This window comes from Stenotrophomonas sp. Steno-C15 (genome assembly GCF_056393265.1).
The window spans coordinates 1-57,671 of sequence record NZ_JBWJPF010000017.1 but is presented as its reverse complement, the minus strand read 5'-3'; the positions used below and the strand labels follow the sequence as shown (position 1 = coordinate 57,671).

Below are 57,671 nucleotides of genomic sequence, written 5' to 3'. Positions count from 1 at the left end.
CGCGAGGCGCTGCAGCACCGCGTCACCTACTCGACCACCATTGCCGGCGCCAAGGCGCTGGTGGATTCACTGGAATTCCGCGGCACCGGCCCCGTCTGGTCGCTGCAGGAGCTGCACAAGGAGTTGAATGCATGAGAGCCCCCATCACGATGAAGGGCGCGCAGAAGCTGCGCGACGAACTGGATCACCTGAAGTCGGTCAAGCGGCCGAAGGTGATCGCCGCGATCGCCGAAGCGCGTGAGCATGGCGACCTGAAGGAGAATGCCGAGTACCACGCCGCGCGCGAGGAACAGGGCTTCATCGAAGGCCGCATCAAGCAGCTGGAAGGCGAGCTGTCGCACGCCGAGATCATCGACGTGAGCAAGCTCAATGCCGGCTCCAAGGTGGTGTTCGGCGCCAGCGTGACCCTGGCCGACGTGGAAACCGACGAAGAGAAGAAGTACCAGATCGTGGGTGACCTCGAAGCGGATATCAAGCTGGGGTTGATCGCGATTTCCTCGCCGGTGGCGCGCGCGATGATCGGCAAGCTGGAAGGCGATTCGATCGTGATCGACGCCCCGGCTGGGCAGCGCGAGTACGAGATCGTCAGCGTCAGCTACGTGGACTGAGCACGTGGCGACGGCGACCCTGCTGTTGCCCGCACGCAGCCGCTTTGCCGCGGCTGCGCTGCCGGACGATGTGGCACGTGCGCTCGGCCGTGCCACTACGGTGCAGGTCGAGCCGGGTGAACGGGCGCAGCTGATGCGCCATTTCACGGTCGCCGCGCCGCACTGGCCGGTGGCCGCGCTGACCCGCCAGCGTGACGTGGGCGATGCGGCCGGTGCCAGCTGGCTGCGCGCCGATCCGGCCTGCATGGTGCCGGACATGCATGGCGCGCGGATGATGGCCTACGGCGAAACCCTGCGACCAACCCTGGCAGACAGCCTCGCCCTGCTGCCGGTGCTGCAGCCGTTGTTCGCCGAGGCCGGCTTCGTGCTCGACGCGCCTGATCCGTCGCGCTGGTATCTGCGGCTGCCGATCGATACCGCACTGCCGGCGTTCGACGGTCCCGACGAGGTGCTCGGCGATGACCTGTTCTCGCACCTGCCGGAAGGCGAGGGCGGCCGCCGCTGGCGGGCGCTGATGACCGAGGCGCAGGTGCTGCTGCACAACCACTCCTGGAACCAGCAGCGTGCCGCGCAGGGCCAGCAGCCGATCAATTCGCTGTGGTTCTGGGGCGGTGGCGTGATGCCGGTGTCGGTCAGCACGGTGCATGCGCAGGTGCGCAGCCGCGATGCGCTGCTGCAGAGCCTGGCGCAGGCCGCTGGCGTGGCGGTGGATGGTGAGCAGGCTGTCGATGCGCTGGTTGACCTGCGCCAGCTGCGTTCGCTGCAGCAGTTGGGCAACGAGGCGATCCGCCCGCTGCTGGCCGCGTTGAAGCGTGGCGAACTGCAGCGGCTGGTGCTCGATTTCGAGGACGGCCTGCAGTTCCAGCTGGATCGCGGACAGCGCTGGCAGTTCTGGAAGAAGCCGCGCCAGCTGCACGACTGACCGGGGACTCGGTCGAGCGGGGGTCGGATCCGTTTTCCATCGGAGAACGGCTCTGACCCCGATGTTTGCCGGGGTTGCCGCCAGCGGCCGGCACTACCGCAGGTGCCGGGCGCAATCCCGCCAGCCTCTCCCACGCGCGGTATCATCCCTCTGTCTTTCGTAACCGGCGATGCCGATGTCCCTTGCCGCCGATCCAGCGCTGCCGTCTTCCGATACGCCGACAATCCGACGCCGTGAGGCAGCGACGCCGGCTGCATGGCCGGAGGGAACGCTGCCACTGCTTGCACGTCTCTATGCCAGCCGTGGCGCGGGGACGCCGGAACTGGCGCTGCCGAAGCTGGGCAATCTGCATGCCCCCGAACTGCTGACCGGCATCGACGCTGCGGTCGACCTGCTGGTCGAGGCCATCGCCAATGACAAGCGCATCCTGGTGGTCGGCGATTTCGACTGTGATGGCGCTACCGCCTGTGCGGTCGGCGTGCGCGGCCTGCGCATGCTCGGCGCACAGCATGTCTTCCACGCGGTGCCCAACCGGATGGTGCACGGCTATGGACTGTCGCCCTCGCTGGTGGAGGAACTGGCCGCGCTGAAGCCGGACCTGCTGGTCACCGTCGACCATGGCATTGCATGCCATGCCGGCGTCGCGGCCGCCAAGGCGCGTGGCTGGCAGGTGCTGGTCACCGACCATCATCTGCCGGGCCCGCAGCTGCCTGCGGCCGACGTGATCGTCGATCCGAACCTGGATGGCGACGCATTTCCCAGCAAGTCGCTGGCCGGTGTCGGCGTGATCTTCTACGTGCTGATGGCGCTGCGCCGGCGGATGCGCGAGGCCGGCGTGTTCGCCGATGGCAAGGGCCCGGACCTGACCACGCTGCTGGACCTGGTGGCGGTCGGCACCGTGGCCGACCTGGTGGCGCTGGATCCGAACAACCGCGCACTGGTCAGTGCGGGCCTGCGCAGATTGCGTTCGGGGCAGGGCTGTGTCGGCCTGAAGGCGCTGATCGAAGCCAGTGGGCGCGACGCGGCGCGGCTGACCGCGACCGACATCGGCTTCGCCCTGGGCCCACGCCTGAATGCCGCCGGTCGGCTGGAAGACATGGCGCTGGGCATCGCGCTGCTGCTGACCGAGGACCCGCGGCAGGCGCGGGAGATCGCGCAGACGCTGGAGCAGATCAATGCGGAACGCCGCGCCGTGCAGCAGTCGATGACCGACGATGCCGAGCAGGCGCTGACCCGAGTTGTGCTGGACATGGCCGGGCAGCGGCCGGTGGCGGCCTGCCTGTTCGATGCCGAGTGGCATCCGGGCGTGGTCGGTCTGGTGGCCTCGAAGATGAAGGATCGCCTGCACCGGCCGGTGATCGCCTTCGCGCCGGCCGAGCCCGGTGCCGACACCCTGCGTGGCTCCGCGCGTTCGATTCCGGGCCTACATATCCGTGACGCGCTGGCATTGGTCGATTCACGGCATCCCGGCCTGATCGAACGCTTCGGCGGTCACGCCATGGCGGCCGGCCTCAGCCTGCGGCTCGATCATGTCGACGCCTTCAAGGCGGCCTTCGTTGCCGTCGTGCTGGAGATGCTCGACCCAGCGGCACTTCAACAGCAGGTGCTCAGCGACGGTGAACTGGCGGCGGACGAGCTCGACCATCGCCATGCCGATGCGCTGCGCCTGGCCGGTCCTTGGGGCCAAGGCTTCCCGGAGCCGCTGTTCGATGGCCATTTCGAAGTGGCCAACTGGCGCGTGCTGAAGGAGCGGCACCTCAAGCTGGAACTGCGGCTGCCGGGCGTACCCGGCACGATCAACGCGATCCATTTTGGCGGCTGGCATGGCAATGCGCCGAGCCGCCATGTGCACCTGGCCTACCGGCTGGCCTGCGACGACTATCGCGGTGGTAGCGCCATCCAGCTGATTGTCGAGCATTGCCTGCCGGCGTGAGGCAGCGTTCGCGCACTCCCGCCGGGGCCAGCGTTGGCGACGGGGTCGCGGGGAAGGAAATGTGAGGAAATTCGCAGTTCCTTGAATTTCCTTAATGAATTCATCTCTTTATCCAGAGGCAAAAGCGTCAAAAAGCTGGCGCATGTCACCTGCCGGTGGCAAAGTCGGGCCACGACCAACATGGGACGACGGAACGCCCGATGTACGCCGAATCACTGCTTCCCGGCGCCGCACTGCAGCGCCTGCACCAGGACCGACGCCTGATCCGCGTCGAAACCGCACTGGATCCGGACACTTTCCTGGTCAAGCGTTTCGAGGGCAGCGAGGCGGTGTCCAGCCCGTTCGCCTACCGTATCGAACTGCTGTCGGTCCAGCCGCGGCTGGAGCTGAAACAGCTGGTCGGGCAGCCGCTGCGCCTGCAGCTGGGCGATGAATTCGGCAACCGCAGCGTGCACGGCTACGTTCGCGAGTTCGCCAGTACCGGCCAACAGGCCCAGTTCAGTGCCTACCGGGCCGAGCTCGCGCCCTGGTTCGCCTTCCTCGATTACACCTGCAACTGCCGGATCTTCCAGGACCGCAACGTGCTGCAGATCATCGAGGAGGTGTTCCAGGGCTACGCACAGCTGGCGAAGTTCCGCTACGACCTCAATGCCGGCAAGCTGCCGCCGCTGCCGTACTGCGTGCAGTACAACGAGTCCGATTTCGCCTTCGTCAGTCGCCTGCTGGAAGATGCCGGCCTGTACTACAGCTTCGTCCATGACGAAGAGGGCCATACGATGGTGATCAGCGACGATTCAACGCTGAGCACCGCGCACGGCGAACCGCAGCCCATCGCGTTCGTGTCCGACCAGGGCACGTTGGCCAGCACCGGTCTGCACCGCTGGGGTGCACGCCGACGCGTCGGGCCCAGCGTGCAGACCCTGCGCAGTTTCGACTTCAAGCAGCCGGGCCAGACGCTGGATGGCAACCAGGGCAATCAGGTGCCGCTGGGCCTGCTGCCGCCGCTCGAGCAGTACCGCTACGACGGTGCGGCGCGTTTCACCAACAGCCGCATTGGCCAGGCGCTGGCGGCGGTGCGCAACGAGGAAGTGGCGTGGCCGACCAAGCTGTTCGAGTGCGCGGGCAATGCCGGTGAACTCGATGCCGGCGCCTGCTTCGAACTGGAGCGGCACCCGGATTTCATCGGACGTGACGATACCGACCGCAGCTTCTTCGTGGTGAGTGTGCAGCGGGAAGGCCACAACAATTTCGCTGCCGATTTCGGCAGCGCTGAAGCCCCGAGTGTTGAAGTGCAGGCCGAGGTGCTGCGCCGTCGTATCCCCTACAGGCCGCTGCGGCGGACGCCGTGGCCGCGCATGCCGGGACCGCAGACCGCCACCGTGGTCGGTCCGCCGGGGGAGGAACTGCATGCCGACCGCTATGGCCGGGTGAAAGTGCAGTTCCATTGGGACCGCCAGCTCGATCGCCGCGAGAATGCCTCGTGCTGGATCCGCAGTGCGAGTCCGTGGGCAGGCGCCGACATGGGTGGCGTGTCGCCGCCGCGCGTGGGCCAGGAGGTGATCGTCGATTTCCTCGATGGCGACCCGGACCGCCCCATCATCACCGGTCGTGTCTACAACGAGGACAACATGCCGCCGTTCGGCATGGAGGTGAGCGGCCTCAAGTCGAAGACGGTCAAGGGCGCGGGCTGGAATGAGATCACCATGCATGATGGCGCCGGTGGCGAGCTGCTGAACATGCGGGCGCAGCGTGACATGGTCACCACCGTGCTCAACGACCAGAACGCCAGCGTCAAGAACAACAAGTCCACATCGGTGTCGGTCAACCATCGAATGGACGTCGGCGCCAACCAGGACATCAGCGTCGGCGGCAACCGTGGCATCACGGTCACCGGCACCGACACGCTCGGCGTTACCGGCACCCGCACCACCAATGTGACCGGCGCGGTGACCGAGAAGTACGAAGCAGGGGAAACCAAGACGATCTCTGCGGCCGGCTATACCGAAACCATCACCGGCGACTTCAAGACCACCCTGACCGGCAACTTCACCAGCCAGCGCACCGGCACGTGGACCGAGACCGTCACCTCGACCTCCAGTCGCACGGTTGGCGGACTGGTGACGGAGACGCTGAATGCCGCGCGGGAGGTGACCATTACCGGTCATGACAAGCGCAGCGTGCAGGGCAAGGTCGACGACAGCAATGTCGGCGAGCGGGTGATCGACGTCACCGGCAATTTCAGCCAGGACGTGACCGGTACGCACAGCCAGGGCTCGGATGGCGCGATGAGCCTGGAGTCGGCGGTCAAGCTGTCCACCAAGGTGGGTGGCTCGGTCATCGAGATCACCGACAGCGCCATCAAGATCACCGCCGGTGGCTCGGAAGTGGTCATCGACGCAGGCGGTGTGTCAGTCAACGGCAGCGAGATCAAGCTCAACTGCTGAACAGCACGGGAGATACACCATGCAGGACACCCCCATGCTGCGCGGCCTGAACGCATTGCGCGATGCCTGGCTGGAGGCCAGCGCCGACAGCAGCAGGCGCCTGTTGGTATGGCGTCTGCCGGCTGCCGCCAGCCGCCTGCTGGCCGCGTTCTTCGAGATGCAGCGCAACGACGCAGGGCGTGATACGCCGGACTGCTTCCTGCGCATCGATACCGCCTATGAGCTGGGCTTCCGTTACAGCCGGCAGGTCAAGCAGGATCTGCTCGACCGTTATCTGGCCAGCCAGGACGATCTGCGCGCGCAGCAGGTGCCATTGGGCTGGCGTGGCCCGAGCGAGGCGCATCCGGACAGCGCGCAGGGTGTGGTCGATGTGCTGGAGAGTTTCATCGACCATCACGGCGAGCATCTGCGCCTGCTGGCTGCCGTGCTGGAACCGGAGCGTTGCGTGCCCGGTGAAGGCTTCGAGCGCTGGCTGGATGCGGCGCTGGCCGCTGCGCCGGGAGAGCGCCTGCGACTGGTGCTGGTGGATACCGAAGAGGACCCGCGCTGGCAGCCGCTGCTGGAGCGTCATGCCAGGACCGCACGGGTGGTCACCGCACCGGTCGACATGTTTGCGATTGCCCGGGATACCGCCGCGCAATCCGGTGGTCGCGGTCCGGAAGTGCTGTACCGGCAGCTGCTGGCGGACCTGATGCTGCTGCTGGAGCGAGGCAGTCCGTCGCAGGTGGTGGCCCGCGCCGGACGCGCGCAGGGCCTGGCGCAGCGGCATGGCTGGCAGGACCAGCAGTCGGTGGTGCAGATGATGGTGGCTGGTGCCTGGCTGAAACATGGCGATCACAGCCAGGCGATCAACAGCTACCGGCAGGCACGCAGCGCCGCCGAAGGTGCACGTGCCGGCGGCAATCCTGCCGCGCCGGAACTGGTGATGCAGAGCTGGTTCGGTGAAGCGGGCTGCTGGTTGGCGGCCAAGCAACCCGAGCGTGCGGCACACACCTACCTGCAGGCATCCGCGTCCGCAGCCAGCATTCCGCACCCCATGTTCGCACTGGAGGGCCAGCGCATGGCGGGCTGGTGTCATGTGCAGGCGGGCCAGCGAGAGGCTGCGCGCACGCAGCTGCTGGAGGCGATCCGCATCGCCAAGCCGCTGTCGCCGGCCGATCGCAAGGCGACGACGCTGCCGCAGGCATTGTGGGATCTGCTGCAGCTTCAGGACGCACGACGCTGCCAGCAACTGCAGCAGGTCGCCACTGACTACCTGCAGGCCAGCACCGGCCTGCTGGAGAAGGCGGACGCGCAGGGGCGCGCACTCGGCCCGCGTCCTCCGCGTCCGGCGCTGGATGCCATCGACGCCGAGCTCGATGCCGCGCTGGAGCGCGGTTTTCATCGTGCGCAGCAGGAACGCGAGCGGCTGATCCAGGGCGGTGACGAATTCTTCCGCAAGATCGTGGCCGTCGGCCGTGATTTCCTCGACCCGGGCTGGAACGGCCTGCCGGCGATCGAACACCCGCTCGACCACGAGATTCCGGTGTGGAGCGAGCCCCCGGCGATGCAGCCGCTGCCCGATCCCAGTGGCCTGCTGCAGCCGCCCGTGGCGGCGCCTGCAGGGCCCGCCGTTACAGGAGTGGCTGTTGCATGAAGTCGAACAAGACCGTGGTGATGCTGGTGGCCATCGTGCTTGGCATCATCGTCGTGACCTGGATCAGCGCCGAGTACCGTGACGAAGTAAAGGCGTTCCTGCGCGCGTTGTTCCGCGCCTTGTAAAGCAACAGGGAGTGTTGCCGTGAGCATCGCCGCCAAGCATTTCGATCCGCAGTTGGGTATCGACATCCACATGTATGCGGTGCCGCCGTGCCCGCTGCCGACGCCGCACATCGGCCTGGTGCTCGATCCGTTCGACTACATCCCGTTCATCGGTTCGACCATCAAGGTCAACGGCGTGCATCGCGGCACCGCCGGTACCGGCGGCCTGGATATCCACATCCCGCTCGGTGTGTGGGGGCCGCCGTTGGCGGCACCGATGGGCCCTCAGTTCGACGGCGAAGAGATCTTCATGGGCAGTCGTACCGTGTCGGCCGATGGCGAGCCGTTCTCGCGGCTGGCGATGCCGGTGCTGGACTGCAATCTGGCCGGCATGATCAACCCGTTCCGGGTGAAGAAGCCGAAGAAGCCACTTCGGGCGATGTCACTGCCGACCGGCCTGAACGTGGCCATTCCCACCAGCGTCAAGGTGGGAGGACCGCCGACGGTGTCATGGACCGCGCTCGCGTTCCGCGCCGCCTTCGCCGGACTGGGCAAGCTGCGCAAGAGTGCGTTCTTCCGCAAGAAGATGGATGCCTTTGCCAATTGGCGGCGTGGCAAGTGGGGAAACCTGCCCTCGGGTTTCCTGAAGTGCAAGGTGCTTCGCGCCGAGCCGGTGGACATCCGTGATGGCAGCGTGGTGGTCAACCACCAGGATTTCGATGTACCGGGCCGCTTGCCGCTCACCTGGCAACGCAGCTACGGCTCGCGCCACGCGGACGCGCCGGGTCTGTGCGGCGCGGGCTGGCAGACGCCGGCAGACATCCGCCTGGAGCTGCTGGCCGATGGCAGCGTCTGGCTGTCCGGCCCCGACCAGGTCGCGTTCTTCCCCGAGCTGCCGCCCGCTGAGGGAGAGGCTGGGGCGATTCTCGATTTCGTCGATGGCGCGCGCCTGCTGAGGCGGCGCGGGCAGTGGCGGGTGCGCTTCAAGAACGGCCTGCAGTACGTGTTCGGTGGCGAGCTGCCTGCAGGTGTCAGCGCGTTGCCGGGCCCGCAGTCCTGGCCGATCGAGCGCATCGAGGATGCGCATGGCAACCACTGGCGCTTCGAGCGTCGCGACGGCCATCTGGTGCGCATCGTCGAGAGCGGTATCGGTGACCTGCAGGGCCGCTTCATCGAAGTGGAGGCGCGCCACGGCCACATTGAGCGCATGGCCCTGCACGACCCCGCCACCGGCCTGGCCCATCCGCTGGTGAGCTACCGGTACAGTGCCGAAGGTGACCTGCTGGCGGCAGTCGACGCACTGGGGGCGCCACGCACGTTTGCCTATGAACGTCACCGCATGGTGCGGCATACCGACCGCGTGGGCCTGTCGTTCCACTATGCGTTCGATGCGCAGGGCAGGGTGGTGCATTCGTGGGGCGATGGTGGTCTCTACGATTATCACTTCGAGTACGACGCGCTGCTGCGCGAGACCCGGGTGACCGACTCGCTGGGTCACCTGAGCGTGGTCAAGTTCGACGAGAACCAGCTGCCACTGTGCGAGATCGATCCGCTCGATGGCGTGACGCTGTTCGAGTACGACGATTTCGGGCGGACCGTGGCGGTGACCGATCCGGAAGGACTGCGAACGGCGTTTGCCTATGATGCGCATGGCAACCTGGTCTGCCTGACCCGCGCCGATGGCACGTCGATCCAGATGGAGTACGACCTGGACGACCACATGGTGTCGTTGCGTACGCCGGATGGTGTCGACTGGCAGCAGGCCTACAATGGCCAGGGCCTGCTGGTCAGCCAGACCGATCCATTGGGTGCAACCACCCGCTTCGACTACGACGCACAGGGCCAGTTGCAGGCGCAGACCAACGCACGGCACGCGGTCACGCAACTGCGCTATGACCGTCATGGACTGGTGGCCGCGGTTATCGATGCGCTGGGCCATCAGAGCCGGTTTGAGCATGATCCACTCGGCAACCTGCTGCGCCAGGTCGACCCGCTGGGGCAGGTCAGCCGCTACGAGTACGACGCCAAGGGACGCCTACTGGCCACCGCTGGCCCCGACGGCAACGGTGTGCGTTGCGAGTATGATGCCGAAGATCAGCTGCTGCGCTATACCGACGAAGCGGGCGCGCAGACGCGGCTGCAGTACGTGGGCATCGGACAGATCAGCAAGCGCCTGCAGGCCGATGGGCACAGCGTGGAGTACCGCTACGACACCGAAGAGCAGCTCATCGCGGTCATCAACCAGCGCGGCGAAACCTATCAGCTGGTGCGCGACGCGCTGGGCCGCATCGTCGAGGAAGTGGACTACTGGGGGCAGTCGCGGCGCTATACCTATGACGCGGCCGGACGACTGACCGCCACCGTGGATCCGCTGGGCCAGCGCATCGCCTTCACCACCGACAAGCTCGGGCGCATCACCCGCAAGACGCTGCCGGATGTACGCCATCCTGGACAGCAGGTACAGGAACACTTTGTCTACGACGTGCAGGGCCAGATTGTCGAGCTGCGCAATCCGGTGCGTACAGTGAAGCGCCGGTATGACCCGCTGGGGCAATTGCTGGAGGAACTGCAGGACGGGTTCCGCGTCGGCTATGCCTATGATGAAGTAGGCAACCGCGTACTGCGCGAGACCGCTGCCGGCAATCGGTTAGCGTTCGGCTACGACTTGCGCGACCAGACCGTATCGGTGGCCATCAATGACGAGCCGCCGATCTCGATGGAGCGCGACGCGCTGGGCCGCACCACGCGCGAGCAGCTGAGCCCGCAATTGCAACGCGAGTTCACCTACGACAGCCGCAACCTGCTGACCTCACAGTCGGTGTTGAAAGATGCCGCCCCGTTGTTCGAGACGCGTTACGACTACGACCGCAGTGGCAACCTGACCAAACGTAGCGACAGCGCACAGGGCGTTGATGAGTACCGCTACGACGCGATCGGGCGCCTGCTGCAGCATATCGACCCGAAGGGAAGGGTCGAGCGCTACTTCAACGATCCGGCCGGCGACCGGCTGCGCACCGAAGTGAAGCAGGTGCAGGCGCGCAAGGTGGTAGGCGGCGACGACGACGACCTGACCACCTGGACGCGCGAAGGCACCTATCAGGGCGTGCACTACGTGTTTGACCGGGCGGGTGATCTGGTGCGCAAGGGCGCACCGCAAGGGGATGCGCCGGATGACCTGACGCTGATCTGGGATGCCAACCATCGGTTGGCGGAGAGCCGCCGCAACGGGCAGTCAACGTACTACGGCTATGACCCGCTGGGGCGGCGGGTGTTCAAGCGCAACCCGACGCAGACGACGTGGTTCTTCTGGGATGGTGATGCGTTGCTGGGCGAAGTGCAGCAGGCCAATGACGCCGAAGAGGCGGCGCCGGTGTGGGTGGGGAATGTGGGCAGCCTGGTCGAGGTACGGCGTCGGCAGCGGCAGCTGGAGAGGCTGCATGAGCGGGTGCGGGAGTATGTGTACTACCCGGGTACGTTTGTGCCGTTGGCGTTGGTTGTAGAGCGCTCCAGCAGGGGCGTAAGCGCAACTAGCAGTGCTCCAACTCCCGCAGCGAGCGGCGCAGATGCTCTGCTACATCGTAATCGTGCTTCAATACCAGTGAGTTCCACAGTTGGGGCCAGTAAACGCGGTATCGGTTTGTTGGGCGGTGGAGCATCATTGGGCTCAAGTGGGTTAATCATTGCCGCCGAGGTGGTCGAGCGCGGTGAAAAGCCACCCGAGCCGCTTCACAGTGAAGCGGCATTTGCCGATCCCGTTTCAAGCCTAGTGGGCGAGCTGGGATCTTCAGGTGCCAAGGTCAAGGAAAACCAACCGGGCAAGGAGGTATGGGTCTATCAAGTTGATCCTAATGGACGGCCCATCCGGCTGCTTTGTCGCGACGGGAGGTGCGGCTGGTCAGGCTCGTATGATGGTTGGGGCAAGTTGCATGAGGAACGCTTCGATGACGGGGTTCACAACTTCATCAGATTCCAAGGGCAGTACGCGGACCTTGAAACCGGCCTCCACTACAATAGATATCGCTATTACGATCCGCACGCGGGTTCGTATGTTTCAGAGGATCCAATTTCTATTGCTGGTGGAGTAAACATATATGGATATGCAAGGAATCCGTTTCGCTGGTTTGATGCGCTGGGGCTCTATGTAACAAAAACACTTGCTGAGTGGTTGAAGGATTACCCAGATCTATTGCAGGAGGCTAGGGATAAATTCAAGAGCGCGCCTGAGTGGCAGGGCATCGACCCGGATAGTACGCCCGTGTTCTATCGGCCGAAATCGGAAGTGGACGTTATTCGCGCTAAACCTGGAGAATCCGGTGGCCATCATCCTCACGGCTTGGCGCTGGGTGGGCCAGAGGGGCAGGTACTAACGATTACGAATGAAACGAGAAAGATTAAGAATCCGAATCATAGTGCTGCAACTGGATTGCAGAGAAGAATAATAAATGTGATAAAGGCGCAGTGTAGGAGCTGATATGAATATTCTGTATTCGAATTTCCTGGATTTTCTTGTGGGAAAGGGCTGGATTTTGGTTGGTAGGGATGGTGGTGATGGATCGCCACCTGTTATCGATGATTCGATAAATGCAGATGTTCCGGCCTTTTACTTGGAGTTTCTTTCGAATTTCACATCGCTCTCGAACAAGGATGAGTCACGGTGGTTCGTCTCAATCGAGGAGTTTGCGGGTGTCTCGGATGGCGCGTTCTCCTGGGATGAGTTTGAGAAGATGAGCATTGACGCTGCAATGACGGATGCTGATGGCGAGGATGTTCGAAAGTTCTGGGCAGAGTATTTGCCGATTTTTATGGCGGTCGACGGAGACTATCAATTCGTTGGGCTGGGCCGGAGCTCTGGGGCGGTTGTGCACGGCGTTGAGCCCGAGTTTGAAAGTGTTACTAGGCTTGCCGAGACATTCGACGAATTTCTCACTGCGGCGATGAATGGCCAGTACGACGAACTATTCTTTGGGCGCTAGTTGCCGGGTGCGCACCGGCAGCATCCGCTGGCGCGCAGACGCGGCTGCAGCACGTGGGCATCGGCCAGATCGGAAAGCGCGTGCAGAAAGTTGTTCTGATGCATGGCAGACACGAAGCAGCATTCCCGACTCCGGGTGCTGAGCTGGTGTTCTTCAACGCCCCTTTCAACACTGAGAGGCTCGCCCGGATCGAGCAGGTTCACCTCTGGTCACCTCCCGACGACAAGCTCGAAGCGCTTCCGGAGATCCTCAGGGAAATGCGGGGTCTCAAGACGCTCAGCATCGGGCCGGGATCGATCGCACCGTCGATCATGGATGGACTCGAGGAGGGGCTTCTGCCTGAGAGCATCGGGGCATTGAGCATCCATCTTGGCACGGGGACGTTGGCCTGGCCGGGCGTTGTGCTACCCAATCTGAGGACGCTGTATGTCGACGTGCCGGTGCGCTTCGACACATCAAGCTTCCCCGCGTTGAAAGTACTTTCGCTCTATCCAGACAGGTCATTGAAGAATCTCAGGCAGGCCCTGGCCCTGCCTCTGGAAGAACTGAACATTCTGAATGTCCCCGTGGATGGTGAGATCTTCAACATCCTGTCTGCATCGGCTGGTGGCCTCGAACGCCTGGGACTGTTGGGTGGCACGAAGCTGAAAAGCCTCGATGGCATCGAGACACTTGCCGCGTTGACGTCGGTATGGCTGAAGAATCTGAGTTCGCTGACAGACATCCGTGCACTGGTGGGGCTCGAGCAGCTCAGGAAACTGGATATCCAGTACTGCAAGAAGATTGCCAACATCGAGGTCATCAATGATCTTTCCGCGCTTCGTGAGTTGACGCTCGTGGGTTGCGGAAAGGTGGGTCTTAAGAAAATACAGGCAAAGATCGAATCGCTTCAGAAGCGCACCATCGGGGCGACGACCTAGCCACATTGCATGTGCGGTGCCGTGCCCGCTGAAACTGCATGAGGTTCATGCGTGACTGAAACTGCATTCTCCCGCGTTTATGCCTCGGGTTCGTTGGAGGTGAGTGCCCAGGTCCTTCGGGATTTCGGACTGGAACCGTCGACGAGTGAGCTGATGCTTCGGCTGGGACTTCCTTCACGGCTGGCGGGCGATGTACCTGTTGTTCAGTTCGAAGTGCCCCACCTGGTCGAGATCGATGGCACCGGACTTCTGGCTATCGCGCGAGAGCCATGGGGCGAGGATCTGCTGCTGTGCCTGTCGGCGAGTGGCGAGGTACTTGCCGTGGGCGATGGCGTACGTCAGATCGTGAATGGACGCCTGTCGAGCTTCCTTGGGTTTCTCGAAGCGTATGAGGCATTCCAGGCCCGGGCAAAGGCGGATGATTCCGGTCCGATGGTCTACTCCCAGGCGGAGATGCAGGCCCGGCTGGAGGCATTCGAGCGGGGTGAGATTTCCAAGCGCTCTGCAAAGCCGCGATTCGATCGCAGTAGGGCGATCAGGACGCTGGTGTCGGAGTGGAGGAGGCTTGATGCCGCTGCACTGACGGGAGGGTCACGGTGGTCAATTGTTCTGGAACAGATCCAGGATGGCCTTGTTTGAGATGTCGGTCCTGTAAGGCGACATTCGGGCAGCAGAATCCGGACGACCACTGGGTGGCGTCCGGCAGCAATATCTTCCAGAGCCATCGCGGACGATCACCCGATCAACCCCGATCCGGCCTGCCATGCGTTGAACAGTTCGTCCTCGCTCTGGAGACGTACCATGTCGCCCGTCCTTCGTCGTGTGCTGTGCCTGCTGGCGCTGCTGCTCTGTGCCTTCACCACGGCCGCCCAGACCCACGGCCGTCCGGCCGTCCGCCCGGTTCGTGCGGTCCCGTTGCTGCAGGTCGCGGGCGCCGAGCAGCCCATCGTGCTGAGTCGGGCCTCGATCGAAGGGGAGGTCCAGGCGGGTATCGCCCAGACCCGCGTCACGTTGGAGTTCCATAACCCCAACCGCCGGGTCATGGAGGGCGAGCTGCAGTTCCCGCTGGCTGATAGCCAGCAGATCACCGGCTTCGCCCTGGATATCGATGGCCAGTTGCGCGAGGCGGTGCCCGTGCCGAAGGACCGGGGGCGTCAGGTGTTCGAGGACATCGCGCGTCGCGGCGTCGATCCGGGCCTGCTGGAGCAGACCGCCGGCAATCAGTTCCGCCTGCGTGTCTACCCGTTGCCCGCCGGCGGCAGCCGCCGTGTGCAGCTGGTGCTGCGCGAACCGCTGGCGTTTGCCGCCCACGGCTGGCAATGGACCTTGCCGTTGCAGTTCGCCGCCAGCGCGGCCTCGGTCGAGCTGACGCTGCAGGCGCCGGATGCGGCGACCACGGGCGCAGGGCCGTTCCGCTTCACTGAGGGGCAACTGCATTGGCAGGGCCGAGGCGCCCTGTTGCCGGCGCAGCTGCAGTGGACGCTCCCGGCATCACGTCAGGCACGGGTACAGGTCGCACCGTGGCAGGACGGTCACTATCTGCTGGCACAGCTGCCGGTGCCGGTCGATAACGCGCCGCGTACGCTGCCGACCGATATCGGCCTGCTGTGGGATGGCTCCGGCTCATCAGGCCGGCGTGACCGTTCGCGGGAGTTTGCACTGCTGGACCGTTACTTTGCTGTGCTGGGAAACGGCACGGTCGCGTTGACGGTCCTGCGTGACCGGGCCGAGCCGGTGCGTCGCTTCCGTATCCGCGGCGGTGACTGGTCGGCATTGCGGCAGGCGTTGCAGGCCGTCCGCCCGGATGGCGCCAGCGCGCTGGCGCAGTGGCAGCCGCAGGCAGCCGTGAAGGAATACCTGCTGGTCAGCGACGGTCTGTTGACCTACGGCCCGCAGGTGTTGCCGACGCTCGCCGCCGACCAGCGCCTGTTCGCGGTCAGCAGTGCGGGCGCACATACCGATGTCGTTCGGCTGCGCGGTTGGAGCGAATCACATGGCGGTCGCTTCATCGCCCTGGGGACGGATGTCGATGCCGCTGCACGCGAACTGCTGTCTTCGCCGCTGGACGTGCAGGTCGATGCCGGCCGCGGTGTACAGGACGTGGTGATCGATCGTCGCAGTGAAGCCCAGGGCTGGCTGTGGCTGCACTCGCGGCTGGCGGCGGACGGCGTGCCGATGCGGGTCCGCGTCGGCGGCCAATGGCTGGCGCTGCCCGCGACACAGACGAGCGGCAATGGAGAACTGCTGGCCGGCCTGTGGGCGCAGGCGCGCCTGCAGCAGCTGGCCGCCGACCGTCGCGGCAACCGTGAGGCGATGCAGCGCCTGTCGCAGCAGTTCGGCCTGGTCGGTCCGGATACCTCGTTGATCGTGCTGGAGACGCTGGACGATTACCTGCGCTACGCGATCCGGCCTGCCGGCGCGCTGCGGACCGAGTACGACGCCCGCTTTGCACGCGTGGTCGCTGACCGCAGCGCCGCCGAGCGCCGTCGCCTGGACGACATCGCCGCACAGTGGCAGGAGCGCCGGGAGTGGTGGCGCCGCAGCTGGCCGAAAGACACGCCGCCGCAGTTGCAGGGAAAGGCGTTGGACAGGGTTGCCGTCTCTGCTTCGGCCGCTGCGCCGGTAGCGATGCTGGCGGCCGCACCTCCCGCGCCCGCACCGATGCTTGCGGCCGCGGAACGCGACGTCCAGGTGTCGCGTGCACGCGCCCGTCGCTCGGCACCTGCACAGGAAGCCGCACGCGATGCGAGCACGGGGAGCGGCGCTGCCGCCGCGCCAGAGGCCGCAGCGAACAGCGGTGCGCTCGGCATCCAACTGGCCGCATGGCAGCCAGATTCGGCCATTGCCCGGCGCCTGCGCCAGGGGCCGTCCTCGCAGCTGTACGACCGCTACCTGGCCGAGCGCGCCGCGCATGCCGACAGCAGTGCGTTCTTTCTCGACGTGGCCGATCTGTTGCTGGAGCAGGGGCAGCGGGATCTGGCCCTGCGCGTGCTGTCCAACCTGGCCGAGATGGACCTGGACAACCGCCATCTGCTGCGCGTGCTCGGCTACCGCCTGATGCAGGCCGACGAACCGATGCTGGCGGTGCCGGTGTTCGAGCAGGTGTTGGCGATGGGCGAGGAGGAGCCGCAGAGCTTCCGTGATCTCGGCCTGGCCCTGGCGGCGGCGGGCCGGCCACAGCAGGCGCTGGCGCCGCTGTACCAGGTGGTGACGCGGCCCTGGGACAGCCGGTTCAACGGCATTGCACTGATCGCGCTGGACGAGCTGACCCAACTGGTTGCACGCAGCACGCCAGGGCTTGATACCTCGGCCATCGACCCGCGCCTGCTGCAGCCGATGCCGCTGGACCTGCGGGTAGTGCTGTCGTGGGATGCGGACAACAGCGACATGGACCTGTGGGTGACCGACCCGAACGGCGAGCGCGCGTACTACGGCAATCGTCTGACCTACCAGGGAGGACAGATGTCACAGGACTTCACCGGAGGCTATGGACCCGAGCAGTTCTCACTGCGTGATGCCAAGCCGGGCAGGTACAAGGTGGAGGCCAATTATTTCGGCAGTCGCCAGCAGCTGGTGACCGGTGCCACGACCCTGATGCTGCGCCTGACCACCCATTGGGGCACGCCGAAGCAGAAGGACCAGAGGGTGACGATGCGGTTGAAGGATCGTGCCGAAACAGTGCTGGTGGGCGAGTTCGAGGTCAGATAGCGCCGAGCTCAGTTCGGGCAGGCTTGAGTCGGAGCCGGGCATGACCCGGCTCCACGCGATGGTGTCACGGTGCCGTCGCTGCGCCTGCCACCGAAGGCGATGGCGGATGGACGCGCAGGCCGAACAGGGGACGCAGCCAGCGGACACGACGGATCAGCAGCTCGTGGATCAGCAGGCAGCCGGCGACGGTGCCGGCAACCAGCAGAGCCGGTTCCAGCCAGGGGCCGAGCTGAAGGGGCCGCAGCCAGTAGAGCAGGACGATCAGCACGGTCTGGTGCAGGATGTACCAGCTGAAGACCGCCTCTCGGCAGTAGTCGAGGCCACGCCACGGCCGGTCGACCAGCACGCGGGCCCAGCCGAACATCGCCAGCAGTGCGCACCAGGTGTACAGGGCCCGGCCGACGCGCTCGGTCTGCGCCCATGGCAGCGACAGCACCCATGGATCGAGCTGGCCAAGGTCCGGCATCCGGCCCAGGGCGCGGATGCCGAGTTCGACCAGCAGCCCGATCAAGGCCAGCGCCAACGTCAGGCGCCGGCCGCGCACGAGCAGGTCCCAGCCGCGTTGCCAGCGTGCGGCCCAGAAACCGGCCAGGAACAGGGGCAGGGATTCGGCATGCACGTAGAGGTCGTTCAGCAGCGCATGGGTGGGCGGCCACGCAGGCATCACCACCAGCAGGGCCCAGGCCAGCCAGAGCACCGGCAGCAGCAGGCCGACGATCGCGATCAGGCGGTCATCGGGCCGCCATGACGGCAGCCGCGCCCACAGGGCCTGCATCGGACCGGCCAGCGCGATGGCCAGCAGGGTGTAGGGCACCAGGTACGCCAGATACCACAGGTGATTCCAGGTGAAGCCGTAGGCTGCGCCGTCGAAATGCGCGCCCGGCCACGGCCGGAACTGCCAGTAACGCCACAGGAAGGCGCCGAGTCCTGGCGTCACATCGCCCTTGTCCACCGCTTCGCAGTAGGCCTGCAGCGAGACGATCGCGACGATGCCGAACAACAGGGGCAGCAGCAGGCGTCCGCTGCGTTTCAGTGCGAACCGGTGCCGCCCGTGCCGCGGCAGCGAGAGGCCCAGAGCGATACCCGAGATCACGAACAGCAGTGGCATGCGCCAGCGGTTCAGAGCGATCATCGGCCACTGCAGCCACTCGGCGGTGTAGGCGCTCTTGAGATGGAAGCCCCAGCCATCCACATAGGCCATGGCCGCGTGGTAAAGGATGAGCAGGGCGAAGGCGAGCACGCGGAGCGTGTCGATGTCATGGCGTCGGGTCATGGCCGCAACCGGCAGGAAGGTGACGCCAGACTGCGTCCGCAAAGGTGGCGGCGTAAGCGGCAGGGGGCCACCGGTGCCGCGGTAGTGACCAATGGCGGGCGTGCCGGGATCAACGGGGAGGCTACGCTCGCTCCCTTGATGCACGCTGAGGGACCGCGACGAGATGGATGCAGCAATGGCTCAGGGCAGACTGCCGCGCTGGCGAACGTCAAGTCGCCTGCTGGTGTGGGCCGCGATCCTGTCGGCGACCGCAGTGACGAACGCGCTGGTGGAAGTGATGGATTCCGGGCGCCACGGCACCGCCCTGGCCCTGTGGGAGCCCCTGGTCTGGGAGTTCAGCAGTGCCGGAGCGGTGCTGCTGACCCTGCCGCTGCTGTGGTGGGGGTGCGAGCGCTGGCCGTTGCATGCCGACACCTGGAAGCGCCTGCTGGCGCTGTACCTGCTGGCCAGCGTGGGGTGGTCGCTGCTGCACGTGGTGGGGATGATGGTGATCCGCCACCTCGCGTACGCCGCACTGGGCCATCACTACCAGGACGATGACGGCTGGTTGCAGCGCTTTGCCTACGAGTACCTGAAGGATGTCCGCACGTTCGCGTTGTTCGTGGCGCTGGAGCACCTTGCCGGCTGGTTCGGCCGCCGCCGCCAGGGTGAGGCATCCCTGCTGGCCGCGCCGGATGTCGGTCCGCCGGTCGAGCCGGTCGAGCGCCCGCAGCACTTCCTGGTGCGCAAGCTGGGCAAGGAATTCCTGGTCGCCACCGAGGACGTCGAGTACGCCCAGGCCGCTGGCAACTACGTGAATCTGAGGGTCCGCGGCCATGACTATCCGCTGCGGATCACCATGGCGGTGCTGGAGCTGCGGCTGGATCCGCTGGTGTTCCTGCGGCCGCATCGCAGCTGGCTGATCAACCGCGGGCAGCTGCGCTCCATCGAGCCGCTGGATGGCGGCGAGGCCCTGCTGCACATGGCCGATGGGGCCAAGATTCCCTGCAGCAGGCGCCAGCTGCCGCTGCTGCGGCAGGCGCTGGCGGGAGGATAGGGGCGGGCGGACCTGCGGAGCGCCCGCCCCCTTCGTGCTTACTTCCTGTCCTTCTTGATCATCGCGTCGATGCGCGCGGCGCGGGCTTCCGAGCCGGGGTGCGACGACATCAGGCCGCCTTCGCTGGACAGCTTGCGGAACATGCTGGCCAGGGCTGCCGGATCATAGTTGTGGCGCTTCATGAACTGGTAGCCGTACTCGTCCGCCGCGCTCTCTTCCTTCTGCGAGAACTGGGCGTTGACGAAACCCTCGGCGAGGTCGCCGAGCTGGCCCTGGCTGAGCTGGGTCAGGTTGCCGTTGCCCGACGCTGCCAGGCCTTCGCGGCCGGCCGATGCGAGCAGTGCGGTGCGCATCTTGGTCTTGCTGTGGCCCAGCTTCACGTGGCCGATTTCGTGGCCGATCACGCCACGGACCTCGTCATCACTGGCCATGTCCATCAGGCCGGTGTAGACGCGGACGCAGCCGTTGGCCATCGCCCAGGCGTTGACATCGGCGGTCCGGTAGACCTTGAAGTTCAGGTTCAGGCCGTCCTCGTTGGCGAGCCCCTGGGTGATCTTGGCCAGGCGCTGGGCATAGGGATCGTTGGCGGGTGCCAGCTGGTTCTCCTTGTCCATGTAGGCGCAGGCCTGGTCGGCGGCCGCCGAGACCTCTGCGTCGGACAGGGTCAGCGCCTTGCCGGCCTTCAGGCCGGTGCTGGTCAGGCCCTTCAGGTCGATGGCCGAGGCATTGGCGGCCAGCAGGCAGGCGGCCAGGCACAGGGTGGAACGCATGATCTTCATTGAAATGGTGCTCCTTGGATTGGGATGGGCCGCGCGTCCCCCTGTTGCCGCGGCGGCCGGGAAGTCTACCGGCTTCAGCCCGGCCCGTGTCCAGCCGCCGGCCGGGCCGCTGGGGGTGCCTCGCCGCCTGCCGGGCGCCTGCGTTATCATTGGCAGTCATTTTTTGAACGCACGACAGCCGACATGATCGAACTGAATCCTGTCCGCCAGCGCATCACCGATCTGACCGATCGCGTGCTGTCGCTTCGGGGGTATCTTTGACTACGACGCCAAGAAAGAGCGTCTTGAAGAAGTAACGCGGGAGCTTGAAAACCCCGACGTCTGGAACAACGCCGAGTACGCCCAGAACCTGGGGCGCGAGCGATCCAGCCTGGAAAAGACCGTGGGCGGCATCGCCTCGGTGCTCGATGGCCTGAAGGATGCGACCGAGCTGCTGGAGCTGGCCGAGTCCGAGCAGGACGAGGACACCGCGCTGGCCGTGGTTGCCGATCTGGACAAGCACCAGTCGCACGTCGAGAAGCTGGAGTTCCAGCGCATGTTCTCCGGCGAGATGGACAATGCCGCTGCGTTCGTCGACATCCAGGCCGGTGCCGGTGGTACCGAAGCCCAGGACTGGGCCGAGATCCTGCTGCGCATGTACCTGCGCTGGTGCGAATCGCGTGGCTGGAAGACCGAGCTGATGGAAGTTTCCGGCGGTGATGTGGCGGGCATCAAGTCGGCCACCCTGCGCGTGGAAGGTGACTATGCCTATGGCTGGCTGAAGACCGAGACCGGCGTGCACCGCCTGGTGCGCAAGTCGCCGTTCGACTCGGACAACCGTCGCCACACCAGCTTCACCTCGGTGTTCGTTTCGCCGGAGATCGACGACAACATCGACATCACCATCAACCCGGCCGATCTGCGCACCGACGTCTACCGTTCGTCCGGCGCCGGTGGTCAGCACGTCAACAAGACCGAGTCGGCGGTGCGTATCACCCACATTCCGACCAACATCGTGGTGGCGTGCCAGACCGGCCGCAGCCAGCACCAGAACCGCGACAACGCGATGAAGATGCTGGCCGCAAAGCTCTACGAGCTCGAGATCCAGAAGCGCAACGCGGAGAAGGATGCCGTGGAAGCGACCAAGTCCGACATCGGCTGGGGCAGCCAGATCCGCAATTACGTGCTTGATCAGAGCCGCATCAAGGACCTGCGCACGGGCATCGAGCGTTCCGATACGCAGAAGGTGCTCGATGGTGACCTCGATGAGTTCGTCGAGGCCAGCCTGAAGGCCGGCCTGGCGGTGGGGTCCAAGCGCGTCGATGCCTGATGCGCACGCCTGCGCCGATATCATCGCCTTCCGCAACGGAGGGCGATGATGCGCAGCGAGAGTGAACGCAGGGAGCTCGGCGGTTTCCTCAAGGCCTGCCGCGCCCGTGTCGACCCGGCCACGCTGGGCCTGCCGGCCGGGCGCAGGCGTACCCCCGGCCTGAAGCGCGAGGAAGTGGCGCTGGCGGTGGGGGTCAGTGTCAGCTGGTACACCTGGATCGAGCAGGGACGTGAAGTGCGTGCGTCGCCGGAAGTGCTCGAGCGCCTGGCCCGGGTGTTGCGGATGAGCGATGACGAGCGCGCATATGCGTTCGCGCTGTCCGGCTATGGCGTTCCGCTGGAGTCGCCAGATGAAAGCGTGACTGATGGCCTGCGCCAGCTGGTGGACGCGATGCAGCCGATCCCGGCCTACGTACGCAACACCCGTTTCGACATCCTGGCCTGGAATCCGGCCATTGCCGAACTGTTCGTCGACTACAGCCAGCTGGCGCCGCATGAGCGCAACACGCTGCGGCTGATGTTCCTGTATCCGCCTTATCGCACGTTGATCCTCAACTGGGAGGAGATGGCCCGGGGCCTGCTGGCCGGCTTCCGCGCGGCGATGGCGCAGGCGCAGGACAAGGCGCCTTTCCTGGCGCTGGCCGAGGACATCGCTGCCCACAGCGATACGTTCCGGCAGTGGTGGCCGGAGCATGATGTGCGCCGCTTCGACGAGGGGGCGAAGAAGCTGAACCACCCCACGCGCGGGTTGCTGGACCTGCAGTACGTGGCGCTGGTGCCGGAGAGCCGGCACGACCTGTCGTTGGTCACCTACCTGCCGCGAAAGTAGGTGGGTCGGCAGGGCTGCGCCCTGCACCCGCAGAGGCTTCAAGCCACGGCAACAGCAACAGCAACAGCGTGCATTCCGTGGGATGGCGGGGCGGTGCGGGTTGTCAGGACACGCCGTAAACCCATCCCTGGGGGCTCGATGGCGCCATCCATGGCGCCAACGGTCCTGACAACCCACACCGCCCCACCTCTGACAGATCTCGCGCTGTTGTTGGTGGGTGGGTGTCGACCTTGGTCGACACATCTGTCAGATATCGGATGAAATTCCGGGGTCAGATCCGTTTTCCTGCGGAAAACGGATCTGACCCCGAGAGTACTTCCAACAGATCGCGGGAAACTGTGTCCGCGGCATGGATGCGGCTGCCAAGCCCCCATGGCGGGGTTCACGGCGTCTCCCGCCATCGGCCCCACCCCCGCCATCCCGCAGGAATCCAGCTTCTGCTGTTGCTTGGCTGTGGCGTAGGGGGCAGGGCACAGCCCTGCCAGCAACCCCATTCAGGCAGGTAAGTGCAGGTCACAGGATAAGCAGACGCCTTGTTGCGCGGCAGCTTCGGGTCCACATTCCTGACAGGAGACGGGCAATCGGCCCGTTGCCGAGACAACAGGAGCCCTGCATGTCCGCTGCCCCCGCCATTGCGATTTCCCTCGATCCGGCCACCGGCCAGGAAATCGCCCGCCATCCATTCGTTACCGACGCCGAGCTGGAGGTGATCCTCGATCGAGGCCAGGCCGGCTTTGGCGCCTGGAGCGCGCAGTCGCTGGAGCAGCGCGCCGATGTCCTGCGTGCGATGGCCGCGGTCCTGCGCCGCGACCGCGAATCGCTTGCGGCGCTGGCCACCGCCGAGATGGGCAAGGTCCATGCCGAATCGTTGGCCGAAATCGAGAAGTGCGCGGTGCTCTGCGAGTGGTATGCGGATAACGGCGCACAGTACCTGCGCGACGAGCCGACGCTGGTTCCCGATGACAAGGCCTACGTGTCCTACCTGCCACTGGGCGTGGTGCTGGGCATCATGCCGTGGAATTTCCCGTACTGGCAGGTGATGCGCGCAGCGGTGCCGATCCTGATGGGAGGCAATGGTTTCCTGCTCAAGCCGGCCGAGAACATCGTCGGTACCGCCCATCTGCTCGACGCCGCCTGGCGCGACGCGGGCCTGCCGGATGGCACCTTCATCGCCGCCAACATCAGCCGTGAGGGCACCAGCCGTGCCATCGCCGATGACCGCATCGCAGCCGTCACCCTGACCGGCAGCGTCGGCGCAGGCCGCAGCATTGCCGCGCAGGCCGGGCAGGCATTGAAGAAGGTCGTGCTGGAACTGGGGGGCTCGGACCCCTTCATCGTGCTGGACGATGCCGACCTCGACGCGGCGGTGGATGCGGCACTCGCCTCGCGCTTCCAAAACACCGGACAGGTCTGCATCGCCGGCAAGCGCATCATCGTCGAGGACGGCGTGTACGACCGTTTCGTGGCGCAGTTCTGCGCGAAGGTGCAGGCGCTGACCGTCGGTGATGGCCGTGAACCCGGCAACCGCATCGGTCCCATGGCCCGGCAGGACCTGCTCGAGCAGCTCGATGCGCAGGTGCGTGCATCGGTAGAGGCCGGCGCGCAGCTGCTGGTCGGCGGTCATCAGCTGGATCGTCCGGGCAGCTTCTATGCCCCCACGGTGCTGGCCGGTGTCGAGCCGGGCATGCAGGCGTTCGATACCGAGACCTTCGGCCCGGTGGCTTCGATCAGCCGCGCACGCGATGCCGATCATGCGGTGGAGCTGGCCAACCAGAGCGAATTCGGCCTCAGCGGCAACCTGTGGAGCGGCGATCGCGAGCGCGCGATGCGGCTGGCACGCAGGCTGCAGACCGGCGGCGTGTTCGTCAACGGATTCTCCGCGTCCGACCCGCGCGTGCCGATCGGTGGCGTGAAGAAGAGTGGCTTCGGCCGCGAGCTGTCGCATTTCGGCATCCGCGAGTTCGTGAACGCGCAGACCGTGTGGTTCGACCGTCGTTGACGCACGGCTTGCATCCTTCCTGTAACGATCCACCACCAGTCCAGTGAAGAGGGACGGCATTCCCATGTCCAAGGGTTCAGATCTGCTTGTCGCGGCGCTCGAGAACGAGGGCGTCGAACGTATTTTCGGTATTCCCGGCGAAGAGAACCTCGATGTCGTCGAGTCGCTGCGCCATTCCAGCATCGAGCTGGTCATCACCCGCCATGAGCAGGCGGCGGTGTTCATGGCGGCCACCTACGGACGCCTGACCGGCAAGCCGGGCGTGTGCCTGGCCACGCTCGGCCCGGGTGCCCTCAACTTCACCACCGGTGCGGCCTACGCGCTGCTGGGCGCATGGCCGGTGATCATGATCACCGGGCAGAAGGGCATCGTCGCCAGCAAGCAGGCGCGCTTCCAGATCGTCGACATCGTCAGCACGATGAAGCCGCTGACCAAGCAGGCGCGGCAGATCGTATCGGCGCGCACTATCCCGACCATCGTCCGCGAGGCATTCCGTGTCGCGCAGGAAGAACGTCCGGGCCCGGTCCTGCTGGAACTGCCGGAGGACATCGCGGCCACTGAAGTCGAGGATGTGGCATTGATCCCGACGCATGCGGTGGATCGACCGATCGCCAGTCCCGAGGCGCTCGATCGCGCCGCGCAGATCATCCGCAATGCGAAGCGTCCGCTGCTGATGATCGCCTCCGCGGCGTCACGGCCGCAGTCCAGCGACGCGCTGTCAGCCTTCGTGCTGCGTGCCGGCATTCCCTTCTTCACCACGCAGATGGGCAAGGGTGCGGTGGCGGGCGGATCAGGCCTGTACATGGGGACCGCCGCGCTGACCGAACGCGACTATGTGCATATGGCCATCGACCAGGCCGACGTGATCGTCACCATCGGCCATGAAGTGACCGAGAAGCCGCCTTTCGTGATGCGGCCGGGCGGACCGACCGTCATCCACATCGGCTATTCGCAGGCGGCGGTCGAGCAGGTCTACTTCCCGCAGGTGGAGGTGATCGGCGATATCGGCCGCTCGCTGACCCAGCTGGCCGACCGCATCGAAGGCCAGGTGGCCCATGCCGATGCGCTGCTGCCGCTGCGGGCCACCATCCTCGACCATCTCGCCGACCGTGCCGAAGAGGCCCGGTTCACCCCGCAGCGGCTGGTCCACGACGTGCGCCGGGTGATGCCGCCCGACGGCATCGTGGCGCTGGACAATGGCATGTACAAGATATGGTTCGCGCGCAATTACCGCACCCAGGTAGCCAATACGCTGCTTCTGGACAATGCGCTTGCCACGATGGGCGCGGGCCTGCCTTCGGCGATCATGGCCTCGATCCTGTACCCGCAGCGCCGGGTGCTGGCGGTGTGTGGCGACGGCGGCTTCATGATGAACAGCCAGGAGCTGGAAACCGCGCGGCGGCTGGGGCTGAACCTGGTGGTGCTGATCCTCAACGATGGTGCCTACGGCATGATCCGCTGGAAGCAGGCGGTGGATGGCTTCACCGACTATGGGATGACCTTCGGCAATCCGGACTTCGTCAGGTATGCCGAGGCCTATGGTTGCAAGGGCCACGAAGTGACGGCCATCGAGCAGCTCATCCCGACGCTGGAGGCGGCGTTCAACGAAGGCGGGGTGCACCTGGTGTCGGTGCCGATCGACTATGCGGAGAACGAGCGGGTGCTGGTGGATGAATTGCGGCAGGCGTTCCCCGGGAATGCCTGAGGTAGCGCCGGGCCACGCCCGGGGATTCCTGCCGACTGACCGCCGGGCATGGCCCGGCGCTACCGGGCCGTGGGCGCCGGCCAGGGCCGGGGCAGGGTGGTTTTGCTATGCTGTGCAGCCGGCCGTGCCGGGCGCAAGACTCCCCCAACTACACGATTCCCGCAGATCCATGAGCGAAGCTACCGAAACCCCTTCCGTCGACGAAAACAAGTTGATCGCCGAGCGCCGCGAGAAACTCAAAGCGCTGCGCGGGCAGGGGATCGCGTACCCGAACGACTTCCGTCGCGAGGACTTCGCCGGCCAGCTGCAGGACGAGTACAGCGACGCCGAAACCTGGACCGCCGAGGCCCTGGAAGCCAATGGCCGCCAGGTGCGCATGGCCGGACGCCTGATGGCCAAGCGCATCATGGGCAAGGCCAGCTTCGCCCAGATCCAGGACGAGTCCGGCCGCATCCAGCTGTTCCTGCAGGGCGCGGCCCTGGGCGATGACTACGCTGCTTTCAAGGGCTGGGACGTGGGTGACATCATCGCCGTCGAGGGCGGCCTGACCCGTACCCGCACCGGTGAACTGTCGGTCAAGGCCGCAACGATCCGACTGCTGACCAAGTCGCTGCGTCCGCTTCCGGACAAGTGGCATGGCCTGGCCGACGTCGAGCAGCGCTACCGCCAGCGTTACGTCGATCTGATCGTGACCCCGGAGTCGCGCGCGGTGTTCATCAAGCGCTCGAAGATCATCCGTGCCATGCGCGCGTGGCTGGACAACCGCGACTTCCTCGAAGTCGAGACGCCGATGATGCATTACATCCCCGGCGGTGCGGCGGCCAAGCCGTTCACCACCCATCACAACGCGCTGGACCTGGACCTGTACCTGCGCGTAGCGCCGGAGTTGTACCTGAAGCGCCTGACCGTCGGTGGCCTGGAGCGGGTGTACGAAATCAACCGCAATTTCCGCAATGAAGGCGTCAGCACCCGGCACAACCCGGAGTTCACCATGATGGAGCTGTACGAGGCCTACGCCACGTACAACGAGATCATGGACCTGACCGAAGGCGTGATCCGGGACGTGGCCAGGACGGTGAACGGCACTACCGAAGTGGAGTGGGACGGCGCGAAGATCGATCTCGGCCCGGCGTTCCGCCGCTGGCGGATGGACGAGGCCGTGCGGCACCACAATCCGGAGATCTCCGCTGCCGACTGCACCGACCGCGAAGCGCTGCTGCGGCACTGCGAGCGCCTGAAGATCAAGGTCAAGCCGTCCTACGGCTGGGGCAAACTGCTGCTGGAGATCTTCGAAGCCACCGTCGAGCACACCCTGATCCAGCCCACCTTCATCACCGATCATCCGGTGGAGGTCTCGCCGCTGGCGCGTGCCAACGACAACGACCCCGGCTACACCGATCGCTTCGAGCTGTTCGTGAACGGCAAGGAGCTTGCCAACGGCTTCTCCGAGCTGAACGACCCGGAGGATCAGGCCCAGCGTTTCCAGGCCCAGGTGGCCGCCAAGGAGGGGGGCGATGACGAGGCCATGCACTACGATGCCGACTACATCCGCGCGCTGGAGTACGGCATGGCGCCGACCGGCGGCCTCGGCATCGGCGTCGACCGCCTGGTGATGCTGCTGACCGGCAGCAGCTCCATCCGCGACGTGCTGCTGTTCCCGTACATGCGTCCGGAGCACTGAGCCGGGGTTTTGTGACTCCCGTTTGTGCGCGCCGTCCCGAAACGGGACGGCGCAATTGACGTCTCTGGCACTCGGCGTATCGTAATTGCACTACCTTGACGCCGGCTATGGCTTGATCGGTGACGGGGAAGAGCGCAATGTGGAGAGCCCGCTTCACAATGTGACCACGATCATGAACCGGGACGCATGACACGGGAGTCAGTCCGATGCAGGGTGCCAGCGTGCGCAGCGGCAGCGTTTCCACGCCTGCTGATGACCAAGCGTGGTCGAGAAACCAGGCGGAGTACACGTTGAACATCGTCATCGTCGATGACCAGACCTCCGCGCGGACGATGCTGCGGCACGTCATCGAGGACATTGCGCCGGAACTGAGCGTGCATGACTTCGGCGATCCCCTGACCGCGCTGGCCTGGTGCGAATCGCACCCGGTCGACCTGCTGCTGCTCGACTACCGCATGCCGGAAATGGACGGGCTGGAATTCGCCCGCCGCTTCCGGCGCCTGCCCAAACATCGCGACATCCCCGTGATCCTGATCACCGTGGTGGGCGACGAGCCGATCCGGCAGGCCGCGCTGGAGGCAGGCGTGATCGACTTCCTGGTCAAGCCGATCCGCCCGCGCGAACTGCGGGCGCGCTGCTACAACCTGCTGCAGCTGCGCCAGCAGACCGAGAACGTGAAACAGCGCGCGCTGTCACTGGAACAGCGCCTGCTCGCCAGCATGCACGAGGTCGAGGAGCGGGAGCGCGAGACCTTGTCGCGATTGGCTCGTGCGATCGAGTTTCGTGACGCCGGCACCAGTGCCTACCTGGAGCGGATGGCCCGCGTGGCCGGGCTTATCGCCGAGCAGCTGGGCCTGCCGGAAGACGAGGTACGGCTGATCGAGATGGCGGCGCCCCTGCACGACATGGGCAAGATCGCCATACCGGATGCGGTGCTGCTCAAGCAGGGCAAGCTCAATGAAGAGGAGCTGGCGATCATGCGCCGTCACCCGCGCATCGGCCATGAACTGCTCAGCGGCAGCCAGAACCGCTTCATCCAGGTCGGTGCGCTGATCGCGCTGCGCCACCATGAACGCTACGACGGCAGTGGTTACCCCGATGGGCTGGTAGGCGAAGCGATTCCACTGGAAGCGCGCATCGTTGCCGTCGCCGATGTCTTTGACGCCCTGATTTCCCCGCGTCCATACAAGGAAGCCTGGACGATGGAAGCAACGCTGGCCTATCTGTATGCCCAGCGTGGCCGCCTGTTCGACCCCCGCTGCGTGGATGCGCTGCTGCGGGGCCGCCAGCAACTGCTGGACATCTGCGCGCAGCACTCGACGGCCTCCACGCGACCGGGTGGATGAGATGCAGGACCTGTTCGCACGGCTGAAGCGCCGGCTGTCGCAGCGGCCCGACTCCGAGCACGGGCAGGTGATAGTGCGGATCGCGCTGATCTCGCTGATCCTGGTTTACGTACTGCTGTCCGGGGCCCGGATGCATCGCCTGGAGCAGTACCAGGGCGTGCTCGTGACCGTGCTGACCGGGCTGTCGATATCCCTGCTGCTGTTCGCCTGGTTGCTGTGGAAGCCGGGGCGCTCCGATGCGCGCAGGGTGGTCGGCATGGTCGCCGACTATGGGTTGATGACGGTCGGCATGGTGCAGATGGGCGAGCCTCTGGCCTGGGTCTATGCGGTGGTGATGTGGGTCACGGTGGGCAATGGCCTGCGCTTCGGCAACCGCTACCTGGGCGTGGCGATCGCCATGGCCCTGGTCAGCTTCGGTACCACCGTGCTGTTGACACCGTATTGGCGTGACAACCCCAGCCTGGCCGTGCCCCTGTGGCTGGGCCTGGTGGCGGTTCCGCTGTGCTGCTCCTCCCTGTTGCGACGACGGATGCGACATCCCCCCATGGACACTCCTGCCGTTGAATCCTCCCCGGCCCGGTCGCTGCTGGCCCGGGTGAAGCAACGGCTGTCCGGACGCGAGGACAGCGAGCACGCGCAGAACCTGATCCGCATCGTGATCACCGCGCTGTTCATCAGCTATCTCGGCTGGCGCTACCTGAGCGCGGGTGGCGAGACGCTGACCACGACGTGGCTGATCCTCGCCTTCGAGCTGGCCATCTCGGCGGGCCTGCTGGTGGCGATCCTGGTCGATCCCGGGGTGTCACACGTCCGCCGCGTGATCGGCATGCTGACCGACTACACGTGCATGGCCTGGATCATGGCCATTCAGGGTGAGCCGGCAGCTCCGCTGTACGCGGTGATGCTGTGGGTCACGATCGGCAACGGCATGCGCTACGGCAGCACCTACCTGCGGGTGGCAACCGCAATGGGGTGCCTGGCTTTCCTGTGTACCGTGATGCTGTCGCCCTACTGGCGCAGCCACGACTACCTCGGCTGGGGCCTGCTGCTGGGCCTGGGCGCGATTCCGCTGTACTTCGATTCGCTGCTGCATGCCTTGACCCGTGCGGTGGCCGAAGCGCGCCAGGCCAACGAAGCCAAGAGCCGTTTCCTGGCGAACATGAGCCACGAATTCCGTACGCCGCTCAACGGCCTGGCCGGCATGACCGAAGTGCTGGCCACCACGCGGCTGGATGAGGAGCAGCGCGAGTGCCTCAGCACCATCCAGGCGTCCACCCGCAGCCTGCTGGCGCTGGTGGAGGAGGTGCTGGACATCTCGGCGATCGAGGCGGGCAAGGTCCGGGTGGAATGGCATGAGTTCGCGCTGGCCGACGTGCTGCAGGCGATCAACCTGATCCTCACCCCGCAGACGCGTTCCAAGTCATTGGAGTATCGCGTCGACGTGGACGACAACGTTCCGCCACGGTTGTTCGGCGACGCCGGCCATCTGCAGCAGATTCTGCTGAATCTGATGGGCAACGCGGTGAAGTTCACCGACAGTGGCTTCGTCCATCTGCGTGTCAGCAGCCATGACGAGCGTGGCAGCGAGCGTGCCCGGCTGCGTTTCGAGATCCTCGACAGCGGCATCGGCGTACCCGTGGCCCTGCGCAGCCGCCTGTTCAACGCCTTCGAGCAGGCCGACGTCGGCCTGGCCCGCCGCCATGAAGGCACCGGACTGGGTACGGCGATCGCCAAGGGGCTGGTCGAATCGATGGGCGGGCAGGTCGGTTACCTGCCGAACACGCCGCGCGGCAGCGTGTTCTGGGTGGAAATCGCGCTGGACGTGGCGCCGACGCCGGACGTGCAGGGCGAGCTGCCGGAGGGCGGAAACGTCATTGCGTTCTCCAATCCATTCCTGCGCCATCGGGCCCGTGTACGCAGCCTGCGGGTGCTGGTTGCCGATGACCATGCCGCCAACCGCATGGTGCTGCAGCGGTTGCTCGAGAAGGCCGGCCACAAGGTCACATGCGTCAATGGTGGGGTCGAGGTGCTCGACGCTCTCGAGCAGGCCAATTACGACGCAGCCATCGTTGATCTGCACATGCCCGGCATGAGCGGCCTGGACCTGCTCAAGCAGCTGCGGGTGATGCAGGCCAGTGGCCTGCCGTATGTGCCGGTGATGGTGCTCAGCGCCGATGTCACCCCGGAATCCATCCTGCGCTGTGAGCAGGCAGGTGCACGTGCATTCCTGGCCAAGCCGGTCGTCGCGACGCGTCTGCTGGAGGTGTTGGCCGATGTGGCCGCCAACACGCGCACCGAGCCGGGCATCCAGTCGGTACCGGCCATGGAGGTCGGTGACGGCGTACTCGACACCGCCGTGCTGGACGAGCTGGCGTCACTGGGCATGGGCGATGGCTTCGAACGCAAGTTCATCGACCAGTGCCTGGTCGATGTGGACGCGAGCATGGCGCAGATGCAGGCCTGTGGCGAGCGGCTGGACTGGGAGGACTTCCGCGAACACGCCCACGCCCTGCGTGGCGTGGCGAGCAACCTGGGCCTGGTCCAGGTTGCTGCCGCCAGTGGCGAGATGATGCGCATGGCCGACTGGCAATTGAAGGCCGAGTGGACAATGCGCCTGTCCAGCCTGGTAGGTGCACTGCGCATCGGCAGGAAAGCGCTGGCGTCCCGCGTCGCAGGCATCCAGCAACGCGACGACGGGGAACGCACGCCCTCCTGACCGCGAGGTCTGTCAGCCCGCCTCGCCATTGCGGCGGGCCTGGGCGCGGACCAGCCGGTCCATGGTCCGCAGCGACTTCTCGCCCAACTGCATGGCGGTGTCGACCCAGATCTCGGTGATGCGCATCATTTCGTGCAGCGGCACCATGGTGGCGATCTCGTTCACTTCGCGCATGGCCGCCCAGGCGTGCGGAATGCGCCGGCTGTCCCGGATCACCTGTTCGACCGCCGCAACGCCTTCGCCCACCGGCACGACGACATCCACCAGGCCCATGTCCTTCAACTGCCGGGCGGTGAAGAGGTTGCCCTCCAGCATGATCTTCTCGGCCAGCCGCGGGCTGACCCGCTGGCACAGGAAGGAGTAGGCGCCCATGCCCGGGAACAGGTCGAACAGCACCTCCGGCAGTCCCATCAGCACGCCTTCTTCGGCGACGATGGTATGGCAGCTCAGCGCGGCCTCGAAGCCGCCGCCCAGTGCATTGCCCTGGACCAGCGCGATGCTGTGGGCGCGTGCGCCCAGCCCGGCGTGGAACGCATGCACGCCGCGCACGCAGCGCTGCGCATAGTCGAGCAGGCGGGCACGGTCGCCCTCGCGGATCAGCCGGCAGAACAGTTCGAGGTCACCGCCCAGGTTGAATACGTCACTATCGGAGGCCAGGACCACGTGAGGCGAGAGAACGTGGGCGGCACTGAGACGGTCTCCCAGTTCACGCTGATAGTCGACGATGTCGTCTACCAGGCGTGAGGCAAAGCACGGGCGGCCCGGCTGGTTGACCAGGTTGGCATGCATGTGGATCCAGTAGACATCCCGTTCGGTTTCCTCGGTGATGCGCAGGGTCGGGTGCTGCGACGGACGGGTGATGATGGGGCGTACTGCAGACATGGGTGTTCTCCGAGTGACCGTCCGGCCAACCGCAGAGCGGACGGAGAGATGGAATGTGAGGGAGTGGGCGGAACGTGCGGTGGCGAGTGATTCTATGCACCGCTCGTGAACCGCCTGCAAGCGGCCGCCGCCCGTGCTGGCCGCCAACGAAAAGGGCCCCGCCGTCGCCGGCGGGGCCCTGAGCTGCGTCGAACCGTGGAAACCCTTACTGTGCGGGCGTATCGCGCAGCTCGCGACGGAGGATCTTGCCGACATTGGTCTTCGGCAGTTCCTTGCGGAACTCCACGATGCGCGGGTGCTTGTAACCGGTCAGATTTGCCCGGGCATGCTCCTTGACCATTTCGGCGGTCAGGTTCGGATCCTTCTTCACGATCACCACCTTGACCACTTCGCCGGACTTCTCGTCCGGCACGCCGACCGCGGCCACTTCCAGCACGCCCGGCATCATCGCGATGACGTCTTCGACCTCGTTCGGATACACATTGAAGCCGGACACCAGGATCATGTCCTTCTTGCGGTCGACGATGTAGAAGAAACCCCGTTCATCCATCTTCGCCATGTCGCCGGTATGCAGCCAGCCGTCGCTGTCGATCGCCTGGGCGGTCTCTTCGGGGCGCTGCCAGTAGCCCTTCATCACCTGCGGGCCCTTGATGCACAGCTCGCCCACTTCACCCAGCGGCAGGATGTTGCCGTTGTCGTCCTTGATGCACGCATCGGTGGACGGGATCGGCAGGCCGATGGAGCCGTTGTACTCCGGCAGGGTAAGCGGGTTGATGCAGGCGGCCGGCGAGGTTTCGGTCAGGCCGTAGGCCTCGACCAACGTCACCCCGGTAACCTTCTTCCAGCGCTCGGCCACAGCGCGCTGCACCGCCATGCCGCCGCCCAGGGTGAACTTCACCGACGAGAAATCGATCTCATCGAAACCGGGCGTATTGAGCAGACCGTTGAACAGCGTGTTGACGCCGGTGATGGCGGTGAAGCGCGTGCCCTTGAGCTCCTTGACGAAGCCCTTCATGTCGCGCGGATTGGTGATCAGATGATTGCAGCCGCCGAACTTCATGAAGACCAGACCGTTCGCGGTCAACGCGAAGATGTGGTACAGCGGCAGCGCGGTGATGATCACTTCCTTGCCCGGCTCGATGCCGGAGGTCGACAGCCATGCCGAGGCCTGCTGCATGTTGGCGATCAGGTTGCGGTTGGTCAGCATCGCGCCCTTGGCCACGCCGGTGGTGCCGCCGGTGTACTGCAGGAACGCCACGTCGTCGTGGTCGATCTCGACCTCGGGCAGGGTGTGGCGGCTGCCGAGCTTGAGTGCCTGCTTGAAGCGGATGGCGCCCTTCACGTGATAGTTGGGCACCATCTTCTTGACGTACTTCAGTACGAAGTTGACGATCGCGCCCTTCGCGCCGAGCAGATCGCCCAGACCGGTGGTGACCACCTGCCTGACCGGCGTGTCGGCGATGACCTGCTGGACGGTGTCGCCGAAGTTGTCGACCACCACCAGCACCGAGGCGCCGGCGTCGACCAGCTGGTGCTTGAGTTCGCGTGCGGTATACAGCGGGTTGACGTTGACCACGGTCAGGCCCGCACGCAGCACGCCGAAGGTGGCGACCGGGTACTGCAGGCAGTTGGGCATCATCAGGGCGACGCGGTCGCCCTTCTTGAGCTTGAGCTCACCCAGCAGGTAGGCCGCGAACTGGTCAACCAGCGCATCGGTCTCGCCATAGGTGAGGACCTTGCCGAAACTGGAGTAGGCGGGGCGGTCGCGGTACTTGGCGACGGAGGCGTCGAAGACGGAGGCTACCGAATGGAATTCGTTGACGTCGATCTCGGCGGGAACGCCTTTCGGATAGCTCTGCAGCCAGGGACGATCCAGACTCATATTCCCCCTCCAGGAATCGTGATTGTTGGGTCCGACCCTGAGCGTACTGACAGCGGCCGGTCATTGCAGCATACCCCGCCGTAGGGGAAACGCGAAGAGGGCATCGCGCGACGGCCTGTGCGATCGCGTCAAATGCCGCCGGGCATGGCCCCGCGCCACCGAACTGGCAGCGCTGGGCCATGCCCGGCGGGTGTTTCAGGGTGCGTGCGGTGCTCAGCCCTGCCTGCGCACCGGCGCACCATTGGCCTTGTAGTAGGGCGCGGTGCTGCGGGGCAGCGGCGCACGGCCGCGGATCACGTCGGCGAGCTTTTCGGCGATCATGATGGTCGGCGCGTTGAGATTGCCGGTCACCACCTGCGGCATGATCGAGGCGTCGACGATGCGCAGGGCCTCCAGACCATGCACGCGGCCCTGGCCGTCCACCACCGCCATCGGATCATCGGCGTGGCCCATCTTGTTGGAGCAGGACGGGTGGTATGCCGTTTCAGCATGCTCACGGACGAACGCGTCGATCTGCGCATCGGTCTGCAGTGCACTGCCCGGCGAAATCTCGCGGCCGCTGTATGGAGCCAGTGCCGGCTGCGCGAAGATCTCGCGGGTGATGCGGATCGCCGCGCGGAACTCGCGCCAGTCCTGGTCGTGCGACATGTAGTTGAACAGGATGCTCGGATGCTCGCGCGGATCTTTGGAGCGGACATGGATGCGGCCCCGGCTGGGCGAGCGCATCGAGCCGACATGCATCTGGAAGCTGTGTGCCTTGATCGGATTGGACCCGTTGTAGTTGATGGCCACCGGCAGGAAGTGATACTGCAGGTTGGGCCAGTCGAACTCGGCATCGCTGCGGATGAAGCCGCCGGCTTCGAACTGGTTGCTGGCGCCGATACCGGTGCCCAGGAACAGCCATTCAGCGCCGATTGCCGGCTGGTTGTACAGCTTCAGCGCCGGCGCCAACGAGACCGGCTTCTTGCATTCGTACTGGAGATACATCTCCAGGTGATCCTGCAGATTGGCGCCGACGCCCGGCAGGTGATGCACCAGCTCGATGTCGAGGCTGCGCAGCAGATCGGCCGGGCCCACGCCGGAGCGCTGCAGGATCTGTGGCGAGGCGATGGCGCCGCCGCACAACAGCACCTCGCGGCGGGCAGTGGCACGCTGCGGCTGGTCGTTGCGCAGCCACTGCACGCCCACCGCGCGCTTGCCGGAGAACAGGATGCGGTCGGTCAGCGCGTGGGTGACGATGGTCAGGTTCGGGCGCGGCCTGGCCAGATCCAGATAGCCGCGGGCGGTGCTGGAGCGGCGGCCCTTCGGCGTGACCGTGCGGTCCATCGGGCCGAAGCCTTCCTGCTGGTAGCCGTTGAGGTCATCGGTGCGCGGATAGCCTGCCTGCACGCCGGCTTCAACCATGGCTGCGAACAGTTCGTTGTTGCCGGCCTTGGGGGTGGTCACCCGCAGCGGGCCATCGCCCCCGTGGTAATCGTTGGGGCCGATGTCGCGGGTCTCGGCCTTGCGGAAGTAGGGCAGGCAGTCCAGATAGGTCCAGTCGTCCAGGCCGGGCATGCTCGCCCAGTTGTCGTAGTCCATCGCGTTGCCGCGGATGTAGCACATGCCGTTGATCAGCGACGAACCGCCCAGGCCTTTGCCACGGCCGCAGTCCATGCGGCGGTTGTTCATGAAGGGCTCTGGATCGGTCTTGTAGGCCCAGTTGTAGCGCTTGCCCTGCAGCGGAAACGCCAGCGCCGCCGGCATCTGGGTGCGGAAGTCGAGCCGGTAGTCCGGGCCACCCGCTTCCAGCAGCAGTACGCTCACATCGGCATCTTCGGTCAGGCGGGTGGCCAGCACGTTGCCGGCCGAACCGGCGCCGATGATGATGTAGTCGTACTCGTTATGGGTGCTCATGGTTGTTCTCCTTCAGGCCGGGACACGCTGCAAACAGGCGTCCCGGCGGAATGTCGGATCGGCGCGGTGGCCGGACGAGGGGCGCGGCTCAGAACACGCTGGCGTAGTCGCCCAGTTCGACCTGCACCGACTTGATGCGGGTGTAGTGGCCCAGGGTCGAGAGGCCGTTCTCGCGGCCGACACCGGACTCCTTGTAGCCACCCACCGGCATTTCGGCTGGCGATTCGCCCCAGGTGTTGATCCAGCAGATGCCGGCTTCCAGGCGATGGATGATGCGGTGGGCGCGGCTGATGTCCTTGCTGACCACGCCGGCGGCGAGGCCGAAGGTGGTGTCGTTGGCGCGGCGGACCACTTCATCTTCGCTGTCATAGGCAAGGATGCTCATGACCGGCCCGAAGATCTCTTCCTTGACGATGGTCATGTCGTCGCGGCAGTCGGAGAACACGGTCGGCAGCACATAGGCGCCCTGGGCCAGCGTGCCGTCGGTGGCACGGCCGCCGCCGATCAGCAGGCGCGCGCCTTCGGTCTTGCCGCTTTCGATGTAGCGCAGCACGTTCTCCATGTGCGGGAAGCTGGTCAGCGGGCCGAAGTTGGTGCCCGCAGCCATCGGATCGCCGATGCGGATGCGCTTGACGCGCTCGACCACGGCGGCCTCGAACGCGGCCAGCATGCCGCGCGGCACAAACACGCGGGTGCCATTGGTGCACACCTGGCCGGAGCTGAAGAAATTGGCCATCACCGCGATGTCGGCGGCGCGGTCGAGATCGGCGTCATCGCAGATCACCAGCGGCGATTTGCCGCCCAGTTCCATGGTCACTTCCTTCAGCGAGGAGGAGGCGGCTGCAGCCATCACCTTCTTGCCGGTGGCCACGCCGCCGGTGAAGGAGATCTTCTCGATCACCGGATGTTCGGTGAGCCAGTTGCCGATTTCGCGACCGGGGCCCTGCACGACATTGAACACGCCGGCCGGCACGCCGGCTTCGGTGTAGATCTCGGCAAGCCGGATGGCGGTCAGCGGCGTGACCTCGGACGGCTTGAACACCATTGCATTGCCGGCGGCCAGCGCCGGCGCCGACTTCCACAGGGCGATCTGGATCGGGTAGTTCCAGGCACCGATGCCGGCGACCACGCCCAGCGGTTCACGGCGGGTGTAGAAGAAGCTGGATTCGCGCAGCGGCAGCTGGATGCCTTCGATGGCGGTCGCCAGGCCGGCGTAATACTCCAGCACATCGGCGCCGGTGACGATGTCCACCGTGGTGGTTTCCGCCAGCGCCTTGCCGGTATCGAGCGTTTCCAGGCGGGCCAGTTCGTCATTGCGCTCGCGCAGGATCTCCACGGCGCGGCGCAGGATGCGCGAACGTTCCATGGCGGTCATTGCCGCCCATGCCTTCTGGCCTTCGGTGGCGCTTTCGACGGCGCGTTCGACGTCGGCCTGGCTGGCGACCTGCACCTCGGCGATGACCTCACCGGTGGCGGGGTTGACCGTGGCGAAGGTCTTGCCGCTGGTGGCATCGACCCGGCGGCCATGGATGTAGAGCTGTTGGACGGGCAGGGTGGTCATGGGGCGTACTCCTCGAAAGGGGGCGGGAAGCTGAAAGCGCTTATAGCGCGTCGGCCTGCAACTGGAAGTCGATGTAGCCGTAGGCGATGCGTCGGGCCTTGTCAGCATCGAAGGCGCCGCCGACCAGGCTGCCGCGCAGCCAGAGGCCATCGATCATCGCGGCCAGGCCGCGGGCGGCGAGGCGTGCCTGTGGGCGTGGCAGCACGCGGTTGAACTGGTGGCACAGGTTGGAGAACAGGCGCTGGTCGTTGGCATGCTGCAGGCGCGCCAGTTCCGGCTGGTGCATGCTCGCGGCCCAGAAGGTGAGCCAGACACGCATCGCGGTGCCATTGATCTGGCTGTCATCGAAGTTGCCATCGACGATGGCGCGTAGCTGGTCGCGGGGATCGTCGCCGACCCCGGCCCGGCAGCGGGCGACCGCGTCCCGCAGTTCGCGCAGGATCTGCCGCATCGCAGCGTTGAGCAGGCCGTCCTTGTCGCCGAAGTAATGGGCGACGATGCCGCTGGACAGCCCGGCCTTCCTGGCGATGGTGGCGACGGTGGCATCGGCCATGCCCATCTCGTCGATGGTCTGGAAAGTGGCCCGGATCAACTGTTCGCGACGGACCGGCTCCACGCCCTTCTTCGGCATTGTCTCTCCACGGATTGCGACCCGAGGCGTCGGGTTGGCCATCATTATGCTTTTTATTGATTGAACGTTCAATCAATAAACCCTAGGATGCGCTCGCGCCCCACGCCATGGGCCCGGTTTCCCGGTCCGGCCCCGCCCATGTGCTCCTTCGGACTGATGAGACGATCCCATGTCTTCCCAGGCTCACCCCAAGCGCTCGCCCCTGCGCTTGAACCGCTTTGTCTTCCTCAGCTCCTCGGTGTCGATCGGCATTCTCGGGCTGCTCACCGTCCTCTATCCCGATGCCAGCGAGCACTGGCTGCAATGGGCGCAGGCCGAGATCTCGGCTGCGTTCGGCGCGTGGTACATGCTGCTGGTCGTGCTGTGCCTGGGATTCGTACTGTGGCTGGCGTTCTCGCCCTATGGCCGTATCCGCCTGGGCCACAACGAGGAATCGCCCGCCTTCGGCTACGTCGCGTGGGTGTCGATGCTGTTCTCGGCGGGTATCGGTATCGCACTGCTGTACTACGGCGCCTATGAGCCGCTGGACCATTTCCTCAATCCGCCGGGCCAGCCGGGCGGCACGGTGGCGGCCGGGCGCGAGGCGATGGTGCTGACCTTCCTGCACTGGGGCCTGCATGGCTGGGCGCTGTACGCGCTGGTCGGGGTGGCGCTGGGCTATTTCGCCTATCGCCGCAACCTGCCGCTGGCATTGCGCTCGGCGCTGTATCCGATCTTCGGTGAGCGCATCCATGGCCGCATCGGCGACATGGTCGATGGCTTCGGCATTCTCGCCACGCTGATCTCCATGGTCACCAATCTCGGCATCGGTGCGCTGGTGGTGCAGTCCGGCCTGGTCTATCTGTTCCACATCCCGGACACACCGCAGGTGCTGGTCGCGATCGTGCTGGTGATGATGGTGGTGGCCACCATCGGCGTGGTGGCGGGGGTCGAGAAGGGCATCGCCTGGCTGTCCAACCTCAACGTGCGCCTGTTGTGCGCGCTGTTGCTGTTCGTGCTGGTTACCGGCCCGACCCTGCATCTGTTCGATGGCCTGGTGCAGAACACGGGCGACTATCTCGGCGCATTCGTGCGCAAGAGCTTCGACATGTATCTCAACGATCCGCAGGGCCGCGCCTGGATGGGTTCCTGGACGCTGTTCTACTGGGCGTGGTGGATCGCCTGGGCGCCGTTCGTGGGCCTGTTCGTGGCACGCATCTCGCGCGGCCGCACCATCCGCGAGGTAGTGATGGGCGTGCTGTTGATACCGCTCGGCTTCACGCTGGCGTGGCTGTCGATCTTCGGCAACACCGCCATCGACCTGGTGCTCAACCATGGCCAGGCGGTGCTGGGGCAGGTGGCGCAGCACGATGCAGCGATGACCCTGTTCAAGCTGCTGGAGTACCTGCCCGGCGCACCATATGTAGCCGGTGCCGCAGTGGTGATCGGTTTCGTACTGTTCCTGACCCCGGTCGATTCGGGCACGCTGATGATCGCCAACCTGTGCACCCGCCGTGTCGACGACGGGGTGGAGGATGGTCACGATGCGCCGATCTGGCTGCGCGTGTTCTGGGCGGTGGGCATCACCGTGGCCAGCATCGGCCTGCTGCTGGCGGGCAACTTCAGCGCGATGCAGACGGCCGTGGTCCTGTGCGGTCTACCGTTCTCGTTCACCCTGGCGTTCTACATGCTGGGCCTGCTGCGCGCATTGCGCACCGATCCGGACGCGCCGCGGCGCTGAGCGCACTGCCGGCCCTTGGCATTACAGGCGCAGGGCGGCTTCCAGCAGAGCTGTCGCCCATGGGGGCGTGCGCTGCAGCTGCTGCAGGTCATCGGCGGCCGGCCATTGCAGGTGGCCGTCCTCCATCTGCAGCAGCAGCTGTGGATCGGGCACGGCCTCGCCCGGCGCGGCGTCGGCGCTGTTGTCGTAGACCTGCAGCTGCGCCAGCACCGGCATCAGCCCGATCAGGTTCTGCTGCGCCAGCGGCCAGCGGCGGCGGATGTCGACTTCGGAAATGGGGTGGCCACCGGCCTGCACCCGTGCGCGTACCCGGGCGATGTGCTGCTCCGGGCTGGACAGTCCACAGAACCACATCAGCACGTCATGGGTGCGGCTGGCCTCACGCAGCAGGGCGGTGATCGAGTTGCCCCCCAGCGTGGTCTCGAAGGCATGGTTGCGGGCGTGATCCAGGGCGTCGCGGATACGGTTGACACCCTCCTGCCAGGCTTCGGCATTGGCCTCCATGGCGTCCAGGCCGGCCCGCTCGCGCAGCCCGCGGGCGAACGTATCGGGGTTGAACCATTCCAGGCCGGCTTCGCGCAGCACGTGGCCACCCACCGAACTCTTGCCGGCGCCATTGACGCCGGCAAGCACATACAGGAACGGGCGTGGCATCAGTGGCCCGTGCCCGCCTTGACCTGGCCCTTCAGGCGGGCAGGGCGACGCAGCAGCGCGCGTGCAGCATCACCGGCCTGGGCGTGCTGCAGCACCGCCAGGCGCTGGTCGAAGCCGGCACGCAGATCCGCCAGGGCCGGGTCCTGCCCACGCAGTTCCTCCAGCGAGCTTTCCAGCGCTTCGACCTTGGCCTGCAGCGCACGGTACTGCTCGATGGAAACGATCACCGCCTGCGGTTCGTTGTGATTGGTGACCACCACCATGTGCTGGTCGCGCACTTCCTGCATGACCTTGCGCCAATGTTCCTTCACCGACGAGGCGGTGGTGTGGGTCAGCTCGTTGATCGGGTCGAAGCGGACGGGGGCGTGCAGCATGGCGGTGCTCCAGGGGACCTGTGCGATCACCTTACGCCTGTTTCATGCAAATTGCATGAATGGTGAAAAATATCAAAAATATGATTCATGGGCGATTCGGCCCCGGCGGTAACGCCGGGGCCGGGCTTCCGCCTGCCGGATGCCGCGCGCCGGGTCAGCGGGCAGCCAGCTGACGCAGCACGTACTGCAGCAGGCCGCCGTGGTGGGCGAGGAGGCGCGGTTGCGAACCACCGGTTCGCGCGCCTCCGCAGCGCCCCGGCGGTAACGCCGGGGCCGGGCTTCCGCCCGCCGGATGCCGCCCGCCGGGTCAGCGGGCAGCCAGCTGACGCAGCACGTACTGCAGCAGGCCGCCGTGGTGGGCGAGGAGGCGCGGTTGCGAACCACCGGTTCGCGCGCCTCCGCAGCGCCCCGGCGGTGACGCCGGGGCCGGGCTTCCGCCCGCCGGATGCCGCGCGCCGGGTCAGCGGGCAGCCAGCTGACGCAGCACGTACTGCAACAGGCCGCCGTGGCGGAAGTATTCCACTTCCTTCGGTGTCAGCAGCATCACCGACACCTCGAAGCGCTTCTGCGTGCCATCGGCCCGGGTCGCGGTGACCGCGGCGCGCTTGCTGGCACCGTCCTCCAGGCCGGTGATGTCGATGACTTCCGAGCCATCCAGCCCCAGCGACTGCGCGTTCTCACCATTGCGGAACTGCAGCGGCAGCACGCCCATGCCGACCAGGTTGGAGCGGTGGATGCGCTCGAAGCTCTCGGCGATGACCGCCTTCACGCCCAGCAGCAGGGTGCCCTTGGCGGCCCAGTCGCGCGACGAACCGGTGCCGTACTCCTTCCCGGCCAGCACGACCAGCGGCACCTTGTCGGCCTTGTACTTCATCGCCGCGTCGTAGATCGCCAGCTTCTCCGGCTGACCACCGCCGGCCGGGTAGTACAGGGTGTTGCCACCCTCCTCGCCGCCGAACATCAGGTTCTTGATGCGGATGTTGGCGAAGGTGCCGCGGACCATCACGTCATCATTGCCGCGGCGGCTGCCGTAGCTGTTGAAGTCGGCGGGCTGCACGCCCCGGGCCTGCAGGTAACGCCCCGCGGGCGAATCCTTCTTGATGTTGCCGGCCGGCGAGATATGGTCGGTGGTGATCGAGTCGCCGAACAGACCCATCACACGCGCGCCATGCACGTCGTCGATGCTGCCGGTCTGCATGGTCATGCCATCGAAGTACGGTGGGTTCTTGATGTAGGTGGAGTCATCGCTCCACTCGTACAGATTGCCGTCCGGCGAGGCGATGGTGTTCCAGCGCGTATCGCCCTTGAACACGTCGGCGTAGTTCTGCTTGAACATCTCCGGGCCGATGGTGGCGGCGATGACATCGCCGATTTCCTTGTTGCTCGGCCAGATGTCGCGCAGGTAGACCGGCTGGCCGTCGCTGCCGGTGCCCAGCGGCTGGGTGGTCAGATCGATGTCGGTGGTGCCGGCGATGGCGTAGGCGACCACCAGTGGCGGGCTGGCCAGGTAGTTCATCTTCACTTCGGGATGCACGCGGCCTTCGAAATTACGGTTGCCCGACAGCACGGAGGTCACCACCAGGTCACCGGCGGCGATGCCGGCACTGACCTCGGTCGGCAGCGGGCCGGAGTTGCCGATGCAGGTGGTGCAGCCGTAGCCGACCACGTAGAAGCCGATCTTCTCCAGCTCCTTCAGCACCCCGGCCTTTTCCAGATAGTCGGTGACCACGCGCGAGCCTGGGCCCAGCGAAGTCTTCACCCAGGGCTTGCGATCCAGGCCCTTGGCCGCCGCGTTGCGCGCCAGCAGGCCGGCACCGATCATCACCGCCGGGTTGGACGTGTTGGTACAGGAGGTGATCGCGGCGATGACCACCGCGCCATCCTTCAGGCGGACCTTCCGGCCTTCGATCTCGATGTCGGCGAAGCCCTTGGCCAGCTGTTCGTTGCCGACCGCTGTGCCGCCGCCCTCGTTGAGGAAGGAGGCCACATCGTCGCTGCGCTTGTCACGGTTGCTGGTCAGGCCGACCAGGGCTTCGCGGTAGTTCTTCTGCACGTCTTCCAGCAGCACGCGGTCCTGCGGGCGCTTCGGTCCGGCCAGTGACGGCTTCACCGTGCCCATGTCCAGCTCCAGCGTGGTGCTGTACTGGGCATGGGGGCTGTCCGGTTCATGCCACAGGCCCTGCGCCTTGGCGTAGGCCTCGACCAGTTCGATCTGTTCTTCGCTGCGACCGGACAGGCGCAGGTAGTTCAGTGATTCGGCGTCGATCGGGAAGATGCCGCAGGTGGCGCCGTATTCCGGTGCCATGTTGCCGATCGTGGCGCGGTCGGCCAGTGGCAGGTGCTGCAGGCCATCGCCATAGAATTCGACGAACTTGCCGACCACGCCCAGCTTGCGCAGCATCTGGGTGACGGTCAGCACCAGGTCGGTGGCGGTGGCGCCCTCAGGCAGCCGGCCGGTGAGCTTGAAGCCGACCACCTGCGGGATCAGCATCGACGACGGCTGGCCCAGCATGGCCGCTTCGGCTTCGATGCCGCCCACGCCCCAGCCAAGCACGCCGATGCCGTTGATCATCGTGGTGTGGCTGTCGGTACCGAACACGGTGTCCGGGTAGGCCACAGCCCTGCCATCCTTGTCCGCGGTCATCACCACGCGGGCCAGGTTCTCCAGGTTCACCTGGTGGACGATGCCGGTGTTGGGCGGCACCACCTTGAAGTTGTCGAACGCCTTCTGGCCCCAGCGCAGGAACCCGTAGCGTTCCTGGTTGCGCTGGAATTCGATCTTGCCATTGAGATCGAGCGCGTCCGGCTTGCCGAACACATCGACCTGTACCGAATGGTCGATCACCAGTTCCGAAGGGATCTGCGGGTTGATCTGTTCCGGCTTGCCGCCCAGCTTGACCACCGCATCGCGCATGGCGGCCAGATCGACGACACACGGTACGCCGGTGAAGTCCTGCAGGACCACGCGCGCGGGCATGAAGGCGATTTCGGTGTCCGGCTCGGCCGCCGGGCTCCAGCGGGCAACGGCCTCGATGTGCTCCTTGCCGACGGTGACGCCGCCGTCTTCGTGCCGGAGCAGATTCTCCAGCAGGATCTTCATCGAGTAGGGAAGGTGGGAGATGTCGAAGCGCTGGCCCAGTGTGGGCAGGCTGAAGTAGTCGTAGGTCTTGCCGCCGACGTCCAGCTGGCTGCGGGTGGAGAACGAATCGCTCATGCGGGATGACTCCTTCTTGCGGATGGCTTGCAGTGGCCCGTGCATGGACGGACCTGCTTGCGTATGCCGGGGCTCTCCGCCACCGGATCCCCGCCAGTATGGCGGAGCCGGCGCGGCCGGGAACGTCCTCGGCGCAGGACGCAAGGTTACATGGCTGTATGTAGTGCCGATGTCACGGCTTGCCCCGCCACTGGCTCATCAGCATCTGCAGGAAGCGTTCGGCCGTGGGCGAGAGCAGGGCACCACGGCGGCGCACGATGCCGATGGTGCGCGAGACCACCGGATTGCCGATCGGCCGGGTCACCAGGATGGGATGGTCGCCGTCCGGGGTCGCCATCTTCGGCAGCACCGACACGCCGATCCCGGCCTCGACCATGCCCAGGGAGGTGGACAGGTGGGTCACTTCGTAATGCCAGCTCAGCTTCAGGTTCTCACGGGCGAGGGCGCCATCGAGCAGGGTCCGGTTGCCACTGGTGCGATGCACGGTGATCAGCTGGTGCTGGGCAAGATCGGCCCATTCCACGCGGCGCTTGCGAGCCAGCGGATGATCGCGGCGGCAGGCCAGCACGAACGGGTCCTCGGCCAGTACATCGAAATCCAGGTTGGGATCGTTGGCACCCATGAAATTGATGCCGAACTCCACTTCGCCGCGTTCCACTGCCTGCAACCCCTCGGTGGCGGGAATGTCGAGGATGCGGAAGCGGACGTGCGGATGCGCATCGTGGAAGCGTGCCATGACACTGGGCAGGAAGTAGAACGCCGCGGTGGGCAGGCAGGCGATGGTGACCGTGGCGCCGCGCGTGTCGTCGTGCCCGCGCAGCGAGAACAGCGAACCATCGAATTCCTCCAGCATGCGCCGTACCAGCGGCAGCAGGTTCTCGCCGACCGCGGTGGTGCTGACGCTGCGGGTGGTGCGTTCGAGCAGCGGTGAGCCGACGGCCTGCTCCAGCTTCTGGATCCGGCGGCTGAGCGCGGGCTGCGAGACGTGCAGGGTTTCAGCGGCGCGATGGAAGCTGCGCGTCTCGGCGACGAGCAGGAACGCGCGCAGATCGAGGATTTCGCAATTGATGCTCATACGGTATCAATCATCCAAAAATCAGCAATTCACAGATCAATCCGGCTCATGCCAGTATCGAATCACAGAGGGGTCATTCATCCCCTATACGCATCAATCTAGCACACGTATGTCGAACGATCTGCTCAGTATCCCCTGCGTCCTCATGCGTGGCGGCACGTCCAAGGGGCCGTTCTTCCTGGCCTCGGACCTGCCGGCCGACGCCGGCCTGCGTGACCAGCTGCTGCTGGAGGTGATGGGCTCGGGCCATCCGCTGCAGATCGATGGCATCGGCGGTGGCAATGCGCTGACCAGCAAGGTGGCGATCGTCAGCCCCGCCAGCCGCGCCGATGCCGATGTCGACTATCTGTTCGCGCAGGTCCGGGTCGAGCAGCGGGTGGTGGATACCACCCCCAACTGCGGCAACATGCTGGCGGCGGTCGGTCCCTTCGCGATCGAACGCGGACTCGTTCCTGCGCGCCACCCGCGCACCGAAGTGCGCATCCACAACGTCAACACCGGCAAGCTGATCGTGGCCACGGTGGAAACCCCGAACGGCCAGGTGGCCTACCGGGGCGACACGCGTATCGCGGGCGCGCCTGGCGCTGCCGCGCCGGTCCGCCTGGCCTTCCTCGATGCGGCCGGTGCACGTACCGGCCGGCTGCTGCCCAGTGGGCGGCCGCAGGATATGATCGACGGCATCGCCGTCAGCCTGGTGGATTGCGCGATGCCGATGATGATGGTGCGCGCGGCCGATATGGGTGTCCGCGGTGATGCCTCGCCGGCGGAACTGAACGCGGATCATGCGCTGCTGGCGCGGTTGGAAGCGATGCGCATCGAGGCGGGTACGCGCATGGGCATCGCAGACGCGGGCAGCAAGGTGATTCCCAAGCCAGTGCTGCTTTCCGCACCGCAGCAGGGCGGCGACCTGCAGGTGCGCTACTTCATGCCCCACCAATGCCACACCGCGCTTGCCATCACCGGCGCGGTCGGTCTGGCCACCGCCGCAGTCACGCCCGGCACCCTGGCCAACACTTTCGTCGGATGCCTGCCGATGCCGGGCAGCATTACCCTCGAACATCCGAGCGGCCTGCTGGAAGTGGGCCTGAGCCGCAGCTCGGACGATGCGCCGGTCGTTGCCAGCGTGGTCCGTACCGCGCGCCGCCTGTTCGAAGGGCGCGTGTTCGCGACTTCGCCTGCCACTGCCGAAACCCATTCCACCGAAGCCCGCCAATGGACCTCAGCGGCATGACCTGAAACCGGTCGGGGCCGCGCAGATGCGCGTGGCCAGGCCACTACAACGCAGATGCTTCACTCCTGGGAGGGATGATGTACAAGCAGTTCTTCATGGCCGCGCTGTGCGCGGCGAGCCTGGCCGTGTCCGGTTGCGGCAAAGACGATGCCAGCGGGGCCTCGGCGCCCGGCGGCGACAATGCGCCGGTGCGGATCAGCGTCGGTTCCTACAACCTCAACAACCTGCCGTTCTTCATCGCCGACGCCAAGGGCTACTTCAAGGACGTCGGCCTGCAGGTGAAGACCGAGAACTTCGCGCAGGGCGGCTCCAAGGTGCTGCAGGCCCTGGTCGCCAATTCGACCGACGTGGCGGTCGGCTTCTACGACCACACCATCCAGATGCAGGCCAAGCACAAGGACGTGGTCGGCTTCGTGCTGCTGTCACGCAATTCGGGCCTGGTGATGGCTGGCCGCGAGGATGCCAGCTTCGATCCGGCGCGCCCGCAGACCATCAAGGGCCAGAAGATCGGCATTACCGCCCCGGGTTCGTCATCGGACTTCTTCGTGCGCCACTTCCTGGCCCAGCACGACATCCCGGTGGACAGCATCTCGCTGATCGGCGTGGGTTCTGGTGCGGCGGCGGTGGCGGCGCTCGAGCAGGGCAAGATCGACCTGCTGGTCAACTACGATCCGGCCGCGACCCTGATCACCGAGCGCAAGGTCGGCAGGATCATCATCGATGCGCGCAGCGACGAGGGGGCACGCCAGGTGTACGGCGGTCTCTATCCCACCTCGGTGATGTACGCCAACCGCAGCTTCCTGGAAGCACGTCCCGAAGCAGCCGAGAAGATCGCCCGCGCCGAGCAGATGGCATTGAAGTTCATCGCCGACAACAGTGCCGAGGACATCGTCGCTGCGCTGCCGGACAGCTACGTCTCCGGCGACCGCGCCACCTACGCGCGCGCCGTGGAGAACGCCCGCGCCATCTTCACCACCGATGGCCACTTCACGCCCGCGGACCTGGAAACGCCGTTGAAGGTGCTGCGCGAGTTCAACAAGGACGTGGCCAACGCGGACATCGACCTGTCCCGGACCTACACCAATGCCTTCGTCGAGCGCGCCAGCGCCGCGACGCAGGCAACCCAACCGTAAGCGGAGATAACCCATGGCCCTCAATGCCACCGTGCGCCAGTTCAATGGCGCACCGCAGCTGGAGCCCGCACAGACCATGGTCGCCATCAACAAGGTGACCATGTCCTTCGGTGACTTCACCGCCGTGCGCGATGTCGATATCCAGGTCGGTGATGGCGAGTTCCTCGCCATCGTCGGTCCCACCGGGTGCGGCAAGAGCACCATCCTCAATTCCGTGGCGGGCCTGCTCAAGCCCAGCGCCGGTGACGTGAGCATCGACGGACGCGCCGTCAATGGCGTGCAGGCGTCCGTCGGCTACCTGTTCCAGCAGGACGCGCTGCTGCCGTGGAAGACCGCCTTCCAGAACGTGGAACTGGGCCTGAAGTTCCGCGGCGTCGATGAAGCCGAGCGCCGGCAGAAGGTCACCACCTGGTTGGCCAAGGTCGGCTTGACCGGCTTCGAGCACCGCTATCCGCACCAGCTCTCCGGCGGCCAGCGCAAGCGCGTGCAGATGGCACAGGCACTGATCGTGGAGCCCAAGGTGATCCTGATGGACGAGCCGTTCTCGGCATTGGACATCCACACCCGCCACCTGATGCAGAACGAACTGCTGCGCCTGTGGCAGGAAGACCGTCGCTCGGTGATCCTGATCACCCACGACCTGGAAGAGGCCATCGCGCTGGGCGACCGCGTGGTGGTGCTGTCCTCGGGTCCGTCAAGCCGCGTGGTGCGCAGCTTCGATGTGGACCTGGAACGCCCCCGCAACGTTGCCGAGATCAAGCTCGACGAACGTTTTACCGACCTGTACCGCGACATCTGGGCCTGCCTGCGCGGCGAAGTGGAGAAGAGCTATGCACGCCAGGACTGACCGTTTCATCCAGATCGCACTGGTCATCGCCGTGTTCGGTGGCTGGGAGGGCGGCATCGCGCTGGGCTGGATCGACCCGTTCTTCTTCCCCGCGCCCACGGCCATCGCCCAGCAGGCGTGGAACTGGTTGTCGGATACCTCGTTCTACCAGCACGTGTACATCACCCTGACTGAAACCGCGCTGGGCTACCTCATCGGTACCGGGCTGGGCGTTGCGGGCGGTGTGTGGCTGGGCCTGAGCCGGCGCTCGGCGCGCATCCTCGATCCCTTCATCAAGGGCTTCAATGCCATCCCGCGCGTGGTGCTGGCGCCGATCTTCGTGCTGTGGCTGGGCCTGGGTCTGTGGTCGAAGGTGGCACTGGCGGTGACGCTGGTGTTCTTCACCACGTTCTTCAATGCCATGCAGGGCGTGCGCGAAGTGAACCCGGTGGTGCTGGCCAATGCCCGCATTCTCGGTGCCAGCCGCAGTGACCTGCTGCGTCACGTGTACTTCCCGGCGGCGGCGAGCTGGATCCTGTCCTCGCTGCGCACCTCGGTGGGCTTTGCCGTGGTCGGCGCGATCATCGGCGAATATCTGGGTGCCTCGGCGGGCCTGGGTTACCTGATCGCGCAGGCAGAAGGCAACTTCAATGCCGTGGGCGTGTTCGCCGGCATCATCATTCTGGCCGCCTTCGTGCTGGTCATCGATGCACTGCTCGACGTGGTCGAGAACAAGCTCATCACCTGGCGTCCAAACGCCCAGGCCCAGGCCACCAGCTGAGCCTGCCTGGCGCGCCGCTGGAATGATCCGGCGGCGCGCCCTTCCGTAATTCCCCCGCATCATCGCAACGGGCCAGCGCCAGGCCAGGGGGCCGGCTGGCTGGAGAGAACACCATGCATAGCCATCCCGTGCTGCCGCGCGCAGCGCTGACGGTCGCCCTTGGCCTGCTGCTGGCCAGCGGCCATGCCGGAGCACAGTCCGCCACGGCCCCGCCGGCCCCGCTGAGCCAGGCCGAACTCGCCGCGCTGGTGCAGCAGCAGGCGCAGCAGATCCAGCAACTGCAGTCGCGACTGGATGCGCTGGAAGGCGTCGGTACGACCGCCGGCAACGCGGCGGCTGCCCCTCCTGCGCCTGCCCTGGAAACCCGTGTTGCGGCGCTGGAAACCCAGCAGTCCAAGGCGCCGAAGGTGTCGTGGTCGAAGGGCGCGCCGGAATTCAGCAGCGCTGACGGCAACGTGATCTTCCGCCCGCGCGGTCGTCTGTTCGTGGACGGCTCCAGCACCGACGGCTCGTCCAGCAGCGACCGCAACATCTCCGGCACCGAGATCCGTTCGGTGCGCCTGGGCGCGGAGGGCCGCTACGGCACGCTCGGCTGGGTGGTGGAGGGCGACTTCGCTGACAACGAGGTGGCGTGGAAGTCGGTGTATGCCACTGTGGACCACAGGCTGTTCGGCCTGCCTGCCGACCTCACCGTGGGCAACCGGCTCAACGACCGCGGCATCGATGGCTCCAGCAGCACCGCCAACACGCCGTTCCCGGACCGCAACGTGGTGGGCACGCTGATGCTGCCGCAGCGGGGCCTGTTCGGCGTCGGCCTCACCGAGCGCGTGTACGGCAAGGGCTGGCACGCCAGCCTGTCGGTGGCCGGCAACGACCTCAACAATGCCGGCGACAACAACGACAGCCAGACCTGGGCCACCCGCGTCCACTGGAACCCGATCGACAGCAAGGCCGCGACCGTGCATCTGGGGGCGTGGGCGTTCCACGAAGAGATCGCCGCAGGCTCCTCGGGCGTGCTGCGCAGCTCCGCCATTGCCGGCCACTTCAACGACCTGGTCAAGATCACACCGGGCACGCTGGTCGGCACCGATCGCAGCACCGCCTACGGTGTGGAAGCGGCGGGCTTCTTTGGCCAGGGCTGGGCCACGGGCGAGTGGGGCACGCGCAACCTGCGCGGCGCCGATGCCAGTGGCCGTTACGACCTCGATCACCAGGCCTGGGCGGTTTCCGCCGGCTGGTTCCTTGGCGGGGCCAGCCCGGCGTACTCGGGCAAGACCGGCACCTGGGGCCGGGTCAAGGTGGCCGATCCGGTCACCCGTGGCGGGCGGGGCGCATGGGAGCTGCGTGCGCGCTACGAAGACGTGGACTACTCGGAACTGCCGACCGGCGGCACCGGACATGCGTGGACGGTGGGTGCCAACTGGTATCTCAACGACTACAGCCGGGTGATGCTCGACGTGATCCGCTGGCAGACCGACAACCCCACCGGTGCGGTGCGCGGCAAGGACGAGGGCACGACGGTCAATACCCGGCTGCAGGTTGCGTTCTGAGTGAAGGCATCAAGCTGAACGGACAATGCCGGCCACGTGCCGGCATTGCCGTAAGGGGGGGGGGCGGCTGGCGGTATGACGCCTTGAGTATGTATAATTCGTACATACCGAAGAGGGCCTACCCATGGAAGCCACTGTCGCCGAACGCGGTCAGATCACCCTGCCCAAGGCTGTGCGTGACGCCCTGGGCCTGACCAAGGGCACCCAGCTCAAGGTCGAACTGGACGGCAGCCGCATCATTCTGCGCAAGAGTGTTGACGACGCGATTTCACGGGCGCGCGGCAAGTTCGCGCTGGACGGCTTTGATTCCGCCGACGCCGCCGTACGCGCGGTGCGCGACGAGGACTAAGCCGTGATGATCGCCGTCGATTCCCCTGTGCTGGTCGAACTGCTGAGCAATGGCCCGCAGGCCGACGCCGTCGAGGCCTGCCTGCGGCAGAGCCTGGTCGGCGGCAAGGTGGTGGTGTGCGGGGCGACCCTGGCCGAAGTCTGCGCCAGCCTGCGTGGCGGGGCCGAGGTGCTGGAAGCGCTGGAAGAGATGGGCGTCCACTTCAACGCGCTGGAAGCCAAATCGGCATTGCGCGCCGGCGAGATGCATCGCCGCCACCGCCAGCGTGGTACCCAGCGCCGCAGCCTGGACGACTTCATGGTGGGGGCCCATGCACTGCTGCAGTGCGACGGGCTCATCACCTGGAACGACACGTTTTACCGCGACTACTTCAAGGGCCTGAAGCTGATCGTGCCGCACGCCTGAGCCCGTTGCATTCCTTTCACTGTTCCATAACCGCATTACCCGGGAGTTGTCATGTTGGAAGCCTATCGCCACCACGTAGCCGAGCGCGCCGCGCTTGGCATCCCGCCGCTGCCGCTGACCGCCCAGCAGACGGCAGACGTCATTGAACTGTTGAAGAACCCGCCGGCGGGCGAGGCCGAGTTCCTGCTCGACCTGCTGACCCACCGTGTGCCGGCCGGCGTGGACGACGCCGCCAAGGTCAAGGCCTCGTACCTGGCCGCGATCGCGCTGGGCAGCGAGCAGAACCCGCTGATCAGCCGCGAGCGCGCCACCGAGCTGCTGGGCACCATGCTGGGCGGTTACAACGTGGCCCCGCTGGTGCAGCTGCTGGACGACGCCAGCGTCGGCACCATCGCCGCCGACGGCCTGAAGAACACCCTGCTGGTGTTCGATGCGTTCCACGACGTGCAGGACAAGGCCAAGGCCGGCAATGCCAATGCCCAGGCCGTGCTGCAGAGCTGGGCCGACGCCGAGTGGTTCACCAGCAAGCCGGAAGTGCCGCAGAGCCTGACCATCACCGTGTTCAAGGTGCCGGGCGAGACCAACACCGACGACCTGTCGCCGGCGCCGGACGCCACCACCCGTCCTGACATTCCGATGCACGCACTGGCGATGCTGAAGAACAAGCGCGATGACGCGCCGTTCACTCCGGAAGAAGACGGCAAGCGCGGCCCGATCCAGCAGATCCTGTCGCTGAAGGACAAGGGTCACCTGGTGGCCTACGTCGGCGACGTGGTCGGCACCGGCTCTTCGCGCAAGTCGGCCACCAACAGTGTGCTGTGGTGGACCGGCGACGACATCCCCTACATCCCCAACAAGCGCGCCGGTGGCGTGTGCCTGGGCGGCAAGATTGCCCCGATCTTCTACAACACCATGGAAGATGCCGGCGCGCTGCCGATCGAGCTGGATGTCTCGAAGATGGAGCACGGCGACGTTGTCGAGCTGCGTCCGTATGACGGCAAGGCACTGAAGAACGGCGAAGTGATCGCCGAGTTCGAAGTGAAGTCCGAAGTGCTGTTCGACGAAGTGCGTGCCGGCGGCCGCATTCCGCTGATCGTCGGCCGTGGCCTGACCGGCAAGGCGCGCGAAGCGCTGGGCCTGGCCCCGACCACTCTGTTCCGCCTGCCGGTGCAGCCGGCCGACACCGGCAAGGGCTTCTCGCTGGCGCAGAAGATGGTCGGCCGCGCCTGCGGTCTGCCGGAAGGCCAGGGCATGCGCCCGGGTACCTACTGCGAACCGAAGATGACCTCGGTGGGCTCGCAGGACACCACCGGCCCGATGACCCGCGACGAGCTGAAGGACCTGGCCTGCCTGGGCTTCTCGGCCGACCTGGTCATGCAGTCGTTCTGCCACACCGCCGCGTACCCGAAGCCGGTGGACGTGAAGACCCACCACACGCTGCCGGAGTTCATCTCCACCCGCGGTGGCATCTCGCTGCGTCCGGGCGACGGCGTGATCCACAGCTGGCTCAACCGCATGCTGCTGCCCGACACCGTCGGCACCGGCGGCGACTCGCACACCCGTTTCCCGGTGGGCATTTCGTTCCCGGCCGGCTCGGGCCTGGTGGCCTTCGCCGCCGCTACCGGCGTGATGCCGCTGGACATGCCGGAATCAGTGCTGGTGCGCTTCAAGGGCCAGATGCAGCCGGGCGTGACCCTGCGTGACCTGGTCAACGCGATTCCGCTGTACGCGATCAAGTCGGGCCTGCTGACGGTTGCCAAGGCTGGCAAGAAGAACATCTTCTCCGGCCGCATCCTGGAAATCGAAGGCCTGCCGGAGCTGAAGGTCGAGCAGGCATTCGAGCTCTCCGACGCCTCGGCCGAGCGTTCGGCCGCCGGTTGCTCGGTGCGCCTGAACAAGGAACCGATCATCGAGTACCTGACCAGCAACATCACCCTGCTGAAGTGGATGATTGCCGAGGGTTACCAGGATCCGCGTTCGCTGCAGCGTCGCATCGAGAAGATGGAAGCCTGGCTGGCCAACCCGCAGCTGCTGGAGCCGGACGCCGACGCTGAGTACGCTGCCGTCATCGAGATCGACCTGGCCGACATCCACGAGCCGATCGTGGCCTGCCCGAACGATCCGGACGACGTGAAGACCCTGTCCGAAGTGGCCGGCGCCAAGATCGACGAAGTGTTCATCGGTTCGTGCATGACCAACATCGGCCACTTCCGTGCGGCCGCGAAGCTGCTGGAAGGCAAGCGCGACCTGCCGACCCGTCTGTGGGTGGCCCCGCCGACCAAGATGGACGCCTCCGAGCTGACCAAGGAAGGCGTTTACGGCACCTTCGGTGCGACCGGCGCGCGCATGGAAATGCCGGGCTGCTCGCTGTGCATGGGCAACCAGGCCCAGATCCGCGAAGGCTCCACCGCGATGTCGACCTCGACCCGCAACTTCCCGAACCGTCTGGGCCGCAACACCAACGTGTACCTGGGTTCGGCCGAGCTGGCCGCGATCTGCTCGCGTCTGGGCCGCATCCCGACCAAGGAAGAGTACATGGCCGACGTCGGCGTGATCGCCGCCAGCGGCAGCGAGATCTACCGCTACATGAACTTCGACCAGATCGAGGAGTACCAGGACGTGGCCAATACGGTCGCCGCCTGATGCGTTGAAACGAAAACCCCCGGCGAAAGCCGGGGGTTTTTTCATGCAGTGCGGAGCGTGCGTTCGTCGCTATTGCCCGCGGGCGAGGGCGAGCAGGCGCTCGGCGATCCGTTCCAGCGGCACCTGTTCCTCGGCCGCGCCGAGCTTGAACGCGGCGCCGGGCATGCCCCAGACCACACTGGTGGCTTCATCCTGCACCAGCGTCGGAGCGCCTGCCTGGCGCATTTCCAGCAGGCCGCGCGCGCCGTCATCGCCCATGCCGGTGAGAATGGCGCCGATGGCATTGCCCCCGGCACTCTGGGCCACCGAACGGAACAGCACATCGACCGCAGGCTTGTGCCGGTTCACGGCTGGGCCGTCATCGACGCGGCAACGCCAGCGCGCACCATCGCGGATGATCCGCAGGTGCCTGCCGCCCGGCGGCAGATAGGCATGGCCGGGCAGCACGGCTTCGCCGTCGCTGGCCTCGCGCACGGCCATCGCCGAATGCCGGTCCAGGCGTTCGGCGAAGGCGCTGCTGAAGCTGGCCGGCAGGTGCTGGGTCATCACCACCGCTGGTGCATCGGCGGGCAGGCCTTCCAGCACCACGCGCAGGGCTTCGGTGCCACCGGCTGACGAACCGATCGCAATCAGGCGGTCGGTGGTGCGGAACTGTGGTGCCACCGGTCGCGATGCCGGTGCCGCATCCAGGGTGAGTTTCGGTGCCGCAGCCCGCAGCAGCGGCCGCACCCGCGAGCGTGCGGCCATCTTCACCTTGCCGATGATTTCTTCGGCATAGCCCTGCAGTCCGCGCGCCACATCGAGCTTCGGCTTGGAAACGAAATCCACGGCACCCAGTGCCAGCGCCTGCAGGGTCGTGTCGGCCCCGCGCTCGGTCAGCGAAGAGATCATCACCACCGGCAAGGGATGCAGGCGCATCAGGTTTTCCAGGAAGGCCAGTCCGTCCATGCGCGGCATTTCTACGTCCAGGGTGATCACGTCCGGGGCGAGGCGCTTGATCTTCTCGCGTGCCAGCAGCGGATCGGCGGCGGTGCCGACCACGTCGATGGCCGGATCGCTGGAGAGGATTTCGGTCAGCATCTGCCGCACGACGGCGGAGTCGTCCACGATCAGGACCCGGCAGGGGGCGTTGCCGGTCAGGGTCATTCGAACAGCTCCACGCCACCGGTGACCGGGGCCCTGGACAGACGGGCACGCACTGCCGATTCGGTGGCGGCCACTTCCGCTTCGTGGGCATGTGGCAGGCGCTGCACGACCACGCGCCCGGTATCGGCAAAGAACCAGATCTTGCGTGGATGGATGCCGCACAGATCTTCGGCGATGATCGGAATGTGCTCGGCCTGCAGGTACTGGCGCACGAACTCGGCGTTGCGGGTTCCTACTGGATTGCTGGTGAAACCCTTGAGCACGTTGGCGCCGCCGAACACCTTGGCTTCCAGGCGCTTGCGGTGCGCGCCGCGCTTGAGCATGTCGTTGATGAGAAGCTCCATCGCATAGCTGCCGTAGCGTGCAGGCGCGCCGTCACCGGCATTGCCTTCCGGCAGCAGGAAATGGTTCATGCCGCCTATCTTCAGCACCGGATCGCGCAGGCAGGCAGCCACGCAGGAGCCCAGCGTGGTGGTCAGCGCAGTGGTGTCGTCGACCACCAGGTACTGGGTCGGCAACAGCTTGGCGGCGAGGGTCTGGAAGCGCGCGTCCTGGTAGCGCATCACCTCGTCGGTGCGCAGCGAGGCGTTCATGCCCCGGCCCCCTGCGCGCGGCGGTACAGGGTGCGGCCACAGGGCTGGATCAGATCGGCCGCGTGCAGGTAGTTCTCCGAGTGGCCGGTGTAGAGCAGCCCGTCATCGGTGAGATGCTGCACCAGCCGGCCAAGGATGGCGCGTTGGGTCGGCTTGTCGAAATAGATCATCACGTTGCGGCAGAACAGCGCATCGAACGGGCCGCCAACGTCGTAGCGCGGGGCAAGAAGATTCAGCGGGCGGAACTCGATCAGTTCGCGCAGTGCGGGCAGCACCCGGCACTGGCCCTCGTTGGGGCCACTGCCACGCTGGAAATACCGTCGGCGGAGCTCCGGATCGAGGCTGGCGACGCGGTCGATGGCGTACACGCCACGGCCTGCGGTGGCCAGGACCTGTGTGTCGACATCGGTGGCGATGATGCGGACCGGCGGCTTCAGGCTGCCGAACGCCTCGCACGCGGTGATCGCCATGGAGTAGGGTTCCTCGCCGGTGGACGCGGCGCAGGACCACAGCAGCAGCGGGGCGTGGCCGGAGCGCTGCCGCAGTTCCTCGCGCAGCTTGTCGAAATGGTGGGGCTCACGGAAAAAGGAGGTGAGGTTGGTGGTCAGGGCGTTGGTGAACGCCTGCCATTCGTCACCGCCCTCCTGTTCCAGATGGTCCAGGTACTGCTGGAAGCTGCGCATGCCGAGTGTGCGCAGGCGACGCGACAGGCGGCCATAGACCATGTCGCGCTTGGCGGGCGCGAGGGCGATGCCCACCCGCTGATAGATCAGGTCGCAGACACGGCGGAAATCGCGGTCGGCGAACTCGAACTCGCGCGGACCGGTGACGATGGGGCTGGGACTATGCACGGGGGACGTGTCCATCGGCGTGGGCGGTGGCCGCAGCCACCGCGGGTTCTCAGAATTCCTGCCAGTCGCTGGCGACGACGGGGGGAGTGTGGGCGCGGCGGACCGGCGCGGCCGGCGCATGCGCGCGTGCCGTGTTGGCGGTCACCGTTGGTTCCACCCGTGCGGCCACCGCCTTCACTGCGGCGGCCACTTGGTTGTCGAGGCGGAAGATCGCCACGGCATCGGCCAGCTGCGCGGCCTGTTCCTCCATCGCCCGTGCAGCGGCGGTGGCTTCCTCCACCAGCGCGGCGTTCTGCTGGGTGGTCTCGTCCATCTGCACCACGGTCTGGTTGACCTGCTCGATGCCGGCGCTCT

General features: G+C 66.0%; 43 protein-coding genes and 1 pseudogene (1 of these 44 running past the window's edge). 29 read left to right on the top strand and 15 right to left on the bottom strand.

From position 1 onward, the window contains the following. From carB to AC06FB_RS13415, 12 genes are all read left to right on the top strand, one after another. Nucleotides 1–135, top strand: partial view of a carbamoyl-phosphate synthase large subunit gene (gene carB / locus AC06FB_RS13470; protein WP_197571294.1) — the 3' portion only. 3,108 nt of this gene lie to the left of the window's left edge; only the last 135 of its 3,243 coding nucleotides appear in the window; its start codon lies beyond the left edge, outside the window; it ends in the stop codon at nt 133–135. 8 nt (nt 136–143) lie between these two features. Beyond that, nucleotides 144–608 carry a transcription elongation factor GreA gene (gene greA / locus AC06FB_RS13465; RefSeq protein ID WP_026347191.1) on the top strand — a complete coding sequence of 155 codons (465 nt, stop codon included), beginning with the start codon at nt 144–146 and terminating at the stop codon, nt 606–608. A 4-nt stretch (nt 609–612) separates the two neighbouring features. Next, complete coding sequence (locus AC06FB_RS13460) at nt 613–1,530, top strand: phosphoglycerate mutase (protein ID WP_180876017.1); 918 nt, start codon at nt 613–615, stop codon at nt 1,528–1,530. Between the two features lie 175 nt (nt 1,531–1,705). Then, nucleotides 1,706–3,463 (top strand): single-stranded-DNA-specific exonuclease RecJ, encoded by a 1,758-nt coding sequence (recJ, locus tag AC06FB_RS13455; RefSeq protein ID WP_164152632.1) that lies wholly within the window; start codon nt 1,706–1,708, stop codon nt 3,461–3,463. A gap of 200 nt (nt 3,464–3,663) precedes the next feature. Continuing rightward, nucleotides 3,664–5,907 (top strand): type VI secretion system Vgr family protein, encoded by a 2,244-nt coding sequence (locus tag AC06FB_RS13450; RefSeq protein WP_065175609.1) that lies wholly within the window; start codon nt 3,664–3,666, stop codon nt 5,905–5,907. 19 nt (nt 5,908–5,926) lie between these two features. Continuing rightward, nucleotides 5,927–7,543, top strand: coding sequence for a hypothetical protein (locus AC06FB_RS13445; RefSeq protein ID WP_262218548.1), 1,617 nt, complete (start codon nt 5,927–5,929; stop codon nt 7,541–7,543). Further along, complete coding sequence (locus AC06FB_RS13440) at nt 7,540–7,668, top strand: hypothetical protein (protein ID WP_006441023.1); 129 nt, start codon at nt 7,540–7,542, stop codon at nt 7,666–7,668. Before AC06FB_RS13445 ends, AC06FB_RS13440 begins: the two co-directional genes overlap by 4 nt. A gap of 19 nt (nt 7,669–7,687) precedes the next feature. Further along, nucleotides 7,688–12,118: an RHS repeat-associated core domain-containing protein gene (locus AC06FB_RS13435; RefSeq protein WP_262218549.1), complete on the top strand. Its 4,431-nt coding sequence runs from the start codon at nt 7,688–7,690 to the stop codon at nt 12,116–12,118. 1 nt (nt 12,119) lies between these two features. Then, entirely contained in the window at nt 12,120–12,620 is a 501-nt protein-coding gene (locus AC06FB_RS13430) for an SMI1/KNR4 family protein (protein WP_053519334.1), read from the top strand. A 53-nt stretch (nt 12,621–12,673) separates the two neighbouring features. Beyond that, nucleotides 12,674–13,540 carry a hypothetical protein gene (locus tag AC06FB_RS13425; protein WP_197571299.1) on the top strand — a complete coding sequence of 289 codons (867 nt, stop codon included), beginning with the start codon at nt 12,674–12,676 and terminating at the stop codon, nt 13,538–13,540. A gap of 51 nt (nt 13,541–13,591) precedes the next feature. Beyond that, nucleotides 13,592–14,179, top strand: a complete 588-nt coding sequence (locus AC06FB_RS13420; RefSeq protein ID WP_197571300.1) for an SUKH-4 family immunity protein — start codon at nt 13,592–13,594, stop codon at nt 14,177–14,179. 162 nt (nt 14,180–14,341) lie between these two features. Beyond that, nucleotides 14,342–17,248, top strand: a complete 2,907-nt coding sequence (locus AC06FB_RS13415; RefSeq protein ID WP_478053773.1) for a VIT domain-containing protein — start codon at nt 14,342–14,344, stop codon at nt 17,246–17,248. A gap of 64 nt (nt 17,249–17,312) precedes the next feature. Here the strand turns inward: AC06FB_RS13415 and AC06FB_RS13410 are convergent, their stop codons facing one another. Beyond that, nucleotides 17,313–18,521, bottom strand: a complete 1,209-nt coding sequence (locus AC06FB_RS13410; RefSeq protein WP_197571078.1) for an acyltransferase family protein — start codon at nt 18,519–18,521, stop codon at nt 17,313–17,315. 175 nt (nt 18,522–18,696) lie between these two features. Between AC06FB_RS13410 and AC06FB_RS13405 the strand changes: the two genes are divergently transcribed. Further along, nucleotides 18,697–19,557: a LytTR family DNA-binding domain-containing protein gene (locus AC06FB_RS13405; protein ID WP_478053772.1), complete on the top strand. Its 861-nt coding sequence runs from the start codon at nt 18,697–18,699 to the stop codon at nt 19,555–19,557. Between the two features lie 38 nt (nt 19,558–19,595). Here the strand turns inward: AC06FB_RS13405 and AC06FB_RS13400 are convergent, their stop codons facing one another. Next, nucleotides 19,596–20,336 carry a M48 family metallopeptidase gene (locus AC06FB_RS13400; RefSeq protein WP_053519322.1) on the bottom strand — a complete coding sequence of 247 codons (741 nt, stop codon included), beginning with the start codon at nt 20,334–20,336 and terminating at the stop codon, nt 19,596–19,598. Nucleotides 20,337–20,519: 183 nt separating this feature from the next. On the opposite strand from AC06FB_RS13400, the gene prfB reads away from it, so the two are divergent. The 7 genes from prfB to AC06FB_RS13365 all read left to right on the top strand — a co-directional run bounded on the left by prfB (nt 20,520) and on the right by AC06FB_RS13365 (nt 31,920). Continuing rightward, nucleotides 20,520–21,645, top strand: a protein-coding gene (prfB, locus tag AC06FB_RS13395) for a peptide chain release factor 2 (protein WP_111186457.1) whose coding sequence is annotated in 2 segments (ribosomal slippage) — nt 20,520–20,594 and nt 20,596–21,645 — 1,125 coding nt in all. Because the reading frame shifts where the segments join, the coding sequence is not laid out codon by codon here. 45 nt (nt 21,646–21,690) lie between these two features. Next, on the top strand, nt 21,691–22,473 hold the full coding sequence (locus AC06FB_RS13390) for a helix-turn-helix transcriptional regulator (RefSeq protein ID WP_053519318.1): 783 nt from the start codon (nt 21,691–21,693) through the stop codon (nt 22,471–22,473). A gap of 613 nt (nt 22,474–23,086) precedes the next feature. Further along, the gene (locus AC06FB_RS13385; RefSeq protein WP_461289671.1) at nt 23,087–24,472 is read left to right on the top strand and encodes an NAD-dependent succinate-semialdehyde dehydrogenase; all 1,386 of its coding nucleotides are present in this window, start codon (nt 23,087–23,089) and stop codon (nt 24,470–24,472) included. Nucleotides 24,473–24,536: 64 nt separating this feature from the next. Continuing rightward, entirely contained in the window at nt 24,537–26,177 is a 1,641-nt protein-coding gene (locus AC06FB_RS13380; protein WP_478053771.1) for an acetolactate synthase large subunit, read from the top strand. A 169-nt stretch (nt 26,178–26,346) separates the two neighbouring features. Further along, nucleotides 26,347–27,858 carry a lysine--tRNA ligase gene (gene lysS / locus AC06FB_RS13375; RefSeq protein ID WP_053520221.1) on the top strand — a complete coding sequence of 504 codons (1,512 nt, stop codon included), beginning with the start codon at nt 26,347–26,349 and terminating at the stop codon, nt 27,856–27,858. A 206-nt stretch (nt 27,859–28,064) separates the two neighbouring features. Beyond that, nucleotides 28,065–29,204, top strand: a complete 1,140-nt coding sequence (gene rpfG, locus AC06FB_RS13370; protein ID WP_053520222.1) for a cyclic di-GMP phosphodiesterase response regulator RpfG — start codon at nt 28,065–28,067, stop codon at nt 29,202–29,204. A 1-nt stretch (nt 29,205) separates the two neighbouring features. After that, on the top strand, nt 29,206–31,920 hold the full coding sequence (locus tag AC06FB_RS13365) for a response regulator (RefSeq protein ID WP_478053770.1): 2,715 nt from the start codon (nt 29,206–29,208) through the stop codon (nt 31,918–31,920). Between the two features lie 12 nt (nt 31,921–31,932). On the opposite strand, the gene rpfF is transcribed toward AC06FB_RS13365, so the two are convergent. The 5 genes from rpfF to betI form a co-directional block, all read right to left on the bottom strand. Beyond that, nucleotides 31,933–32,802 (bottom strand): diffusible signal factor synthase RpfF, encoded by an 870-nt coding sequence (rpfF, locus tag AC06FB_RS13360; RefSeq protein ID WP_053520223.1) that lies wholly within the window; start codon nt 32,800–32,802, stop codon nt 31,933–31,935. Between the two features lie 205 nt (nt 32,803–33,007). Continuing rightward, nucleotides 33,008–34,684: a long-chain fatty acid--CoA ligase gene (locus AC06FB_RS13355; RefSeq protein WP_065175618.1), complete on the bottom strand. Its 1,677-nt coding sequence runs from the start codon at nt 34,682–34,684 to the stop codon at nt 33,008–33,010. Nucleotides 34,685–34,897: 213 nt separating this feature from the next. Continuing rightward, nucleotides 34,898–36,580: a choline dehydrogenase gene (gene betA / locus AC06FB_RS13350; RefSeq protein ID WP_197572222.1), complete on the bottom strand. Its 1,683-nt coding sequence runs from the start codon at nt 36,578–36,580 to the stop codon at nt 34,898–34,900. 88 nt (nt 36,581–36,668) lie between these two features. Next, complete coding sequence (gene betB, locus AC06FB_RS13345; protein ID WP_111186108.1) at nt 36,669–38,141, bottom strand: betaine-aldehyde dehydrogenase; 1,473 nt, start codon at nt 38,139–38,141, stop codon at nt 36,669–36,671. 40 nt (nt 38,142–38,181) lie between these two features. Beyond that, on the bottom strand, nt 38,182–38,772 hold the full coding sequence (gene betI / locus AC06FB_RS13340) for a transcriptional regulator BetI (RefSeq protein ID WP_053520388.1): 591 nt from the start codon (nt 38,770–38,772) through the stop codon (nt 38,182–38,184). 169 nt (nt 38,773–38,941) lie between these two features. Here betI and AC06FB_RS13335 point away from each other — a divergent pair, with 169 nt between their 5' ends. Continuing rightward, nucleotides 38,942–40,492, top strand: coding sequence for a BCCT family transporter (locus AC06FB_RS13335; protein ID WP_128990539.1), 1,551 nt, complete (start codon nt 38,942–38,944; stop codon nt 40,490–40,492). Nucleotides 40,493–40,513: 21 nt separating this feature from the next. On the opposite strand, the gene AC06FB_RS13330 is transcribed toward AC06FB_RS13335, so the two are convergent. The 4 genes from AC06FB_RS13330 to AC06FB_RS13315 all read right to left on the bottom strand — a co-directional run bounded on the left by AC06FB_RS13330 (nt 40,514) and on the right by AC06FB_RS13315 (nt 45,809). Next, entirely contained in the window at nt 40,514–41,146 is a 633-nt protein-coding gene (locus AC06FB_RS13330; protein WP_065175621.1) for an ATPase, read from the bottom strand. Next, a complete protein-coding gene (locus tag AC06FB_RS13325; RefSeq protein WP_053520391.1) occupies nt 41,146–41,520 on the bottom strand; it encodes a type II toxin-antitoxin system Phd/YefM family antitoxin in 375 nt (124 codons plus the stop codon). Before AC06FB_RS13325 ends, AC06FB_RS13330 begins: the two co-directional genes overlap by 1 nt. 460 nt (nt 41,521–41,980) lie before the next feature. Further along, complete coding sequence (acnA, locus tag AC06FB_RS13320; protein WP_193396855.1) at nt 41,981–44,734, bottom strand: aconitate hydratase AcnA; 2,754 nt, start codon at nt 44,732–44,734, stop codon at nt 41,981–41,983. 172 nt (nt 44,735–44,906) lie between these two features. After that, the gene (locus tag AC06FB_RS13315) at nt 44,907–45,809 is read right to left on the bottom strand and encodes a LysR family transcriptional regulator (RefSeq protein WP_053519987.1); all 903 of its coding nucleotides are present in this window, start codon (nt 45,807–45,809) and stop codon (nt 44,907–44,909) included. 109 nt (nt 45,810–45,918) lie between these two features. Between AC06FB_RS13315 and AC06FB_RS13310 the strand changes: the two genes are divergently transcribed. The 8 genes from AC06FB_RS13310 (at nt 45,919) to acnB (ending at nt 54,727) form a co-directional block, all read left to right on the top strand. Beyond that, a complete protein-coding gene (locus tag AC06FB_RS13310) occupies nt 45,919–47,040 on the top strand; it encodes a 4-oxalomesaconate tautomerase (protein ID WP_164152603.1) in 1,122 nt (373 codons plus the stop codon). A 77-nt stretch (nt 47,041–47,117) separates the two neighbouring features. Continuing rightward, a complete protein-coding gene (locus AC06FB_RS13305) occupies nt 47,118–48,173 on the top strand; it encodes an ABC transporter substrate-binding protein (protein WP_053519997.1) in 1,056 nt (351 codons plus the stop codon). A 13-nt stretch (nt 48,174–48,186) separates the two neighbouring features. Then, the gene (locus tag AC06FB_RS13300; RefSeq protein ID WP_053519989.1) at nt 48,187–49,020 is read left to right on the top strand and encodes an ABC transporter ATP-binding protein; all 834 of its coding nucleotides are present in this window, start codon (nt 48,187–48,189) and stop codon (nt 49,018–49,020) included. Beyond that, nucleotides 49,004–49,780: an ABC transporter permease gene (locus tag AC06FB_RS13295; protein ID WP_053519990.1), complete on the top strand. Its 777-nt coding sequence runs from the start codon at nt 49,004–49,006 to the stop codon at nt 49,778–49,780. Before AC06FB_RS13300 ends, AC06FB_RS13295 begins: the two co-directional genes overlap by 17 nt. 113 nt (nt 49,781–49,893) lie before the next feature. After that, a complete protein-coding gene (locus tag AC06FB_RS13290; protein WP_478053769.1) occupies nt 49,894–51,330 on the top strand; it encodes an OprO/OprP family phosphate-selective porin in 1,437 nt (478 codons plus the stop codon). A gap of 124 nt (nt 51,331–51,454) precedes the next feature. After that, nucleotides 51,455–51,679 carry an AbrB/MazE/SpoVT family DNA-binding domain-containing protein gene (locus AC06FB_RS13285; RefSeq protein WP_053519992.1) on the top strand — a complete coding sequence of 75 codons (225 nt, stop codon included), beginning with the start codon at nt 51,455–51,457 and terminating at the stop codon, nt 51,677–51,679. 6 nt (nt 51,680–51,685) lie between these two features. Next, nucleotides 51,686–52,084 (top strand): type II toxin-antitoxin system VapC family toxin, encoded by a 399-nt coding sequence (locus tag AC06FB_RS13280; RefSeq protein WP_053519993.1) that lies wholly within the window; start codon nt 51,686–51,688, stop codon nt 52,082–52,084. A 51-nt stretch (nt 52,085–52,135) separates the two neighbouring features. Next, complete coding sequence (gene acnB, locus AC06FB_RS13275) at nt 52,136–54,727, top strand: bifunctional aconitate hydratase 2/2-methylisocitrate dehydratase (RefSeq protein WP_193396858.1); 2,592 nt, start codon at nt 52,136–52,138, stop codon at nt 54,725–54,727. Nucleotides 54,728–54,796: 69 nt separating this feature from the next. Here acnB and AC06FB_RS13270 read toward each other — a convergent pair whose 3' ends face one another. The 4 genes and pseudogenes from AC06FB_RS13270 to AC06FB_RS13255 form a co-directional block, all read right to left on the bottom strand. Beyond that, on the bottom strand, nt 54,797–55,873 hold the full coding sequence (locus AC06FB_RS13270) for a protein-glutamate methylesterase/protein-glutamine glutaminase (protein WP_111186102.1): 1,077 nt from the start codon (nt 55,871–55,873) through the stop codon (nt 54,797–54,799). Beyond that, nucleotides 55,870–56,466 (bottom strand): chemoreceptor glutamine deamidase CheD, encoded by a 597-nt coding sequence (gene cheD, locus AC06FB_RS13265; RefSeq protein WP_053519995.1) that lies wholly within the window; start codon nt 56,464–56,466, stop codon nt 55,870–55,872. Before cheD ends, AC06FB_RS13270 begins: the two co-directional genes overlap by 4 nt. After that, on the bottom strand, nt 56,463–57,332 hold the full coding sequence (locus tag AC06FB_RS13260; RefSeq protein WP_053519996.1) for a CheR family methyltransferase: 870 nt from the start codon (nt 57,330–57,332) through the stop codon (nt 56,463–56,465). The genes cheD and AC06FB_RS13260 overlap by 4 nt, the downstream gene beginning before the upstream one ends. Nucleotides 57,333–57,366: 34 nt before the next feature. Then, nucleotides 57,367–57,671, bottom strand: a pseudogene (locus AC06FB_RS13255) (methyl-accepting chemotaxis protein); the annotation flags it as partial.

Excerpts from the sequence above, each read along its gene's own strand:
- AC06FB_RS13330 (WP_065175621.1), bottom strand. The coding sequence starts at position 41,146 with ATGCCACGCCCGTTCCTGTATGTGCTTGCCGGCGTCAATGGCGCCGGC.
- AC06FB_RS13440 (WP_006441023.1), top strand. The coding sequence starts at position 7,540 with ATGAAGTCGAACAAGACCGTGGTGATGCTGGTGGCCATCGTGCTTGGC.
- AC06FB_RS13445 (WP_262218548.1), top strand. The coding sequence starts at position 5,927 with ATGCAGGACACCCCCATGCTGCGCGGCCTGAACGCATTGCGCGATGCC.
- AC06FB_RS13415 (WP_478053773.1), top strand. The coding sequence starts at position 14,342 with ATGTCGCCCGTCCTTCGTCGTGTGCTGTGCCTGCTGGCGCTGCTGCTC.
- cheD (WP_053519995.1), bottom strand. The coding sequence starts at position 56,466 with ATGAACGCCTCGCTGCGCACCGACGAGGTGATGCGCTACCAGGACGCG.
- betA (WP_197572222.1), bottom strand. The coding sequence starts at position 36,580 with ATGAGCACCCATAACGAGTACGACTACATCATCATCGGCGCCGGTTCG.
- AC06FB_RS13390 (WP_053519318.1), top strand. The coding sequence starts at position 21,691 with ATGATGCGCAGCGAGAGTGAACGCAGGGAGCTCGGCGGTTTCCTCAAG.
- AC06FB_RS13280 (WP_053519993.1), top strand. The coding sequence starts at position 51,686 with ATGATCGCCGTCGATTCCCCTGTGCTGGTCGAACTGCTGAGCAATGGC.
- AC06FB_RS13295 (WP_053519990.1), top strand. The coding sequence starts at position 49,004 with ATGCACGCCAGGACTGACCGTTTCATCCAGATCGCACTGGTCATCGCC.
- AC06FB_RS13365 (WP_478053770.1), top strand. The coding sequence starts at position 29,206 with ATGCAGGACCTGTTCGCACGGCTGAAGCGCCGGCTGTCGCAGCGGCCC.
- lysS (WP_053520221.1), top strand. The coding sequence starts at position 26,347 with ATGAGCGAAGCTACCGAAACCCCTTCCGTCGACGAAAACAAGTTGATC.
- AC06FB_RS13285 (WP_053519992.1), top strand. The coding sequence starts at position 51,455 with ATGGAAGCCACTGTCGCCGAACGCGGTCAGATCACCCTGCCCAAGGCT.
- rpfG (WP_053520222.1), top strand. The coding sequence starts at position 28,065 with ATGCAGGGTGCCAGCGTGCGCAGCGGCAGCGTTTCCACGCCTGCTGAT.
- AC06FB_RS13335 (WP_128990539.1), top strand. The coding sequence starts at position 38,942 with ATGTCTTCCCAGGCTCACCCCAAGCGCTCGCCCCTGCGCTTGAACCGC.
- recJ (WP_164152632.1), top strand. The coding sequence starts at position 1,706 with ATGTCCCTTGCCGCCGATCCAGCGCTGCCGTCTTCCGATACGCCGACA.
- AC06FB_RS13290 (WP_478053769.1), top strand. The coding sequence starts at position 49,894 with ATGCATAGCCATCCCGTGCTGCCGCGCGCAGCGCTGACGGTCGCCCTT.
- AC06FB_RS13325 (WP_053520391.1), bottom strand. The coding sequence starts at position 41,520 with ATGCTGCACGCCCCCGTCCGCTTCGACCCGATCAACGAGCTGACCCAC.
- AC06FB_RS13405 (WP_478053772.1), top strand. The coding sequence starts at position 18,697 with ATGGCTCAGGGCAGACTGCCGCGCTGGCGAACGTCAAGTCGCCTGCTG.
- AC06FB_RS13385 (WP_461289671.1), top strand. The coding sequence starts at position 23,087 with ATGTCCGCTGCCCCCGCCATTGCGATTTCCCTCGATCCGGCCACCGGC.
- AC06FB_RS13310 (WP_164152603.1), top strand. The coding sequence starts at position 45,919 with ATGTCGAACGATCTGCTCAGTATCCCCTGCGTCCTCATGCGTGGCGGC.
- betB (WP_111186108.1), bottom strand. The coding sequence starts at position 38,141 with ATGACCACCCTGCCCGTCCAACAGCTCTACATCCATGGCCGCCGGGTC.
- rpfF (WP_053520223.1), bottom strand. The coding sequence starts at position 32,802 with ATGTCTGCAGTACGCCCCATCATCACCCGTCCGTCGCAGCACCCGACC.
- acnA (WP_193396855.1), bottom strand. The coding sequence starts at position 44,734 with ATGAGCGATTCGTTCTCCACCCGCAGCCAGCTGGACGTCGGCGGCAAG.
- AC06FB_RS13260 (WP_053519996.1), bottom strand. The coding sequence starts at position 57,332 with ATGGACACGTCCCCCGTGCATAGTCCCAGCCCCATCGTCACCGGTCCG.
- betI (WP_053520388.1), bottom strand. The coding sequence starts at position 38,772 with ATGCCGAAGAAGGGCGTGGAGCCGGTCCGTCGCGAACAGTTGATCCGG.
- AC06FB_RS13450 (WP_065175609.1), top strand. The coding sequence starts at position 3,664 with ATGTACGCCGAATCACTGCTTCCCGGCGCCGCACTGCAGCGCCTGCAC.
- AC06FB_RS13380 (WP_478053771.1), top strand. The coding sequence starts at position 24,537 with ATGTCCAAGGGTTCAGATCTGCTTGTCGCGGCGCTCGAGAACGAGGGC.
- AC06FB_RS13400 (WP_053519322.1), bottom strand. The coding sequence starts at position 20,336 with ATGAAGATCATGCGTTCCACCCTGTGCCTGGCCGCCTGCCTGCTGGCC.
- AC06FB_RS13270 (WP_111186102.1), bottom strand. The coding sequence starts at position 55,873 with ATGACCCTGACCGGCAACGCCCCCTGCCGGGTCCTGATCGTGGACGAC.
- AC06FB_RS13355 (WP_065175618.1), bottom strand. The coding sequence starts at position 34,684 with ATGAGTCTGGATCGTCCCTGGCTGCAGAGCTATCCGAAAGGCGTTCCC.
- AC06FB_RS13410 (WP_197571078.1), bottom strand. The coding sequence starts at position 18,521 with ATGACCCGACGCCATGACATCGACACGCTCCGCGTGCTCGCCTTCGCC.
- AC06FB_RS13315 (WP_053519987.1), bottom strand. The coding sequence starts at position 45,809 with ATGAGCATCAATTGCGAAATCCTCGATCTGCGCGCGTTCCTGCTCGTC.
- AC06FB_RS13305 (WP_053519997.1), top strand. The coding sequence starts at position 47,118 with ATGTACAAGCAGTTCTTCATGGCCGCGCTGTGCGCGGCGAGCCTGGCC.
- acnB (WP_193396858.1), top strand. The coding sequence starts at position 52,136 with ATGTTGGAAGCCTATCGCCACCACGTAGCCGAGCGCGCCGCGCTTGGC.
- AC06FB_RS13430 (WP_053519334.1), top strand. The coding sequence starts at position 12,120 with ATGAATATTCTGTATTCGAATTTCCTGGATTTTCTTGTGGGAAAGGGC.
- AC06FB_RS13300 (WP_053519989.1), top strand. The coding sequence starts at position 48,187 with ATGGCCCTCAATGCCACCGTGCGCCAGTTCAATGGCGCACCGCAGCTG.